General features: G+C 69.7%; 55 protein-coding genes and 6 pseudogenes. 39 read left to right on the forward strand and 22 right to left on the reverse strand.

The window, feature by feature from the left end; all coding sequences use genetic code 11:
- The 3 genes from AB0946_RS38695 to AB0946_RS38705 all read left to right on the forward strand — a co-directional run.
- Window positions 1-795, forward strand: a 795-nt coding sequence (locus AB0946_RS38695) for a zinc-binding dehydrogenase (protein WP_366765423.1), incomplete at its 5' end; no start/stop codon positions are given.
- 37 nt (window positions 796-832) lie between these two features.
- Window positions 833-1,729 (forward strand): SDR family oxidoreductase, encoded by an 897-nt coding sequence (locus AB0946_RS38700; protein ID WP_366765473.1) that lies wholly within the window; start codon window positions 833-835, stop codon window positions 1,727-1,729.
- A gap of 830 nt (window positions 1,730-2,559) precedes the next feature.
- Window positions 2,560-2,739 carry a hypothetical protein gene (locus AB0946_RS38705; RefSeq protein WP_366765424.1) on the forward strand — a complete coding sequence of 60 codons (180 nt, stop codon included), beginning with the start codon at window positions 2,560-2,562 and terminating at the stop codon, window positions 2,737-2,739.
- A 439-nt stretch (window positions 2,740-3,178) separates the two neighbouring features.
- Here AB0946_RS38705 and AB0946_RS38710 read toward each other — a convergent pair whose 3' ends face one another.
- Window positions 3,179-3,838, reverse strand: a complete 660-nt coding sequence (locus tag AB0946_RS38710; RefSeq protein ID WP_366765425.1) for a TetR/AcrR family transcriptional regulator — start codon at window positions 3,836-3,838, stop codon at window positions 3,179-3,181.
- Between the two features lie 265 nt (window positions 3,839-4,103).
- Here AB0946_RS38710 and AB0946_RS38715 point away from each other — a divergent pair, with 265 nt between their 5' ends.
- From AB0946_RS38715 to AB0946_RS38735, 5 genes are all read left to right on the forward strand, one after another.
- Complete coding sequence (locus AB0946_RS38715) at window positions 4,104-4,901, forward strand: alpha/beta hydrolase (RefSeq protein WP_366765426.1); 798 nt, start codon at window positions 4,104-4,106, stop codon at window positions 4,899-4,901.
- A 593-nt stretch (window positions 4,902-5,494) separates the two neighbouring features.
- Window positions 5,495-6,118, forward strand: a complete 624-nt coding sequence (locus AB0946_RS38720) for a TetR/AcrR family transcriptional regulator (RefSeq protein ID WP_366765427.1) — start codon at window positions 5,495-5,497, stop codon at window positions 6,116-6,118.
- A gap of 154 nt (window positions 6,119-6,272) precedes the next feature.
- Window positions 6,273-6,422 carry a hypothetical protein gene (locus AB0946_RS38725; RefSeq protein WP_366765428.1) on the forward strand — a complete coding sequence of 50 codons (150 nt, stop codon included), beginning with the start codon at window positions 6,273-6,275 and terminating at the stop codon, window positions 6,420-6,422.
- Between the two features lie 19 nt (window positions 6,423-6,441).
- Window positions 6,442-6,627, forward strand: a complete 186-nt coding sequence (locus tag AB0946_RS38730; RefSeq protein ID WP_366765474.1) for a DUF4863 family protein — start codon at window positions 6,442-6,444, stop codon at window positions 6,625-6,627.
- A gap of 238 nt (window positions 6,628-6,865) precedes the next feature.
- Window positions 6,866-7,765 carry a DMT family transporter gene (locus tag AB0946_RS38735; protein WP_359277890.1) on the forward strand — a complete coding sequence of 300 codons (900 nt, stop codon included), beginning with the start codon at window positions 6,866-6,868 and terminating at the stop codon, window positions 7,763-7,765.
- 21 nt (window positions 7,766-7,786) lie between these two features.
- On the opposite strand, the gene AB0946_RS38740 is transcribed toward AB0946_RS38735, so the two are convergent.
- Window positions 7,787-8,113 (reverse strand): nuclear transport factor 2 family protein, encoded by a 327-nt coding sequence (locus AB0946_RS38740; RefSeq protein WP_366765429.1) that lies wholly within the window; start codon window positions 8,111-8,113, stop codon window positions 7,787-7,789.
- Window positions 8,114-8,186: 73 nt separating this feature from the next.
- Entirely contained in the window at window positions 8,187-9,122 is a 936-nt protein-coding gene (locus AB0946_RS38745) for a zinc-binding dehydrogenase (RefSeq protein ID WP_366765430.1), read from the reverse strand.
- A gap of 147 nt (window positions 9,123-9,269) precedes the next feature.
- Here AB0946_RS38745 and AB0946_RS38750 point away from each other — a divergent pair, with 147 nt between their 5' ends.
- Complete coding sequence (locus AB0946_RS38750) at window positions 9,270-9,578, forward strand: hypothetical protein (RefSeq protein ID WP_366765431.1); 309 nt, start codon at window positions 9,270-9,272, stop codon at window positions 9,576-9,578.
- A 537-nt stretch (window positions 9,579-10,115) separates the two neighbouring features.
- Window positions 10,116-10,250 (forward strand): hypothetical protein, encoded by a 135-nt coding sequence (locus AB0946_RS38755; RefSeq protein ID WP_359277901.1) that lies wholly within the window; start codon window positions 10,116-10,118, stop codon window positions 10,248-10,250.
- Between the two features lie 132 nt (window positions 10,251-10,382).
- On the opposite strand, the gene AB0946_RS38760 is transcribed toward AB0946_RS38755, so the two are convergent.
- Together AB0946_RS38760 and AB0946_RS38765 are read right to left on the reverse strand one after the other, a co-directional pair.
- The gene (locus AB0946_RS38760; RefSeq protein ID WP_366765432.1) at window positions 10,383-12,626 is read right to left on the reverse strand and encodes an FUSC family protein; all 2,244 of its coding nucleotides are present in this window, start codon (window positions 12,624-12,626) and stop codon (window positions 10,383-10,385) included.
- A 38-nt stretch (window positions 12,627-12,664) separates the two neighbouring features.
- Window positions 12,665-13,267, reverse strand: a complete 603-nt coding sequence (locus AB0946_RS38765) for an isochorismatase family cysteine hydrolase (protein ID WP_366765433.1) — start codon at window positions 13,265-13,267, stop codon at window positions 12,665-12,667.
- A 642-nt stretch (window positions 13,268-13,909) separates the two neighbouring features.
- Between AB0946_RS38765 and AB0946_RS38770 the strand changes: the two are divergent.
- Window positions 13,910-14,233 (forward strand): annotated as a pseudogene (locus tag AB0946_RS38770) (UbiX family flavin prenyltransferase); the annotation flags it as partial.
- Window positions 14,234-14,367: 134 nt separating this feature from the next.
- Here the strand turns inward: AB0946_RS38770 and AB0946_RS38775 are convergent.
- From AB0946_RS38775 to AB0946_RS38785, 3 genes are all read right to left on the reverse strand, one after another.
- Complete coding sequence (locus AB0946_RS38775; protein ID WP_366765434.1) at window positions 14,368-15,198, reverse strand: DUF5134 domain-containing protein; 831 nt, start codon at window positions 15,196-15,198, stop codon at window positions 14,368-14,370.
- A gap of 500 nt (window positions 15,199-15,698) precedes the next feature.
- Window positions 15,699-16,148 (reverse strand): cupin domain-containing protein, encoded by a 450-nt coding sequence (locus AB0946_RS38780; RefSeq protein ID WP_234329560.1) that lies wholly within the window; start codon window positions 16,146-16,148, stop codon window positions 15,699-15,701.
- 597 nt (window positions 16,149-16,745) lie between these two features.
- A complete protein-coding gene (locus AB0946_RS38785; RefSeq protein WP_366765435.1) occupies window positions 16,746-17,204 on the reverse strand; it encodes a carboxymuconolactone decarboxylase family protein in 459 nt (152 codons plus the stop codon).
- 472 nt (window positions 17,205-17,676) lie between these two features.
- Here AB0946_RS38785 and AB0946_RS38790 point away from each other — a divergent pair, with 472 nt between their 5' ends.
- The 6 genes from AB0946_RS38790 (at window position 17,677) to AB0946_RS38815 (ending at window position 22,365) form a co-directional block, all read left to right on the forward strand.
- On the forward strand, window positions 17,677-18,699 hold the full coding sequence (locus tag AB0946_RS38790) for a glycosyltransferase family 2 protein (RefSeq protein WP_366765436.1): 1,023 nt from the start codon (window positions 17,677-17,679) through the stop codon (window positions 18,697-18,699).
- A 248-nt stretch (window positions 18,700-18,947) separates the two neighbouring features.
- Window positions 18,948-19,670, forward strand: coding sequence for an ATP-dependent DNA ligase (locus AB0946_RS38795; protein ID WP_366765438.1), 723 nt, complete (start codon window positions 18,948-18,950; stop codon window positions 19,668-19,670).
- The gene (locus AB0946_RS38800; RefSeq protein ID WP_366765439.1) at window positions 19,667-19,816 is read left to right on the forward strand and encodes a hypothetical protein; all 150 of its coding nucleotides are present in this window, start codon (window positions 19,667-19,669) and stop codon (window positions 19,814-19,816) included. The genes AB0946_RS38795 and AB0946_RS38800 overlap by 4 nt, the downstream gene beginning before the upstream one ends.
- A 246-nt stretch (window positions 19,817-20,062) precedes the next feature.
- Window positions 20,063-20,896 (forward strand): hypothetical protein, encoded by an 834-nt coding sequence (locus AB0946_RS38805; RefSeq protein ID WP_366765440.1) that lies wholly within the window; start codon window positions 20,063-20,065, stop codon window positions 20,894-20,896.
- Window positions 20,897-20,995: 99 nt separating this feature from the next.
- The gene (locus AB0946_RS38810) at window positions 20,996-21,667 is read left to right on the forward strand and encodes a hypothetical protein (RefSeq protein WP_366765441.1); all 672 of its coding nucleotides are present in this window, start codon (window positions 20,996-20,998) and stop codon (window positions 21,665-21,667) included.
- The gene (locus AB0946_RS38815) at window positions 21,664-22,365 is read left to right on the forward strand and encodes a Fic family protein (protein WP_366765442.1); all 702 of its coding nucleotides are present in this window, start codon (window positions 21,664-21,666) and stop codon (window positions 22,363-22,365) included. The genes AB0946_RS38810 and AB0946_RS38815 overlap by 4 nt, the downstream gene beginning before the upstream one ends.
- Here AB0946_RS38815 and AB0946_RS38820 read toward each other — a convergent pair.
- The 3 genes from AB0946_RS38820 to AB0946_RS38830 form a co-directional block, all read right to left on the reverse strand.
- Complete coding sequence (locus AB0946_RS38820) at window positions 22,326-22,703, reverse strand: toxin Doc (protein ID WP_366765443.1); 378 nt, start codon at window positions 22,701-22,703, stop codon at window positions 22,326-22,328. The genes AB0946_RS38815 and AB0946_RS38820 overlap by 40 nt on opposite strands.
- The gene (locus tag AB0946_RS38825; RefSeq protein ID WP_058084289.1) at window positions 22,703-22,942 is read right to left on the reverse strand and encodes a hypothetical protein; all 240 of its coding nucleotides are present in this window, start codon (window positions 22,940-22,942) and stop codon (window positions 22,703-22,705) included. The genes AB0946_RS38820 and AB0946_RS38825 overlap by 1 nt, the downstream gene beginning before the upstream one ends.
- An 819-nt stretch (window positions 22,943-23,761) precedes the next feature.
- Complete coding sequence (locus AB0946_RS38830) at window positions 23,762-24,667, reverse strand: GNAT family N-acetyltransferase (RefSeq protein ID WP_366765444.1); 906 nt, start codon at window positions 24,665-24,667, stop codon at window positions 23,762-23,764.
- A 68-nt stretch (window positions 24,668-24,735) separates the two neighbouring features.
- Between AB0946_RS38830 and AB0946_RS38835 the strand changes: the two genes are divergently transcribed.
- Window positions 24,736-25,131 (forward strand): Imm7 family immunity protein, encoded by a 396-nt coding sequence (locus AB0946_RS38835; RefSeq protein ID WP_366765445.1) that lies wholly within the window; start codon window positions 24,736-24,738, stop codon window positions 25,129-25,131.
- 15 nt (window positions 25,132-25,146) lie between these two features.
- On the opposite strand, the gene AB0946_RS38840 is transcribed toward AB0946_RS38835, so the two are convergent.
- Window positions 25,147-26,027, reverse strand: a protein-coding gene (locus AB0946_RS38840) for an IS5 family transposase (protein ID WP_366765446.1) whose coding sequence is annotated in 2 segments (ribosomal slippage) — window positions 25,147-25,667 and window positions 25,667-26,027 — 882 coding nt in all. Because the reading frame shifts where the segments join, the coding sequence is not laid out codon by codon here.
- Window positions 26,028-26,243: 216 nt separating this feature from the next.
- Here AB0946_RS38840 and AB0946_RS38845 point away from each other — a divergent pair.
- On the forward strand, window positions 26,244-26,411 hold the full coding sequence (locus AB0946_RS38845; protein ID WP_366765447.1) for a hypothetical protein: 168 nt from the start codon (window positions 26,244-26,246) through the stop codon (window positions 26,409-26,411).
- 408 nt (window positions 26,412-26,819) lie between these two features.
- Here the strand turns inward: AB0946_RS38845 and AB0946_RS38850 are convergent, their stop codons facing one another.
- A complete protein-coding gene (locus AB0946_RS38850) occupies window positions 26,820-27,857 on the reverse strand; it encodes an aspartate-semialdehyde dehydrogenase (RefSeq protein WP_366765448.1) in 1,038 nt (345 codons plus the stop codon).
- Window positions 27,858-28,021: 164 nt separating this feature from the next.
- Between AB0946_RS38850 and AB0946_RS38855 the strand changes: the two genes are divergently transcribed.
- The 4 genes from AB0946_RS38855 (at window position 28,022) to AB0946_RS38870 (ending at window position 31,620) form a co-directional block, all read left to right on the forward strand.
- Window positions 28,022-28,666 (forward strand): GntR family transcriptional regulator, encoded by a 645-nt coding sequence (locus tag AB0946_RS38855; protein WP_366765449.1) that lies wholly within the window; start codon window positions 28,022-28,024, stop codon window positions 28,664-28,666.
- Window positions 28,667-28,714: 48 nt separating this feature from the next.
- Window positions 28,715-29,614: an isocitrate lyase/phosphoenolpyruvate mutase family protein gene (locus AB0946_RS38860; RefSeq protein ID WP_366765450.1), complete on the forward strand. Its 900-nt coding sequence runs from the start codon at window positions 28,715-28,717 to the stop codon at window positions 29,612-29,614.
- Window positions 29,615-29,655: 41 nt separating this feature from the next.
- Window positions 29,656-31,023 carry an amidohydrolase family protein gene (locus tag AB0946_RS38865; RefSeq protein WP_366765451.1) on the forward strand — a complete coding sequence of 456 codons (1,368 nt, stop codon included), beginning with the start codon at window positions 29,656-29,658 and terminating at the stop codon, window positions 31,021-31,023.
- Window positions 31,024-31,176: 153 nt separating this feature from the next.
- Complete coding sequence (locus tag AB0946_RS38870; protein WP_366765452.1) at window positions 31,177-31,620, forward strand: phosphoribosyltransferase family protein; 444 nt, start codon at window positions 31,177-31,179, stop codon at window positions 31,618-31,620.
- A 1,001-nt stretch (window positions 31,621-32,621) separates the two neighbouring features.
- On the opposite strand, the gene AB0946_RS38875 is transcribed toward AB0946_RS38870, so the two are convergent.
- Window positions 32,622-33,527, reverse strand: coding sequence for a LysR family transcriptional regulator (locus AB0946_RS38875; RefSeq protein WP_366765453.1), 906 nt, complete (start codon window positions 33,525-33,527; stop codon window positions 32,622-32,624).
- A gap of 218 nt (window positions 33,528-33,745) precedes the next feature.
- Between AB0946_RS38875 and AB0946_RS38880 the strand changes: the two genes are divergently transcribed.
- From AB0946_RS38880 to AB0946_RS38890, 3 genes are all read left to right on the forward strand, one after another.
- Window positions 33,746-34,681 carry an SDR family NAD(P)-dependent oxidoreductase gene (locus AB0946_RS38880; RefSeq protein WP_366765454.1) on the forward strand — a complete coding sequence of 312 codons (936 nt, stop codon included), beginning with the start codon at window positions 33,746-33,748 and terminating at the stop codon, window positions 34,679-34,681.
- Between the two features lie 252 nt (window positions 34,682-34,933).
- The gene (locus AB0946_RS38885) at window positions 34,934-35,713 is read left to right on the forward strand and encodes a glucose 1-dehydrogenase (protein ID WP_366765455.1); all 780 of its coding nucleotides are present in this window, start codon (window positions 34,934-34,936) and stop codon (window positions 35,711-35,713) included.
- Between the two features lie 154 nt (window positions 35,714-35,867).
- Entirely contained in the window at window positions 35,868-36,308 is a 441-nt protein-coding gene (locus AB0946_RS38890) for a nitroreductase family deazaflavin-dependent oxidoreductase (protein WP_366765456.1), read from the forward strand.
- 400 nt (window positions 36,309-36,708) lie between these two features.
- Here AB0946_RS38890 and AB0946_RS38895 read toward each other — a convergent pair whose 3' ends face one another.
- Window positions 36,709-37,092: a hypothetical protein gene (locus tag AB0946_RS38895; protein ID WP_366765457.1), complete on the reverse strand. Its 384-nt coding sequence runs from the start codon at window positions 37,090-37,092 to the stop codon at window positions 36,709-36,711.
- A 74-nt stretch (window positions 37,093-37,166) separates the two neighbouring features.
- A pseudogene (locus tag AB0946_RS38900) lies at window positions 37,167-37,304 on the reverse strand (ATP-dependent DNA ligase); the annotation flags it as partial.
- Between the two features lie 275 nt (window positions 37,305-37,579).
- Here AB0946_RS38900 and AB0946_RS38905 point away from each other — a divergent pair.
- The 6 genes and pseudogenes from AB0946_RS38905 to AB0946_RS38930 all read left to right on the forward strand — a co-directional run.
- Window positions 37,580-37,999 (forward strand): annotated as a pseudogene (locus AB0946_RS38905) (hypothetical protein); the annotation flags it as partial.
- Window positions 38,000-38,606: 607 nt separating this feature from the next.
- The gene (locus tag AB0946_RS38910) at window positions 38,607-39,320 is read left to right on the forward strand and encodes an alpha/beta hydrolase (protein ID WP_366765458.1); all 714 of its coding nucleotides are present in this window, start codon (window positions 38,607-38,609) and stop codon (window positions 39,318-39,320) included.
- A 315-nt stretch (window positions 39,321-39,635) separates the two neighbouring features.
- Entirely contained in the window at window positions 39,636-39,965 is a 330-nt protein-coding gene (locus AB0946_RS38915) for a hypothetical protein (RefSeq protein ID WP_366765459.1), read from the forward strand.
- Between the two features lie 174 nt (window positions 39,966-40,139).
- Entirely contained in the window at window positions 40,140-41,546 is a 1,407-nt protein-coding gene (locus tag AB0946_RS38920; protein ID WP_366765460.1) for an amidase, read from the forward strand.
- Window positions 41,547-41,820: 274 nt separating this feature from the next.
- A pseudogene (locus tag AB0946_RS38925) lies at window positions 41,821-41,995 on the forward strand (IS701 family transposase); the annotation flags it as partial.
- 984 nt (window positions 41,996-42,979) lie between these two features.
- Window positions 42,980-43,750, forward strand: coding sequence for an SDR family NAD(P)-dependent oxidoreductase (locus tag AB0946_RS38930; protein WP_366765461.1), 771 nt, complete (start codon window positions 42,980-42,982; stop codon window positions 43,748-43,750).
- A gap of 580 nt (window positions 43,751-44,330) precedes the next feature.
- Here AB0946_RS38930 and AB0946_RS38935 read toward each other — a convergent pair.
- Both AB0946_RS38935 and AB0946_RS38940 read right to left on the reverse strand, forming a co-directional pair.
- Window positions 44,331-44,873 carry a hypothetical protein gene (locus AB0946_RS38935; protein ID WP_366765462.1) on the reverse strand — a complete coding sequence of 181 codons (543 nt, stop codon included), beginning with the start codon at window positions 44,871-44,873 and terminating at the stop codon, window positions 44,331-44,333.
- Between the two features lie 285 nt (window positions 44,874-45,158).
- Complete coding sequence (locus AB0946_RS38940) at window positions 45,159-45,890, reverse strand: GNAT family N-acetyltransferase (RefSeq protein WP_366765463.1); 732 nt, start codon at window positions 45,888-45,890, stop codon at window positions 45,159-45,161.
- A 198-nt stretch (window positions 45,891-46,088) separates the two neighbouring features.
- Here AB0946_RS38940 and AB0946_RS38945 point away from each other — a divergent pair, with 198 nt between their 5' ends.
- The 4 genes from AB0946_RS38945 to AB0946_RS38960 all read left to right on the forward strand — a co-directional run bounded on the left by AB0946_RS38945 (window position 46,089) and on the right by AB0946_RS38960 (window position 49,951).
- On the forward strand, window positions 46,089-46,601 hold the full coding sequence (locus tag AB0946_RS38945) for a CGNR zinc finger domain-containing protein (RefSeq protein WP_366765464.1): 513 nt from the start codon (window positions 46,089-46,091) through the stop codon (window positions 46,599-46,601).
- A 447-nt stretch (window positions 46,602-47,048) separates the two neighbouring features.
- On the forward strand, window positions 47,049-47,576 hold the full coding sequence (locus tag AB0946_RS38950; RefSeq protein ID WP_366765465.1) for a helix-turn-helix domain-containing protein: 528 nt from the start codon (window positions 47,049-47,051) through the stop codon (window positions 47,574-47,576).
- A gap of 522 nt (window positions 47,577-48,098) precedes the next feature.
- Window positions 48,099-49,067, forward strand: a complete 969-nt coding sequence (locus AB0946_RS38955) for an NmrA family NAD(P)-binding protein (RefSeq protein WP_366765466.1) — start codon at window positions 48,099-48,101, stop codon at window positions 49,065-49,067.
- On the forward strand, window positions 49,064-49,951 hold the full coding sequence (locus tag AB0946_RS38960) for an NmrA family NAD(P)-binding protein (protein ID WP_366765467.1): 888 nt from the start codon (window positions 49,064-49,066) through the stop codon (window positions 49,949-49,951). The genes AB0946_RS38955 and AB0946_RS38960 overlap by 4 nt, the downstream gene beginning before the upstream one ends.
- A 66-nt stretch (window positions 49,952-50,017) precedes the next feature.
- On the opposite strand, the gene AB0946_RS38965 is transcribed toward AB0946_RS38960, so the two are convergent.
- Complete coding sequence (locus tag AB0946_RS38965; protein WP_366765468.1) at window positions 50,018-50,158, reverse strand: hypothetical protein; 141 nt, start codon at window positions 50,156-50,158, stop codon at window positions 50,018-50,020.
- Between the two features lie 63 nt (window positions 50,159-50,221).
- Window positions 50,222-50,414, reverse strand: a pseudogene (locus AB0946_RS38970) (transcriptional regulator); the annotation flags it as partial.
- A gap of 162 nt (window positions 50,415-50,576) precedes the next feature.
- Here AB0946_RS38970 and AB0946_RS38975 point away from each other — a divergent pair.
- Window positions 50,577-51,986 (forward strand): MFS transporter, encoded by a 1,410-nt coding sequence (locus AB0946_RS38975; RefSeq protein ID WP_366765470.1) that lies wholly within the window; start codon window positions 50,577-50,579, stop codon window positions 51,984-51,986.
- A 26-nt stretch (window positions 51,987-52,012) separates the two neighbouring features.
- On the opposite strand, the gene AB0946_RS38980 is transcribed toward AB0946_RS38975, so the two are convergent.
- Window positions 52,013-52,465, reverse strand: coding sequence for a patatin-like phospholipase family protein (locus AB0946_RS38980; RefSeq protein WP_366765471.1), 453 nt, complete (start codon window positions 52,463-52,465; stop codon window positions 52,013-52,015).
- 279 nt (window positions 52,466-52,744) lie between these two features.
- Here AB0946_RS38980 and AB0946_RS38985 point away from each other — a divergent pair, with 279 nt between their 5' ends.
- Window positions 52,745-53,350, forward strand: coding sequence for a TetR/AcrR family transcriptional regulator (locus tag AB0946_RS38985; protein ID WP_366765475.1), 606 nt, complete (start codon window positions 52,745-52,747; stop codon window positions 53,348-53,350).
- A 243-nt stretch (window positions 53,351-53,593) separates the two neighbouring features.
- Here AB0946_RS38985 and AB0946_RS38990 read toward each other — a convergent pair.
- Window positions 53,594-54,931: pseudogene (locus AB0946_RS38990) on the reverse strand (DEAD/DEAH box helicase family protein); the annotation flags it as partial.
- A gap of 339 nt (window positions 54,932-55,270) precedes the next feature.
- Here AB0946_RS38990 and AB0946_RS38995 point away from each other — a divergent pair.
- The coding region (locus AB0946_RS38995) for a winged helix-turn-helix domain-containing protein (RefSeq protein WP_366765472.1) at window positions 55,271-55,993 on the forward strand (723 nt) is incomplete at its 3' end.

Raw genomic sequence — 55,993 nt, forward strand, 5'->3', positions numbered from 1 at the left:
GTCACCTGGCCCGAGGTCGGCACCGCGGTGGGTGCCCAGTTCCTGTACGACTCCTGCGGCCACTGCGACTACTGCGTGCGCGGCGAGCAGATCCTCTGCCCGAGCAAGCGGATCACCGGTGTCGTCACCGACGGCGGCTACGCCGAGTACGCGGTGCTCAAGGCCGGCTATGTCACCCCGCTGCCCGCCGGGCTCGACCCGGTGGCCGCCGCCCCGCTCATGTGCGCGGGCCTGACCGCCTTCAACGGACTGCGTCAGGGCGGCGCCAGGGCCGGCGCACGCATCGCCGTCATCGGCGCCGGCGGCATCGGCGCGCTCGCCATCCGCTACGCCGCCGCCATGGGGGCCCGCGTCGCCGTGGTCGGCCGCTCCTCGCGCGGTGCGGAGCAGGCCAAGACCCTGGGCGCGGAACTCTACGTGGCCACCGCCGAGACCGACCCGGCGGCAGCCCTCAGGGCCTGGGACGGGGGCGCCGACCTGATCCTCAACGCGGCACCGTCGACCGACGCGGCTGCGGCCGCCCTGGGCGGGCTCGCTCCCGACGGCACCCTGCTGCTGTGCGGGTACGGGCCGGAGCCGCTCGTGCTGCCGACCCAGCCCATGGTCCTCAACCGCCTGCACGTGGCCGCCAACCCGTCCGGCTCCCCGCACGACCTGCGCGACACCCTCGCCTTCTCCGCCGCCCACAACATCCTGCCCGACATCACACCGATCACGCTGGACGACGCCCCCGCCACCCTTGACGCGATGGCCGCCGGCACCGCCCACGGCCGCCGCGTCATCACGTTCTCCTGACCCACCTGTCGGCCTTCTCCTAGTCAAGGAACACATGATGTCCTACGTCATCCTCGTCAGCGGCGCGTCCAGTGGCTTCGGTGCGCTGACCGCGCGGGCCCTCGCCGATGCCGGGCACATTGTCTACGCCGGGATACGGCAGACCACCGGGCGCAACGCGCCGGCCGTCGCCGAGGCGCGCGCCTATACCGAGGCGCACTCGGTGCGACTGCACACGGTGGAGCTCGATGTCTCCAACCAGTCGTCCGTCGACGACGCCGTGGCCGCCGTCACCGCCGAGGAAGGCCGCATCGACGTCGTCGTCCACAACGCCGGCCACATGGTGCTCGGCCCGGCCGAGGCATTCACCCCGGAGCAGATCGCCCAGATCTACGACACCAACGTGGTCGCCACGCAGCGGCTCAACCGCGCCGTCCTGCCACAGATGCGCGACCGGCGCGACGGCCTGCTGGTGTGGGTGGGCTCCTCCAGCACATACGGCGGTACGCCCCCTTACCTTGCCCCCTACTTCGGGGCCAAGGCCGCGATGGACCAACTGGCCAAGAGCTATGCGGTCGAACTGTCCCGTTTCGGCATCGACACCGCCATCGTCGTCCCCGGCTCCTTCACCTCCGGCACCAACCACTTCGCCCACGCCATGCACCCCCAGGACACCGACACAGCCGCCGCCTACGAGCCGCTGTACGGTGGCCTGATGGACGAGGTCGGCAAGCGGCTGGCCGCGTTGGCGCCCGCGGACGCCGACGTCAACGAGGTCGCCCGCGCCATCGTCACCATCGTGGACACGCCGAAGGGCCGACGCCCGTTCCGTACCACGATCGACCCCGCCAATGATGGCTCCCAGGAGGTCAGCGACGTCGCCGACCGCGTCCGCGCCGATTTCTACGACCGGATCGGCCTCACCGACCTGCTGTCCCTCCGGGCCGACAGCTGATCTGCCTGCGCGTGCGGCCCAGGCCTCGGTCCTGCGACTGGGGGCCTGGGCCGCATGGGAGGGGTGGCGGTGCCGATGCAGGTGCGACTGCTGGACGACTCGATCGTCAACAAGGCGTGAGAAGCTGTTGTCTTTTCGACCTTGAGAGATGCGCTTCAAACGCAAGTCTCGATCGGGTGGTCGCGGAGCGCGGGGCGCATACGAGTGGGGCTTCCTGAACAGCTCGTTGGTGTCCAACCACCGAGCAGCAACAGGAGGCCCCTGGGGCCGCAGTCTTCCGTGTCGATGCCCTGGCAGTCCACGTCCGTCGCCCTGGACTGGTGACTGTCTGGCTCACCGGTTCGGCAACGCCGCCGACAACGGGGTGCGCGAGTGCCGGTACCCGACGGACATGACCGACGCAGAGTGGCGGCCGTCCGGCCGCTGCTGCCGGGCTGGATGCAGCAAGTGGCGGGCGATGCCCGCCGACTTCCCGCTGTGCGACCGGGTGTACGCGTTCTTCCGCCGCGGGCGCGAGAACGCGCTGGTCAGGGAGTTCCACGACCGGCTGCGCGTGCGGATATGGGAGAGGCTGAGCGGGGATGCCGAGCCCACGGCCGGGGTGCTCGACTCGCCGTCGGTCAAGTGCCGAAGGCGGCGACCATCACCTGGCAGGTCGCCGGCCCCTGCCCGAGCCGGGGCCGGTCGGCCGCCAATCGGCTCCGCCTCGGGCGGGCTCCGCACGGTCGATGTGGGCAGGGCTTGACGTCACGTGGCCGGCCAGAACCTGCTGGGCCCGCTCCACATTGAGCGCGCGAACGGCAGAACCTCGAACACCACGTCCGGAGGACGTGTCGACGGTCGACGCTGTGGAGGAGGCGGTCATCGCCCGGATCCTCAGCTTCTTCCAGGACGGCCCGGCCACGCTCGCCGCTGAGATCACCGCGTGGGGCCGGGTGGTCCCGGAGATGTTCCGGAAAGGGCGCCCGCACGAGGTCAGCGTCTGGCTCGCGCACGGCTTGTTGGGGTGAACACGTGCCCGCCGCGCCAAGGGGCGGGCGGGCACGCCACACGGTTGGCCGTCAGGACGTTGCGGCCGATGGAGAAGACGTCCAGTGCCGAAGTCCAGCGCGGTGGCCGCCGGCGGCCCGGGGGACCGGACCGCCGGTCCACGCGGACCAGATGTGCGGCAAGCCGCGGTCGGCGACGTCGCACAGGAGCCGGAACGTCGTCTGAGGAAGAGCAGCAGGCTCAACGGGCCCAGGGCGAGCCGCGCTTGCTTCATCGACACTTCTGGACGGTTCATGGCTCGCCTCGAGCTGCACGGCGAGGCCGTGATGTGCGGTCGGTGACGCGGCGGGAGTCCGGCGGTTCCGAGGAGGCTCCTCGGCCCGGACCGGAGCGGCGAACACGCGCGTGCGTCCGGAGGGGGAGAGCTGCATTCATCTTCGAACTGAGCGTCCGGGCGCGTCAGTCGAGGGCCGGGCTCGTGGCGATGGCCGGCCAGAGGAGGGACGTGACGCGATGCGCCCAGTCGGCGGACGGGCGCTTTCCGGTGAGCACGTGGTCGGCGACGTAGCCGCCGAAACAGAGGGTGACGACCCGGTCGACGTCGACGTCCTCCCGGACGGCGCCGAGCCGCTGCAGGGAGAGCAGGGTCTGGGTGAGGTCCGCGCAGCGCGGTCGCACCGCGTGCTCGCGCAACTGGGTCAGCAGCCCTGGTGTTCTCGCTGCCTCTGCCATGACGTGGCCGTACAGGGAGAGGGTGCTCGGGTCGTCGGAGCGGGGATCGAGGCGCCGTACGGCCTCCGTGAACGTCTCGCGCGGTGTGCGGTGCTGCCTGTCCCTGGGTGGGTCCGCCTTCTCGGGTGTGTGCGCCTCGCGTCCGAGGACGTCGACGACGAGGTCGTACTTGCTCGCCCAGCGGCGGTAGACCGACGGCCGGGAGACACCGGCGTCCGCGGCGATGTCGGTGATGGTCATGCGGGCGTAGCCGTCGGCCGACAGCCGTGCGCGGGTCGCCCTGAGGATCGCCTCCTCGGCGGCGGGGTCGCGGGGCCTGCCGGCCGAACGCGCGCGGTGCGACGCGTCCGCGGCCGACGCTGGCCGCTCGCGTCTGGCACTGCCCATCGGTCTCGTCCTCGCGTCGACTGCCACTTTCGTTACAGCTATTGACTGTAATGCAATGGGTGGACAGAGTGAAGCCCATGCGGCCCGACGGGACACCGCCGGCCGGCCGGACCGTCCCACCGGCACTGAAGGGATCGATGCACCGTGTCCGGCCTGACGTGTTCTCTCGCGGTTTCTCCGGCGGCCTGCGGCATCAGCCCGGTCCTCGCCGAACGCGAGGCCGCGGACATTCGGGAAAAGCAGCAGACAGGGAGGGAACGCCGAGATGCCCGGACGCAGCAGGAGAATCGAGTTCACCGGATCGCAGGGCGCACCGCTCGCGGCGCGACTGGAGCTGCCCGCGGCGACGCCGCAGGCGTACGCCGTGTTCGCGCACTGCTTCACCTGCGGCAAGGACACCTTCGCCGCCGCCAGGATCCCACGGGCGCTGACGGAGTACGGGATAGCGACGCTGCGCTTCGACTTCACCGGACTCGGCGAGTCCGGCGGCGACTTCGCGGACAGCACGTTCAGCTCCGACGTGGAAGACCTGGTGCGTGCGGCCGGGTATCTGCGTGACCATCTTGCTGCGCCCTCCCTGCTGATCGGGCATTCGCTGGGCGGCGCGGCGGTGCTCGCCGCGACGCACCGGATCCCCGAGGTCAGGGCGGTCGCGACCATCGGCAGTCCGGTGTCGCCCGAGCACGTGGTGCGCAGGTTCGACGAGGAACGGGCGGCGATCGAGCAGCGCGGTGAGGCAGAGGTCGATCTGGGCGGCAGGACCTTCCGTATCCGCCGGAACTTCCTCGACGACCTCGCCGCCCAGCCCCAGCGGGAGCGCATCCGCCGGCTGGGCGCGGCGTTGCTGGTCATGCATTCCCCGGCCGACGAGACGGTGGAGGTGGACAACGCACGGCAGATCTTCGACGCCGCCCGCCATCCCAAGTCCTTCGTCGCGATCCCGGGCGCGGACCATCTGCTCACCGACCGGGCCGACGCCGCCTACGTCGCCGCCGTGCTGGCGGCGTGGGCCACGCGCTACCTCGCCGGGCCCGGACCGGGTGGCCGTCGCGGTGCCGCCTGACCCTTGCTGCCGGACACCGTGCCGGCGCGTGCCCGAGACGGCCGGCCGGTGTGTGCCGTCCCTCTGGGGGCGGGGACCGGGGACGGGGGCCGGAGGCGGGACGGGCGTGGATGCGGGCGATGTCCGAGGAGCTCGGGTGGTGGACAGCCGGCTTCCAAGGGGCACGGAGTGCTCGTCGCCGCGCCCCAAGAGCGGGGCACCCCGTCACGGCCGGGCGGCCGTCGTCGCGTCCCTTGCGGCCGGATGGTCTCCGGACGGCGGGGCCGTCCGGCTCGCGTCGTGCCGGGGCGCGCCCTCGTACGGGCCCGGGAATTGCGCACTCCGGCGCCGCGGGGCCCGGAGCGCCGTTGTCGTACGGCCTGAGCAGTGGGATCCTGTTCAGTTGCAATATGTGTCTGTGAAGGAAATTGTCCACCTGCCCGGTGGCGAAGCTACGGGCGGGGGGCCGCCGGGATTCGCGTAGGGTGCTGGTGCGGTGGGGGAGTGGGTGGTCGGCCTGGCTCCGGCCGGTTGGTGTGGGAAGGGATGAGATGGCGAGGGTGAGGGCGGTGGGTTCCCGTGAGCGAGTTGATGGGCGCAAGGGGCGCTCGGGGGTGGAGCCTGCGGCGGCTGCCGGCGGACGGCCCCGGGATCCGGCGATCGAGGAGGCGATCATCCAGGCCACGCGCAAGCGGCTGGCCACGGATGGCTACGCGTCCATGACGATCGGGGACATCGTCGCGGACGCTGGTGTCACCCGGCCGACCCTGTACCGGCGTTGGGCGAACAAGTACGACCTCGTCATCGACGCCCTGCAGTACGGGCTGCGCAAGCAGCGGGAGGCCTACCCCCCGCTGGACATGGAGCAGTTGGCACCGCGCGAGGCGCTCGTCGAAGCGGTACGGCGTCTCGACCCCCGCTACCACAACGAGCGGGCCATGGCCCTGCACGGCAACTTCATGGCCGAGGTTGAGCGCGCGCCCGGCCTGCTGGAGCAGTTGCGGGAGCACGGTGTGCGGCCCCGGTGCGAGGAGCTGCTGATGACGCTGGTCTCGCTGCAGCGCCGGGGCGCGGTGCGCGAGGACGTGGACCTGGACATGGTGGTCACCCTGTGTTTCGGCAGCTACTTCGCCGACTACCTGCGCACTGGTCGGGAGGTTCCGGACGACTTCGCGGAGCGGGTCGTCGCCGCGGTGTGGCCGGCGCTGGCCGTGGACGGCGGGGTCCGCTCCGTCTGAGCGGGCCCCTGGGCGCGGTGCCCGGCGCGGCGCGTCCGTCGTCGCTTCGTGCAGGGCCGGTGGACGGAGATTTCATTACAGTCATTGACTGTAATGAAATCTCGGGGCATCGTTGTCGTGTCAGACCCCGTGGCGACACGAGAGGACCCCGCGCATGAGCGAGGACAGCCGCAAGGCACTGATCGAGCGCAGCACCCCGTTCCTGTCCGAGGTCAGGAACCGCACGGCCGGCAAGGATCTGGAGAGCTGGCTGAACACCACCTACGGCCTATCGGGGTCAGTACCACGCGCACCCCTACGGTGAACTGAACCTCGTCGTCCCGATCGACCCCGGCGCCGAACTGGTGGGGCCGAACGGCTGGCAGGGACCGGGCTGGACCGCGCCCGCCCCAGGCAGCCACCACTACCCCGAGGTCCGGGGAGGCGCACTGATCGCCCTCTTCTACCTGCCCGCCGGACGCATCTCCTACGACATCCGTCCCTCCCGGTCCGCCGCTGCCGCCGCATAGGACGGTGTTACAACGCGGACTCACGATCATGGGGCGTTCCGAGGCCGGCGAGTCGGTGCTCGCCCGTGCCGCACGCGCTCTGGAGGGATCGGGCCACCTCGCTCGCCCGCCGTGGACGCCTCGCCCCCGGCGTCCCGCGACCGCGGCAGCAGCGAGTCCAAGGAGACAAATGCCGGTCGGCGCCGTGTTGTTCCCCTGCGTAACGATGTGCCAAGGGTGAGGAAGGATCGCTGCGGCCATGGCCTTTTCCGTCGTTCTCGCCGTTCTCGCGGCCTGCAGTAATGCCCTGGGAACCGTGCTGCAAAGACGTGCGGCGCTGAGCGTCCCCGAGTCGACGTCACTGCGCCTCGGGTTGCTGGCAGACCTGTTGCGGACGCCCGTGTGGATCGCGGGCATCGCCGGTGTGACGCTGTCGGCGATCCTCCAGGCGCTCGCCCTGGGCTCCGGTTCGCTCGCCGCCGTCCAGCCGGTCTTCATCCTGGAGCTGCCGCTGGCCCTCGTGATCGGCGGGATGGTCTTCCACGTGCGCCGCTCACGCAAGTCCTGGGCGTCGGTGGCGTGCATCGCCGTCGGCCTCGCCGTCTTCCTGTTCTCGCTCGCCCCTTCCGGGGGGCGTGCCCAGGTTCCGGTTCTCTGGTGGGCGCCGACCGTCGTCGTCATCGGCGCCCTGGGCACCGCTCTGGTGCTGACCGCCGGCGCTCGGCCCTTCGGCCGCGCGCGGGCGGCCTGCCTGGCCGCCGGTGCGGCTCTCGGCAACGCGCTCGCCGCAGCGCTGATGAAGTCGGCCATGGGTGTCCTGGACGATCAGGGAGCCGTGGCGTTCCTCCTTTCGTGGCAGACGTACGGCTGCGCGGTGATCGGCGCTGCGTCCCTCTTCCTGCTGGGCGCCGCCATGCAGGCCGGCCCGCTGATCTCCTCCCAGCCCGCTCTGACCCTCACCGACGCCGTGACCGGTGTCGTGCTGGGAGTGACGCTCTACGCCGAGCAGCCCCGTACGGGACTGTGGAACCTCCCGGCCATGCTCGGCTTCGGCCTGCTCACCTACGGCGTCTTCACGCTCTCCCGGACGCGTTGCCTCGCGGAGTGCCTGGACGCCGAGGAGAAGGCGCCGGACCAGGCGGAGAAGGCCGCGGTCTAGCGCCGGCTGGTCGCGTGCGGGTCAGCCGATGCGGAGGTCGGCGATCAGGCCGTCACGCAGGCGGAAGGTCATGGGGCCGGTGCCGTTGTACCGGTTGCTGGTGACCTTGGGCGTGACGAGATGGCGGTCCGGATCGGGACCGGCCTCCGCCTCGATCAGTTCGAAGTGGGCCTGCACACCGCTGTTGTCGGTGCGGTCCCAGTCGCGCAGGCCGTCACGTCCGTGGAACTCGCACCCGTAGTTGTAGAGGTGGGCGTCGGTGAAGGCGGCGGCAAAGGCATCGCTGTCGCCGCGGTTGGTGGCTTCGATGAAGGTGCCGATGGCGGCGGGGACGTCGAGCGCGGTCATGGTCGTCTCCTTGCAGGTCGTGGCGTTGCCGGGACGGGCGGCGTCGATGGACGGCGCTGAAAGTGCGACGCGGTCAGGCGAAGGCGATGACCCGGCGGCCACGGCCGGTGCCGGCCACCATGGCGTCGAGGGTGGCCGGCGCCTCGTCCAGCGTGATCGGTGTCACCTCGGGCAGGATGCCGTGTGCGGCGGAGAAGGCGAGGGTGTCGCGCAGGTCGTGCGGCGAGCCGGAGGGGTTGGCCGCGACGCGCAGGCGGTTGAGGACCATGGGCTGGGTCGGCAGCACGAGCGGTTCCGGCCCGTACCCGCACAGCAGCAGCGTGCCGTCGGGTGCGAGGCCGCCGAGTGTGGCCGCAGCCGCCTCCGTCGACGGGGCCGTGTTGAGGATCAGGTCGGCACCTTTGGCCCAGGCTTTGAGCGCGTCGACCGGGTCGGTCTCGGACGTGGCGACGTACAGGTCGGCGCCCAAGGCCTTGGCCTGTTCCCCTCCGCGCGGTGAGCGGCCGATGACGGCGACCCGCGCGCCCATGGCGACGGCGTACCGGACGGCGAGCGCGCCGATGCCTCCGGCCCCGATGACGGCGACACGGGAGCCGGCGCGTGCCCCGCCCTGCCGTAGTCCGTTGAACGCGGTCAGGCCCGCGCACATCAGGGGAGCGGCGGCGACCGGATCCAGGCCGGCCGGCAGCGGTGTGACGTACCCCGCCTTGAGCAGCGCGTACTCGGCGTAGCCGCCGTCGACCACGACACCGGTGATCCGCTTGCACAGCCGTACCGACCTCCGGCCAGGTGACCCCGTTCCCCACGGCGTGACGACTCCGTTGATCTCGTGGCCGGGGATCACCGGGAACCGGGCGAAGGGATAGTGGCCCAGCAGCAGGTTCAGGTCCGAATAGCAGACGCCGCACGCGGTGATCCGGACGAGGACCTCACCCGGTCCGGGTTCGGGAATCTCGACGTCCTCGAGGATCAGCGGTGCGTTCGCTCCGGTGGCTACTGCGACACGCATGGTGGTCTCCCGGGATGCGGAGGCAAGTTGTCAGGGGCCACCGCGCCGGGAGCGGGCCGAGGCCGGCGTGTGGACGAGCCCTGACCTGGACGAGGTTCTTCCGCCCGGCCCCTTCACACATGACCGGCGCCCTGTGCCACCGCCATCGTGGCGCTGCGTGCCGCGCAGGGCCGGCTCGCCGAGGCCTACGCCGCCGAACTGGTGCCCCTCGGCATCGACGTCACCGTCCTCGCCTTCGGCAGGGCATCCGGGGAGACCGGCGGCCCGGCGGCGTCCGTCCACGCCGCGGACACCGACACCGCCGCGTTCTACCGGCCGGAGATGACCGGCCCGCTGCGGCATGGCGAGGAACACGGCACAACCGCGGCGCCCGTGGCCCGCGTCGTGGCGGCTCCGCAGGGCACCCGGCCGGTGTACCTCGTCGTCGGCCCCTCCGTGCCGCGGCAGCACACATGACGCGGTCGGTGCGGGCCCCCGTGCGCCGTCAGGCGTCCGGCGCTCCCGCCACCCGTGCCGTCAGGGCGTCTCTGAGCGCCGCCCGGGACGTGATGCCGAGCTTGGGGTGGAGTTCTCTGCACCGACGGTGATATACGGCATGGGGTCCTCTTTTCGGAGCGGCGGACGAGTGGTCGAGTTCCGCTCCGGCGACCGGGCCGAGCGCGCCTTCACATTCGTACGGCGGGTCCGGCCGCGCATCTGCGCAATGACCTATGTGTGTGTCATACGTAGGAGAGGGCGGGAGAGCGTCCGCTCCCCGACGACCCGTCAGGACACTGCCTCGCTGAGCCGCTCGGCCGCGGCCGGCGGAACTCCAAGACGACGAGCGCCAGGGGGGAGACCGGGCGGCCGGCCGATCTCCCGCCCCGACGTTCTTGCCGCATGGTGCGGGCTCCGGCCGGCGCCGGGGACGGGCGTTGCGCCCGTCGACCGCGTGGCGCCTCAGGGCTGCCCAGTACCGCCATGCCGCCATGCCGCGCCTCGGTCCGGAATCCGGTGCCGTCACCGGGAAAGGACCGTGGACGTGGCCCGGACACGCCCCGCGAGGTGACCCACTACTACCGGCACGGCCGCATCCTGCCCCACGCGCTGCGCCGGATCACCGCGAAGACCACCCGTGACGGAGCGTGAGCTGCGCCCCGGTCCGGCGCTCGGCCCTTCCGCGCTGCGGGCCGCGGCCGGCTGTCCGCAGCCGTATGGCAGGCAGGTCATCCGCACCCCCGACGCCGTTCCGACCCCCTGGGTGCCTCCGCCGTGCCTGCGTCACGGATCGTCGGGAGCGGTCACGTCCAGGGTGCGAGCCAGACCCTGGATGCTCGCGTCCACGCGGGACAGATGCCGCAGCACCTGCCGCGTCGCGATGACGGTCTCGGCCTTCGCGCCGTTGTCGCTCAGGACGAGCCGGGTGGCGATCCCGGAGCCGAGCTCGAGCGGGGTGCCGCCCTGGCCACCGTCGCCCACGGACCTGATCAGGACCGCGAGGGTGCTGTCGATCCGGCGAACCTCGTCCACGACGTCCGGATCGGCGCCGATGGCGACGTCGGCAGGCACCCGTCCTGCGGCGACGGCCAGGCCGCGGGCGTGGAAGGCGGCGGTCTCCAACAGCCCCAGCACGGCGAGCGCAGTGCGCCGCCGGGACCGCAGGGGACTGACCGGGATGATCAGAGGCTGCAGCGAAACACGCAGATCGTCGAGGGCCGAATCCAGCGCGCGGGCCGCAGTGAGCAGGTCCCCGCCGGGCTCGCCGCCCAACCGGGCGAGCGCCCGGGCGAGCACGACGCCCAGCCGCTCCAGCACGTCGCGCAGCAGGCGGTCAGTGCGTTCCCGGGTCCCCACGGGCAGTACGAGCACGGCGGCGGCCAGCCCGCAGACAATTCCCAGCGCGGTCTCCTCGATCCGCACCACCAGCACGTCCGGGGTGAGGGTGTGGAGCAGCGTGTAGAGCATGCCGATCATCGTGGTGACGAACAAGGACATCAGGGTGTAGGACACCGCCGTCGTGTAGTACATCCCGAACACACTGAGGATCGCCAAAGCGAAGGCGGCCCAGGGGCGGTCGCCGACCAGGGCGGCGAGGGCGAACCCGGCGACCACCCCCACGATCGTGCCGATCAGCCGCCGGTAACCCCGGACCAGGATGTCACCCGTCGAGGTGGTGCCGATGTAGACCACCCAGCACGTGAACACCGCCCAGTACCAGCGCTGCGGCGACAGCAGCTCACCGCCCACGATGGCCAGCGCGGATCCGGCGGCGACCTGGAGCGCGGTCCGCGTGGTGGGACGGACGCGGGTACCCGTCTGCCCCGGTACGGGGTCCGCCGCCCGTCCTGAGGCTCCCCGGGAGGGCTTCTCACGCGACACTTCCGGGGACGTCGAGGTGCGCCCGGCGACGGCCGCGTCCGGGCCGGACACGGCACGGGCGAACTCTCCCGCGGAGCGCAAGGCGTCTCTCAACGCCGGGGACACGTCGGGCGGGTCCTCGGTGTCGCGGAAGCCGGGCAGCCGGTTGCGTGCCTCCTCCCCATCGGTGCCGGACGGCAGCAGCCGGGCCGGGCCGAGGTCCACGCGCAGCGCACGAAGCTTCGAGACCAGAATGGGCAGGGCCACCGCATCGCGGGCGTCGACGGCGGATCCGGCGAGGTGGCCCTTCGCCCGGTGCCGGGTCAGGGTGTCGATGTCGGCACCGGGCCACAGGAGCCGCAGCACAGTGATCGCCAGCCGTTCAAGGGCCGTCTCCGCGTCCGCCGTGAAATGCTGGATGGTGGTGCCGGTGCGTGGGCCGGGCGCCACGGTTCCCAGCCGCTTCTCGATCATCAACGCGGCTGCGTGCAGATGGGCCGTGCGACGACGCAGAACGCGGACCGCCCGCTCGGCCCGCGGCGCCTCGGGACCGCCCTCGGCCACCTCGATCAACGCGTCCAGCACCAGCGCCAGCCGTAGCCGGAAGGCCCGCTGCAACCGTGCCGGCGTCCGCTCCGATGCCGGGCGCAGGGCGGCGAACCGGACGAGCCCCGAGGCGCCGAAGGCCACGATCACCGCGAGGCAGAGCTGTGGCAGCTGCTCCACGCGGGTCTCGACGAACTGGGTCACGAAGAAGAGCTGGAAGGCGAAGATGCCCAGCGTGGTCGCGCGTGGTCCCAGCCTCCGGATGTAGATGGCGGCGAAGATCAGCAGCACGAACACCGCGTCCGCCACGACCCGGTACGGCGTCAGCGTGCTGCCGACCATGATGACTGCCAGTGTGACGGGCACTCCGGCCGCAAGGGTGAGCGCTTGGTCGCGGGGGCGGGGCTCGGTGACCGCGACCGTGCTGACCATCGCTGTGAGAGCGCCCGTCACGAGGCTCGGGACCGGCGCGTGCAGCGCCCCGAGGACTCCGAGGGTCAGCAGCACCGCGCAGACCGTGCCGAGTGCCGACAGCATCCGGATCAGTCCGGGATCGGATGCCACGAACCGGTCCCGGACGCCCGCCGCCCCCGGCCATGCCCACAATCCTGTTCCTGACATGTCCCGCCGGCTCCTCTCGCCCGACCGCTGGGCAAGCGCTACGCCGTCGACTCGTCGAGTGACGCCAGGAAGTCGTCGACGCTGACCACGCTGTGGGAGACCATGTTCAGTCCCCGCATCATCGCCTGGTACGTGACCAGGCCACCGGGAGCGGCGATCGCGTCGGTGAAGGTCGTGACGTGGTACCCGAGTTCCATCGCGGTGCGGGCCGTCGACTCGACGGCCATGATCCCGGAGACCCCGGCAATGGCCAGGTATTCGACGCCGCGCCGCCGCAGCTGGGAGTCGAGGTCGGTGTGGGGGAAGACGTCGATTCCTGTGTGCGGTGCGAGGATCACGTCCCCCGGCTGGGGAGCCAGGTCCTCGTGGAACTCGGTGCTCCAGGTTCCGGCCGTGAACATCCGGTTGTCGAACATCTGCCGGTGAATCCCGGAGACGTGCTTCCAGGACGAGTAGTCCTCGTCGCTGAAGGCTGTCGTTGAGTAGAAGAGCGGGATGTTGCCGCGCTGCCCCACCCCGGCGATGAGCTTCTTCAGGCTGTCGATGGTGCCCAGCCGCTCGTACTCCGGGGCGTAGATGGTGTATCCCTTGCCGTCCTCGGAGAAGTTCTCGTTGACCAGGTCGACGAGAAGCACTCCCACTCGACCGCTTTCATAGGCGCTCGCCATGATCGTCCTCCGGTGCAGTAGTTGCCGGCAGCCGGCTTGCCCGCCGGTCTTACGTTACAAGTAATGACTGTAACGTAATCCGGCCGTCGTGTCATCCCCTGTGCGGGGTGGATCGCAAGGCGGTCAGGGGGTGCCTGGCGTCGGCGGAGGCCGCGGGGATCACCCCGGGCGGGCCGCCCCCATGAGCGAGACGGACCGGGCCGAGCTGATCAAGAGCTTGTTGCCGGGGCCGGCCAGCCGGAGGCTGAACCAGGTGCGGTGGGGAGAGATCGAGCCGCACCGCGACTACGCCGAGTCCCTGCTGGAGACCCCCACGGCCACCATGATCCATCAACGACTGCGGGACGAGGGCAAGTCGACGGTGTCCCTGCTGACGCTCCGCCGCTGGGTGCGTGAGAACCTGCCCGACGAGGCCGCCCGCTCGGCGGCGGTGCCAGGAGCTGCCCGAGGTTGCGCGGGTTGCCCCGCAATGACGGTCGGACCACCCCCGTGCGGCCGAAGCGTCCGGGCCGCGACTCTCTTGCAGACTGCCGGCACTGATCACTTCGCGCGTTCGGCTCTGTCTGTGGCCAGGACGCTGTCGAGTACGGCGGCGAACCTTTCCCGTGCTTCCTCGCGCAGGCGGGAATCAGGGCCGGCTTCGCGGACGGGTTGATCGGCAGGGCCGCCGACGTAGTCCTGAACGAACGGCGAAGGCTCGTCCTGGTGCCGCGGGAGACGCCGCTGAGCGAGACCCATCTGGAGAACATGCTGGCGCTGACGCGCATGGGGGCGGCGATGGTGCCGCCCATGCCCGCCTTCTACAACCACCCGCGATCCGTCGACGACATCGTCGACCACGTCACCGCCCGCGTCCTCGACCAGTTCGACCTGCCCGCGCCCGCTGCCGAGCGATGGGCGGGCATGCGCGCAGCCCGCGGGCTCGAACCCGCCGTCTGACCGGCCGCGGCACCACGTACCAAGGAGTTCAGCCTCCCCATGGCTGACGACGACCTTCGCAGCTTTCTCCATGCCCCCACGAGGGAGATCCGACCGTGTTGGCCGGGTTTTCTCGTACATCGGAGCGTGTGGGGTCAGGCGATCACGATCAGCATGACCGCCATGCCCAGTGCCATGAGATCGTGGTACGACAGGCCGTGTAGTACGGCCGTCATTGGCGTATGCGGCGTCCTCGCCGCCGGCTTGCTCCGGGCGAGATCGAACCCCGGGGTGAGCCAGCGCAGTGCGAAGGCGAGGGCGACCATGGTCAGGATGATCGTGACGCTGGGGTCCGAGCCGGTGAGCGTCATGGCGGCTGCACTTCCCGGTGCACTCATCTGCATGCCGGGCATGTCCACCATGCTGGAGCCGCTTTCGCCACCGCCGACGGAAGAACCGGCGCGCATCGTATGGGCCATCCAGGCGGCTGCGGCCATGGTGAGGGCGTGCGGAGCGGCGTGGAGGAGCCGGTATGGCAGCGGCGCGGTCGAGGATCGAACGAAACACGCCGCGGCCAGGAACCAGATGGCCGCGAGGGAGAAGAAGGCCACCTGCGGTGTGACGGGGACGCTCATGCCCCACGGCCAGGTCATCACGACCATCCCCACGGCCATCAGGGCGTGCAGCGCGTGTGCGACACGCTCGAGGGCAGGATTCCCGGCAGGCGCTCCACCGTCGCGGGCCGCGCCCGCACGCCACGCCGCACGCCCGGCGACGGCGGCGAAGCAGATCGTCAGCAACCAGCGCAGAGCAGTCACAGCGATGTCCTTACCTTTCTCCTGCGCCGGACGGTGTTGATCGAGCAGGTCGGTCAAAGCACCGGACGACGGCCTCGTCCGGTGCCGATGCACGAGGGTCTCGAGGATGTCGCCGTCTTCGTCGAGGGCCTGCCACGGGTACGTTCTCCCGCTGACCGCGACGAACACCTCAGATGCCCTTCACTCCAGGGCGGCGCCGGCCGCGACGCAGTCCGTCGTCGTAGGCCTGCGCAGACGTGGTGCACGATCGCCGGACCGTCTCATAGGAGGCGATCACGCCGCGGTGGAGGACAAGCGCCCCCACCTTGCGGCGGCCGAGTGCAAACACAACGGGAAATCATCTCAACTGAACACCGGGGCCGTTGTGTGACGGCGGGTGCTTCCCACGGACGATCCCCCTCACCATGATCAGCCCGTGGCCCTTTCATGTCATCCGCCAGTGTGGCGGCGTCAGGGAAAGGGCTCGGCAGCAAGCCGACAAGCACTCGCGAAGGATTGCCATCGAACATCAAGTCAGCAATCGTCGCAGCTGTTTCACTGAGTGAACCGGCCGTTGCGACCTGATGAACCCCGAGCGCCACGGAGCGGCCAAGGCCAGGCCATCGAGCACAGGACCCGTCGCACACCGCCGCCCCGGACAGCATCTTCACCGAGTCGCGGGAAATCCTTTAGGACGACGGTACCGGAGGCATTCGGCGAGAATACTCCTCTATCTCCACATTCGGGTAGCGAAACTGAGAACGCTCCGCGATCTCGGCTTCGTCAAGGAATGTAGTCATCGGTACCCCCGGAGCGCAGAGCATGAACACCACGAACCGACTCGTGATGTCGTCTCGCAGATTGGATGCCCGATAGTGAACGACATCCGCGGGCTCCCAGAATCCCTCCCCGGCCTTGATCGCGTAGGGCTTTCCGCCTTCCAGCTCGAAAAGCATCTCCCCTTCGAGCATGTACCCGAACAAGGGGCCGGAGTGACGGTGCGGTTCCGGGCCGGGATCGCCCGGCGGAAGTTCCACGACCTGCACCATCCCATGCGTCCCCTCCGGGAGAGACGGGATCCCCTTCACGCAGATATCAAATTTCTGCATCTTCGACTCTGAACCCGGTTTGGCTTCCACTTTTCACCTCGAATTCAAGTTTCGGTCATTTCGGCTGAACGCACTGCTTATGTGCCGTGTACGCGGCCTATGCCATTCCGCACGAATGATGCCGCCTTCCGGCACTTGTTCTGCTCGTGGGCCACGTCCGAAGCAGCACTCCACAAACACCAGCCCCGGAACCGCCGCTCGCCGCGCCCCCAGCGCCGACGCCGTCGTCGGGCTGCGCAAAGCCCAGGCGGAGCACCTGCCGCACCTGACGCTTGCCGCGCCGCGCTGGGCTCGCGCCAACGACCCGGACTTCCCGGACTCGGTCGACAAGCGGGGCGCCGATGCCTCTACCGAGCCGGCGACCTCAACCGCCGGGGTCGAACCGTACCCGCTCCGAGACCGCACAAGGGCCGGCGCGCCTGGCCGCCCTGATCCGACGTCAAACCCGTACGGCACTTCCCGCCTCGACATGGACAAGCGGCTCGAGGTGGCTCCCCTGGCCGTTCCCCGTGTACATACGCCGTCGGACGCCTCGGCTTGTGAGCCGGGCAGCTGGCACAAGCTGCCCGACTGATTCCACCATCATCCCCACGACGGCGGTTTCAGCAGCCGCTATCACGGTCGAGGTCAGTTGCCGACGCGGTACCGGCTGGTGATCGCGACGCGGTTGAAGGCGTTCATCACCGTTGCCAGCCAGGCGACCGCCGAGACCTGGTCCGGGGTGAGTACGGCCGCGGCGGCGTTGTAGTCCTCGTCGCTGACGTGTCCGTCCGGCACGTTGGTGATCGCCTCGGTCAGTCGGAGAGCGGCGCGGTCGGTCTCGGAGAAGTAGCCGGTCTCCGCCCATGCGGGCAGCACCGCGATCCGGTCGGGGTTCTCGCCCTTCTTCAGGGCGTCGCGGGTGTGCATGCGCAGGCAGAACGCGCAGCCGTTGATCTGGGAGGTGCGGATCCTCAACAGCTCGACCAGGAGCGGGTCGAGGCCCGCTGCGGCGGTGGCCTTCTCCACCTCCGACGACAGGGCGATGAGGGTCTTGTAGGCAGCCGGGTGCTGCTCGCCGATGTTGACACGCTGGGGGTCGGTCATGGTTCCTTCGATCCGTTCGTGTGGCCTGCGTCGCGCTCTTCGGGCGCGCGCCGTTTGCGTTCTCATCAGGGAGACGAGGTAGCCCCTCCGGGTGTGACAGCTCAGACGCACGAGTTTGTCGGGGTTGATGCTCGCCACCGACTTCGGGGAGGTGACCATCAAGATCAAGGACGGCGACTTGAGTACGCGCTGGCGCAGTCCATGCCGTCAGGCATCCCCTTCGAGCCCAACGGCTGACGGCCCCTGCCCCCTCTGGTAGCCGGTGGTGCCCCACAGTCGTCGGGTGCTGCCGGCCCCGCGATGTCAGTACACGCGGCGCGAGCCGCAGTGGCGAGGTGTGTGCGGCGGAGCGATGACCGGACGCCCGCTATGCGAAGGCGGTGTGAGCATACGCGGGACTTTTCATGGTGCTGTGGACTGGGTGCTCACGAGACTTGTTACACGGTCAGCTGTCCAATTATGTTCGGTCACCGTGCTCGCATCCCCGCTGATCAGCGTCATAGTCGCCGCGCACGACCTCCAGGGACAACTTGGGGTCTGCCTGAAATCGATCCTGGACCAGTCCTTCCGGGACGTGGAGGTCGTCGCGGTCCTGGACCAGTCTCCCCACTGCCCCGCGGACTTGGTGGACGACTATGCCCGGCGCGATGGGCGGCTCTCGGTCGTACGGCTGACGGGTGTCGCTGGCATCGGTCGGATACGCAACGCGGGGGCCGAGCGCGCCGCCGGTGACTACCTGCTGTTTCTGGACAGCGATCACATCGTCCGGGGCGAAACGCTGCAGGCGATGGCCGACCGGCTGCGAGCGGCGGGCGAGCCGGATGTTCTTCTCTTCGGGCACACCCGCCTCCACCGCAGCCGCTCGTGGCCCGGTGCCGCGGCCGGCCTGCTGGCCCAGCAGGGAAGTGAACCCTTCGCCCCGCTCGACCGGCCCGAGTTCTTCGGTGCTCCCGCCTACTCCTGGGACCGTCTCGTCCGCCGCGAGCTGTGGACCGGGCAGCAACTCGCCTTCCCCGACGGTCTCCACGAGGAGGTCACAGTCGTCCACCGGGCCATGCTCGCCGCCGACCGGATCGCCGTCCTGAAATGGAACTGCGTGCAGATCCGCCGCCGGCACACCCAGCACCCCGCGGGCTCACCCGACGGCACCCACTTCGACGTCTTCGGCCGGTACGAAGAGAGCTTCGGCCTGCTCGGCGAGCGCGGCGCCCTGGACGTGGTGGCTCCCGCTCTCTTCACCCGCATGATTCGCCACTATCTCTTCCTGCTCAACCTCGAGGGATGTCTCTCCCGCTCCGAGCGCCCGCGGTTCTTCGAACGCGCCAGCGAGCACTACCGGCGCTACCTCCCCGACGGCTACGACCACCCCGAAGGCCGAGAGGGTGTCAAGTTCCAACTCATGGCGAGCGGCAGATACAGCGCCCTGGAGGCCGCCAGTCTCCCGCAGCGGGCACGGGGTCTGGTCTCCCGGGGCGCCGCCCTCCGCGGACGGTGACCATGCCGGCGGAAGCGGCGGGCTGCGGACCTGCCGGGCCGTGACGTGACCGCCGCCCAGTTCCGGCACCGGCGCGCGGGGTACGTCACCCACTGACAACAGCCCTCGGGTGCGACCGGCGCCCGTCCGGTATACACCTGAACTGTGCTGTCTCCTCCCCTCCGGCCGAGGCACGCCCCGGGCTCCCGCCCGAGCGGGCGCTGCCAGGCGGGCTGGCCTTCGAGCAGAAGCCCGACGGCTTCCGCGCGGTGCTCTTCGCGGGACCCGGCCGCGCGCACCTGCAGTCCAGGAACGGCGCCGACCTCAGCAGTGCTTTCCCTGAGATCACGGCGGCCGGCCGGGCCCTGCACGCACCGCTGGTCCTCGACGGCGAGCTGGTCGTCGCCAAGGAGGGCCGTCTCGACTTCGGCCGCCTTCAGGCCCGGGCCCGCCGCCGCGGCGCCGCTGCCCGGCAGGCCGCCCGTACCGCGCCGGCGCACCTGATCGTGTTCGACGTCCTCGACACGGCCGACGGCCCACTCCTGCAGGAGCCCTACCGGGCGCGGCGCGCGCTGCTGGAGGAGCTGTTCGCCGAGGGGGTGCTGGCCGCGCCGTTCGTGCTGTGCCCGGCCACCACCGACCGGGCGACCGCCGAGGACTGGCTCGACCTGGTGTGGGGCGCGGCCGGCATCGAGGGCGTCGTGGCGAAGGGCCTGGCGCAGATGTACCAGCCGGGCCGCCGGGGCTGGATCAAGGTACGGGCCCGGGCCAGTGCGGAAGCGGTCGTGGCCTCGGTGACGGGCCGGGTGGCCGCCCCGTCGACGCTCCTGCTGGGCCGCTACGACGAGTCGGGCCGCCTGCGGTACATCGCGCGGACGGCACCGCTGTCGGCGACAGCCCGGCGCGAGGTCGGCGGCCTGCTGTATCCGGGCGGCGCGGACCATCCCTGGCAGCACCGCCGCTTCTTGGCCGGGGGGGCACCCGCGAGGTGATCGACCACCGGCCGGTCGTGCCCGATGTGGTGGTCGAGTTCGCCGGGGACTCCGCGGTGGACGAGGGCCGCTACCGGCATCCCGTCCGCTACCTGCGCGTACGCGACGACCTGAGCCCCCAGCAGCTGCCGCCGCCAGGGGTGTAGCCCGAAGCCGCGCCCGTCGCTGTGCGGGCGGCGGCTCGACAGCATTCTGGTGCGGAGCACAGCCCGTCGTAGCCGAGGGCCGCGCCCGCCTGGGCACTTGCTGCTCTCCCAAGGCGCGGGCCCTGGTTGACGACTGCTTTCCGTCCCAGGGGAACATCGCCCCGGTCTTGGGCATCCGCGCGCCCGAGCACCTGCGATGCTGGCAGCCCCACAGCCCACCGGCACGGCCCAAACAGGGAGGAGCAGATGCTGGACGCCGAACGGTTAACGCACCCCGTGATCCGCGACTGCGTCGACGCGCTCGCCGACGGCCGGGGCGGACTGGTCGTCTACGAGCAGGGACTGGGCGGTCGGGAGACGCTCGTGGCGGCAGCCGTGAGGATCGCGCACGCCACCGGCAAGACACTGACGATCGTCGACGACGAACTCCTCAGGGAGGCAACCGCCGACCTGGCCGCGCGGCTTGGCCTGTCCGAGCACACGTTCCTGTCTCCCGTGCAGGCTGCGAGCTGGCCGACAGGGTTCGATCCGGACGCAGTGCTGGCCATCCACGGGGACGTCCTGCGCAACCGGGACCTGGTGGAGCCGCTGCGTGCCGCAGCCCGGGACGCCAGCGTCCACGGGCACCTCGTCGTCGCCCGCCATTCCTACGGCAGCGCCAGCCTCGACACCTACACCACCCAGCTCCGCCAGATCACCGCCGCGGCCTTCACACCGGCGCCCGGAGCGGGAGACAGCATCGACCAGCAGACGCCGGAGCCCATCGCCCGGCGGGTGCAATCGGAGTCCTGGCAGGCCCAGCAGATTCGGGAGCCGAATTGGATACCGCGCGAGACGGACCTTCAGGCAGAAGCCCGGGCGCAGGAGCCGGACTCCGGGGGAGTCTTCTGGGTGACCCAGGACGAATCGACACAGCTCTCAGGCGTCTGCCGCCGCGTCGCTGTCGTCGTGAGGCAGCAGTTCCTCGTCGATGAAGGTCAGCAGCAGGTCCAGGACGAGAATGGCCCGTGCCTCGACCGCGACGACGGTGTCGGTGGGGTGTTCACGAGTGGCGGTGACCAGGCAGGCCAGAAGCGGTAGAAGATCGCTTCCCGGCTGCCCGCAGATCGTTTCCCGCGCGTGGGGCGGCCACTCGATATGGAGTGGAGCCCGGGTGATTACGCAAGGCAGAGTGGGACGGTGAGTGAACTGTGGGCACATACCCTGACGTGGGCGGACGTGGATCCGGCTCGACATCCGTTCGAGATGGACGGCGGCATGGCGGCGGAGTTGGCGGCCCTTGTTGCGCCCTTGCTGCCCAGGCCTGAGGTCGCTCGGGAGGAGCGCTGGCGTTCGCTGGATCCTGTCACCGAGTTCCTGGCGGGCCGGTACGGCCGATGGGCCTGCGGATGGAACTGGTCAGCCGGCGAGGGTGACGTCGACGGAGGTGTCGTCGAGGCGTGGTGCTGTTCATCCGACTCCGTGACAACCCCGGATGCGACTGCCCCGCTGGTTGTTGAGGCACTTAGGGAGTGGCGTGGCTGGCTGGAGGAGCTGGCGGAACGGTTCGCGGCCCTGGCTCCGTCGGGGAACACCCCGGCGTCTACAGCGGACCTCTGGTACTGGGAGCAGGCGTGCACGCGCCTGGTCACCGTGGTGGCTGACCGCACCCAGGCCGAGAGTGGCTGGTACGGGCACTGCATGCAAGTCCTCCGATGGTTCCTCGCCTACAACGGCATCAACGAGGGCCAGGCCGAGGAGATCGTCAAGGCAGCGGTCGGCGGCCAGTTCGGCAGTTGGATCGCACCTGACGATCCGGAGGTCGACGCAGTGAGCTCGCGGTTCGCCAGAGGCGTGGGCGGAATCAGATGACAGCCGGGCCCGGCCAACCGAAGGACAGCCTCGCCGAGTGGCTGCTCATCCGGCCGGAGATCTCCTGGCCATCCTGGCGCGCCGCACGCCTCGCCTCGGAAGCGCCGGCCCGCGACGGCTTCCGGAACTTCTTCATGGCAACGCGAGGCAGACGTGACAGCGAGGGAACCGTGCGGCTCCTGACCCCCCTCGACTTGGCCTTCGCCGACGCTGAGCAGGGCAGGCCGCTGACCTTCGCCCTCATGGCGAAGTGGCAGCGGACCGTGCTGGGCCACGACCGGGTCGGTTTCCGCACGATGCCGGCCTTCGCGAAGGGCGGACGGGAGCGCTACGGTCTTACCCCCGATACGCAGGCGCTGTTCGAGCACTGTCTGTCCGAGAGCGTTGAACCAAATCTGCCCCTCCCCTCACGTGCTGCCCTGGCCTACCTCGACATCCTCTTCTTCCATCCGTTCGAGGACGGCAACGCCCGCGCGGCCATGCTGGCGTTGGCCTTCGTCCTGGCCCGCGAAGGCGTCCTCCTTGACCGCGTTCACCCACTGCAGACCACCCGCTGGGCCGACGACGCAGAAGGCGCGGCCAATCTGGCAATGCTGCTCGGGATCCTGATCACCGCTGCGAAGCGGCGTCCGTCCCACCGCCGCCTGACGCGCCTGGATCAGATGCGCCAGGACCGCAGGGCCTCGGCGACGGCGTAGACGCTCAGCCGGGTGTCCCGGACCTTTCTGACGAGGTCGGACAGGGCGCCGTATGGGGGGTCGATCCCTTCGCCGGACTGATCCATGTACTGAGCGGCTACGAAGGCGGCGAAGAGGCTGTTGCGGTGGGGGAGTGGCTCCAGGCGCACGATCGTGTGCAGGAGCGCGGCCGCGCGCCAGGCGGCATCCGGGTCGGAGGCCTCGAGCGTCGGCATCCGGGTCTTGTGCCGGGCGACGGCCGCCACCAGCGCGGAGTAGTCGCTCACGGTCACGTCTTCGTGCCCGAGGGCGGCCTCCTGGACGTCGAGGAGCCAGGAGACGTCGATGTGGACAACCATCAGGCAGCCGCAGCCCCGTCGCCGCGCTGAGAAGGCGGAATCTCCTCGGGGAACGCCTCGTCGAACTCCCCGCGCAGCCTGTCGGCCCAGGCGGTGGCGCCGGCGACGAACCGCTTGCGGTGCATCTCGCGTACACCGAGGTCGTGCAGGTACTGCTTGAGGCTCTTGCCCTCGGCGGCGGCGGCGGCCCGGACGCCTTCCATTTCCTCGTCGGAGAAGGACACGTTCAGTGATGGCATACCCCGATGGTACCTAGTTGGTACCACGCTCCTCAAGGCCGGTGAGCGTGCTCAGAGCCCCCACACCATCACCGGCGCCTGGACGCGATGGAGGACATCGGCGGCGCAGCAGCCGCGATGATGGCACCGAGGTGGGATGACGCGCTTGCACCGCGCTGGTCGAGTCACCTCACCCTGCCGGCACCGGGCACGCCGACGCAGGAGTATCGCGCAGCCACCTCCGCGCGCCCTGGCCCGGAAGACGATGGAGGCGTGGACGAGCAGGACCAAGGCGATGTCGCCGGACCGGCGCGGCCGCCACTTTCCGCTGCCTGAGCCCGGGGCCCGGGCCCACCGCTGTCCGCCCGGGCCACGCCTGCCCCGCCGCCTGGCACCGTTGTCCTTCTGGTCGCGACGCTCTGACCCGGGATCTGCGGCCCGGCCCGCCGCGCGCCCGGCCGCTTCGCCCTCCGGCAGCCGGCACCGTGCCCTCGCAGCGGCAGGGGACAGGACTACTGACCCGGTGCTCTGCCCGGCTGGTGCTCTGGGGACGTCTGCTCATGCTCAGGCGCGGCGGGCCGGGGCGGGCGCTGCGGAGGCGGGGGCGAGGAACGGGATGCCTGCTCCTTGAGAAGCCAGTCGGCCATGGAACGGACCCGCTGGGCGAGCTCGGCACCCCCAGGGGGAGAAGTCTGCGGTGCGGCAGGAGCGCGCAGGAAGCCGGCCTCGTCGTAGCGGGCTCTGTATGCCGCGCTGGCGCGCCACCAGAGGTAGGGGGCGATGGCGGCGTCGACGGCCGGTGCGAACGAGGCGGTGTGCGTGCGGTGCGGCTGCTGGGCGTCACGCCAGGACATCCCGGCCAGCTCGACGGGGATGTCGGCGACGGCAGGGGTGAAGTCCACGAGCGCGGACGTCACGGTGTGGGAGGGAAGAGAGGCCCCGCCCAGTCGGCTCAGCGTGAACACCACATGCGTGGCCCCCCTGGGTGGAGCCCCGGTTTTGGAAGACCTCTTCGTGGTGGGCGTCCTCGAACGCCTGCTGCCGGGTGGCGTACCACCGGGTACGCGGAAGATTGTCGTGGCCAAGATGCTGCAGCAGCGCCTCGGCCCGCGAGGCGGCGTCCTGGCTCTCGTCGTGGACGTGAGTGTGCAGACGGGGCGGTAGGAAGAGCCGCGTGGCTCCATGCAGAGGCTGGGCGGCCGGATTCAGCATCGCGGCCCGCACCGGACGGTAGAGCGGGAGATAGCCGTCGGCCTCCTGCTCGCCGCGCTCCCCGTAGCGGTAGACGGCATCACGGTGGCCGTCGAGGCCGTCGTGGTCGTTCCTGTGCACGAGCTGCGCCTTGTCGGAGGCCACCTCCACCGCGTCGAAGTAGGCGGCCCACTCGCCGGGCGGCCGGTTGTGGACGTTGCGCCGGGGATGGGGATCCCGGTAGCCGTTCCACCAGCGGGCATCATCGCGGCTGCGTGTGCCGTGATTGATCCACGCGGTGGGGTAGGCCGCGTACAGGGCATCCATGAGCACGCTCGCCAGGCCACGCCGCTGGAAGCCGGGGTACACCTCCAGCATCCATACCCGCACAGCCTGCCCGTCGGGGTGGACATGGAAGTCCAGGCTCCCGGCGGCAGACTGGCCGACCAACGCGACCAGGCGGCGCCCCTCCCACGGCTCACCGACGTCCATCCGGTAGTCGGTCAGCCACAGCGACAGTCCTTCGTCGGGCAGGGCGCCCTCGTCGGCGGACACCGCTAAGGCGTGTCCGGCGGATCTTGCTGCGATCGGGACGTGAAGCAGGTCATCACTACGATCACGGGATGTTTGAGTACCACGGTTGGATCACGGTGAGGCGGACCGCAGCGGATGACGACGATGAGACGCGTCTGCGGCATATCGTCGATGAGCTTGAGCTTCACATCGCCCAGATCGACAGCCCGTACTTGCTCGACCTCAGGTGGATGAACGGTGAGCCGTTCATCCACCTCGGCGGCTACTCCAATCACCGTTCGTCGCCGGATCTTGTGGAGCTGTTCGAGCATGTGGCCGTGGTTGCCCCTGGTTCCTATGGGCTCCTCCACGTTCGCGATGACGAGGATCCGGGCCACGAAAACGAGGTACGCGTGCTCAGGCTCGTTCGGGGGGTAGTCACGCAGCACACGGAGGCGCTGCTGTCTCCCTGCATCCCAACGGTGGAGGATCCCTTCGCCGACTGAGGCGTCTTTGACGGATCATGCTTGGAGCCAGAGGCGTATCGCGGCCAGCGTGACGGTGCCGTGGAAGACGTAGGCTCGCTTGTCGTAGCGGGTGGCGACGGCGCGGAAGCTCTTCAGGCGGTTGATCGTCCGCTCGACTTCGTTGCGGCGCTTGTACTTCTCCTTGCCGAACCCGGCGGGCCGGCCGCCGCGGCTGCCTCGGCGCTGACGGTTGGCTCTCTGGTCCTTCGGCTCGGGAACGGTGTGCTTGATGTGGCGTCTGCACAGGTAGCGGCGGTTCCTGCGGGAGGAGTACGCCTTGTCCGCGCTCAGGTGTCCCGGTCGGGTGCGCGGGCGTCCTTCGCCCTTGCGAGCCACGCGGACGCGTTCGAGTACGGGGATCATCTGTGGTGCGTCGCCCCACTGGCCGGGGGTGACCAGCAGCGCGAGAGGTCTACGACCACCTTCGCTGGCGAGGTGAATCTTGCTCGTCAGACCGCCCCGGGACCTTCCGAGTCCCTCGTCGGTGCGATGCTGCCGGGGCGTGGCTCTTTTTTCGGAATGCGGGGTGTCTTCCTGCGGGCGCCCGCGGCGTGCTGGTGGGCGCGGCAGGACGTCGAGTCGACGCCCACCATGCTCCAGTCGATCCGGCCCTCGGCGTCGGCATCAGCCTGGACAGTGTGGAGGATCCGGTCCCAGGTGCCGTCTGCGGACCAGCGTCTGTGCCGTTCGTAGACCGTCTTCCACCTGCCGAACCTCTCCGGCAGATCCCGCCATGGGATCCCGGTCCGCTCACGGAAAAGGATCCCGTTGATCACCCGGCGGTGACTGGCCCACCGCCCCCCACGCCGTCCATAGAGGGGCAGATGCGGCTCCAGGCGGAGCCATTCCTCGTTCGTCAGATCACCACGGCCCACGACCAACTACACGGCAGGGCAATCCAAAACACTCGTGATCCGCCGGACAGGCCTTAGCCCCCGCCCGAGCCCAACGCCCGCAGCGGGCATCGGGAGCGCCGCCCGACAGCCAGGTGGCACCCCGCGACCAGCACCTCCACCACCACCCTTCTTCGCGTCCTGCACCACCTCGCCAAACACACCGTCCGCCCCCGCAGCGCCGCGATCACCGAACTCATGGCCTACGTCTCCACAGCGGTCACCGCGGGATGGCTGCGCGAACCCGACTCCGACATCCCCCTGTCTGGAGCGGCCTTCGCCGACCGGATCACCGAGCTGATCGAAGCAGCCGCGAACAAGCCGGACACTCTCATCGACTGCCTGCGCGGCCACACCGACCACTGACGCCGACGCGGTGACGCTTGGGTGCGGCGCCCCGTTCCTTGAGGCGGTCTGAGAGCTGGTTCCACCACCAGCCCGGGTTCTACCAACGTGACGTGCAGCCGCTCCCGGCTGCCCCACCCGGCGGATTCTCTGTCAAGTTCAGCATGTTGAGTTTCTGATCTCGAAGGGGACGGGAGCTACCTTCGGGGAGCGGGGGTGGGTTGCCTCATTGTCGCCGGATGTCCCGCACCAGCGCCTGAAGCTTCTCGATCGGCCCCAGATCGGACCGCACGACCGACCGGCCCCGTTTGCCGTCGAGTACGGATGTGGGAGTGGACCAGCGCGGGTCGGACCCCGTCATCTGGCGCCCCCCTGTCAGGGAGCAGGGCTACTCTCACTATGGAGGGAGCGGGGTCGTCGGCCGGGCCGTCAGCGCACTGCGGCGCCGGATTCACCGGCCAGCAGCTCCGCGATCTGGACGGCATTCAGAGCCGCGCCCTTGCGGAGGTTGTCGCAGGCGACGAACAGAGACAAGCCGTTGTCGACCGTCTCGTCAGCGCGGATGCGCCCGACGTACGACGGATCCCTGCCCGCCGCGGCAAGGGGCGTCGGGACGTCGGAGAGGGCCACGCCGGGCGCCTGCGCCAGTACCTCGTTGGCCCGGGCCGGGCTGACGGGCCGCGCGAACCGCGCGTTGATCTGCAGGCAGTGACCGGTGAACACGGGGACGCGTACGCAGGTGGAGGACACTGCCAAGTCCGGAATCGCGAGGATCTTGCGGCTCTCGTCGCGCAGCTTCCGCTCCTCGTCGGTCTCCCCGCTCCCGTCGTCCGCGAGCCTGCCGAGAAGTGGGATCACGTTGTACGCGATGGGCTTGGCGAACACTTCGGGGTGGGGGAAGTCGACCGCCGCGCCGTCGAAGGTGAGCCGGCCGGCCTCGGCCGTGACGTCGTGAAGCTGCCGGTGCAGTTCGGCGACGCCCGCCAGGCCGGCGCCGGAGACCGCCTGGTAGGTGGTGGCGATCAGCGCGGTCAGACCGGCCTCGCGGTGCAGGGGGAGCAGCACGGGCATGGCGACCATGGTTGTGCAATTGGGGTTGGCGATGATGCCCTTGGGCCGGTGGGCGAGGGCGTGGGGGTTGACCTCGGAGACGACCAGGGGCACATCGGGGTCGCCTCGCCAGGCGGAGGAGTTGTCGATCACGACGGCACCCTGTCGGGCGACCCTCTCCGCGAGCGCCAGGGACGTGTTTCGGCCGGCCGAGAACAGGACGACGTCCAGGCCGGTGTAGTCCGCGGTCGTCGCATCTTCGACGGTGACCGCGCCACCCGCCCATGGCAGGGGACGCCCCGCCGACCGGGCCGAGGCGAAGAGCCGTAGGTCACTGACCGGAAAGCGCCGCTCGGCCAGTAGCCGCCGCATGACCCCGCCCACCTGTCCGGTGGCCCCGACGATTCCCACTCTCATGATGCCGTCTCCGTTGCATAGGCTGGCGCTGATTGGCGACAATCTAACAGTTGATTGTCGCCAATATTTATTGTTATTGTCGCCACTACGATTTACAATCTGGTGTGCCGGGTCCTAGCGTCGCTGGCGCGAGGTGGTCCTCCGCAGAAGGAGCAGGGAGTGTCATGAAGCGTCAGACCGTCGAAGTGAAGCTGCGGGAGCGGATCCTGAGCGGAACTCTGGCCCCCGGCGACCGGCTGCCTGAAGTTCAACTGGCCGAGGAGCTCGGTACCACACGGTTCGCGGTCAGAACCGCATTGCAGGCCCTCGAAGCCCGCAAACTGGTCGAGCGCATCCCGAACGCGGGCGTCGTGGTATCCCGGCCCGACTACGACCGCCTGCAGGAGATCTACGATGTACTGGAGCTCCTGGAAGGCCTGGCGGCACGCCTCGCCGCGCAGAAGTCCGCCCCGTCCGACTGGGCCGCGCTCCAGGCGCTGTTCGCCGACGGCGGCCCCTTGGAAGAGGCCGCCGAGAACGGCGACATCGACGCCTTTCTGGCCGGCATCGACCAGTACAGGGACACCGTGATCCGCCTGGCCGACCAGGACTTCCTCACCGAGATGCTGACCGGCGTCCGCGACCAGTCACATCTGCTGCGCCGCCGCATCCTCATGACACCCGGACGCATGCAGGAGAGCCTCGCCGAGCACCGCCAGGTGATCGATGCACTGGTGTGCGGCGACGCCGAGGTCGCCGAGCAGCTCAAGCGTCACAACATGCAGACCGCGCGCACACGGCTGAGTCGTTACCGGGAGTTCCTCCTCTGACCACGGCACAGCCGCACGCGCCTTCCCATCCCCTTGGAAGGAACCGCCGTGCCTCACACCCCTGCCGCGCGCAGGACGGCCCTCAAGGCCCTCCTCGCCGCCGACGAGCCACTGCTCCTGCCCGGAGCCTATGACGCCCTAAGCGCCCAGCTCGCCGAGCGGGCCGGGTTCCGGGCGACGTACATCGGCAGCTTCGCTGCGGCCGCGTCCGGATTCGGGATGCCAGACGTCGGACTGCTCACCCTGAACGACATGGTCGAACAGACCCGGCACGTCGTCGAGGCCACCTCCGTCCCCGTCCTCGCCGACGCAGAGAACGGCTTCTACGACGCCCCCAACATCTGGCGCGCCGTCCAGGCGTTCGAAGCGACAGGAGTGTGCGGCATCCACATCGAGGACAACCTCGGAGGCAAGCACACCTCCACCCCCGCCGGACTGCTGACCCCGCACCAGATGTCCCAGAAGATCCGCGCCGCTGTCGACGCCCGTACTGACCCCGACTTCCTGGTCATCGCACGCTCTGACGCCGCCTGGGTCAACCACGACGCCGAGGAGTGCGTCGAGAGGCTGGAATGCTACATCGCCGCAGGTGCTGACATGGTCTTCGCACCCGCCCTGCCCGCTGCCGCTCTGGCCCGGGCACGCAAGCGGCTGACAGTGCCCGTCATGGTCGCCGGCGACCTGCTCGACGTCCCCGGCGCGGACGTCCCGGCGCACACAGTCAAGGAGTACGGCGACGCCGGCGCAGACGTCATCCTCCTCTGGTACACGCTCATCGGAGCTGCCGCCAAGAACGTGACCGACGTGCTCCACACGCTGCGCGAGCACGCCGACATCGCCGCGGTCGCGGACCGAGTGACGCACCAGCGCGCCTTCGAAGAACTCATGGGCTACGACCGGTTCGAGCAGCGCAGCGCCCGGTACGCTGGGGCGCCCGCCTCGTCGTGACCCGCCAATCTGCGTGCCTCACCTCACGAAAGGAGGCGCCAATGGGCGCCACCGCGGAACAGCACTCCGGGCGGGCACCCGGCGTACGGGAGGGGGCCGGCCCGGCCATCCTCTTCGACGGAGCCCGGATAATCGTGGGCGACGGAGAACGCGTCATAGACGACTGCGCGCTCCTCGTCCGGAACGGCGTCATCGAGGAGATCGGATCCAGGGACGCCCTCACCCCCGACCCCACGCGGACGACGGTCTCCCTCCACGGCAGGACGGTCATGCCGGCCTTGGTCAATCCGCACGGGCACATCGGCTACTGGAAGGGCTCGGGCGCGGACGCCGCGCACTACTCCGCCGACAACATCCTCGACCACCTGCGCCGGCTCGCCTACCACGGCGTCAGCGTCTTCCAGTCCCTGGGGACCGACCGGGACGACACCGAGATTCGCCTCCGTGACCGGCAGCGCAAGGGCGAGTTCGACGACGAGGACCTGGCGGTGCTCTACACCGCCGGCGCCGGCATCGTCGCCCCGACACCGGGCTCGGCCAACGGCGGCCCGTTCTTCGCCGCAGACGCGGTCCACGAGACGACGAGCCCCGAGGACGCCCGCGCGCACGTGCGCGCGCTGGCCGCGAAGAACGCCGACGCCGTCAAGTTCTGGCTGGACGACCGCCACGGCACCAAGGCGCGGTTGCAACCGGACGTTTACCGGGCCATCGTCGACGAGGCTCACGCGCACGGTCTGAAGGCCGCCGCGCACATCTACACCGTCGATGATGCCAAGGAGGCGATTCGCGCGGGCGCCGACATCCTCGCGCACCTGCCGCGGACCCCCGCACCCGACCGCGAGCTCCTCGACCTGCTCACCGAGCTTGACGTCGCCGTCTTCACCTCGCTGAGCATCCAACGGCCGGACGGCGACGGCTGGCTCGACGACCCGGCGCTGGCCGAACTGGTTCCGGCCGACGCGATAGCCGACCTGCGCGCCAAGATCCGCGCCAGTGCGCCACAGCCGCTGTTCGACACGGTGGAGGCGTATCGGCGTATGGAGAGCACACTGCGCACCTTCGTCGACGCCGGCGTGCGGATGGTGTTCTCCGCGGACACCGGCCTGCTGACCCAGGTTCCCGGCTTCGCTGAGCACCGCGAACTCGAGGCACTCGCGGCGGCCGGCGTGCCGTCTCTCACGGTCGTCCAGATGGCCACCCAGCGCCCCGCCGCTCTGCTCGGGCTCGCCGATCGCGGCACTCTTCAGCCGGGCAAGCGGGCGGACTTCCTCGTCCTGAGCGCGGATCCGTTGCGGGACATGACGAACTCCCGCCGGATCGAGTCGGTCTACCTTGCCGGGCGGCCCGTCGACCGGTCGGCCATCCGTGCCCGGGTCATGAGCAGCACCGAAGGGCCCGTGACCTTCTGACCCTCCGAAGCCGACATCCTTTCGAGGCCCTTCCGTTCCCGGCAGGGCCTCGAAGGCGAATCCGCCTACCCGACTACGCTCCGTTGCGCGCCTCGAGCCGGGCACCGTCCGAACGCAGGAGTCGAGCCGTGCCGTCGATGCCCGGGCTGGGCGATGATCTTCGGCCAGCTCCTCGTCGGCTGGATGGAAAGCCACCCCGAACAGAGGCGGGGTGTCGACTACGTCGTCGGCAACCCCACCCACACGGGTCGTCGGCCTCTCCAGCACATCGAAGCGATCATGGACGCCACCTACACGGAGGACGTGACCCGAGCCTTTCCCCTCAGTCCGCCGGGCGGCCACCGGCTGGTGAAGCATGCAGAGACGGCCCGGTCCGCGAACCGCACCCTTGACGACAAGCGCGCGACCGCAGCAGCCCACGCCGCTGCCCTGACCTGGACCGGAGACCCCCGCGACATCAAAGGGGCCACCATCCTCCTCGTCGACGACGTTTTCACCAGCGGCTCTCAGCTCCAGCACGTCGCGCGCCGGCTCCGGGCAACCGGTGCCGCCGACGTCCGTGGACTCGTTCTCGCATGCGTCCCCTGGAGTGGATGACCTCGCTGGTGCTGCACCGATGGCTACGCGCCGCACACAGTCTTCGTCGCATCCGGTCCGCTGCCCTCCCCGCGCCGCCCTGCGACTTCGCCCCCGGCCGAGCCGTGCCGCCGCCCCCCGGATCGCCGGTCCTGGTCCCCGCCGGTCTGCCCCGCCCCCGAGCTGGCCGCCGTTCTACGTCGGTCCCGCCACCGCGCCCCTCTCGGCCGCTGTCGTCCCGCGCGACCCTTGGCCCCAGCCCTGACGTCGGCCGCCGCTGTCCCATCCGTCCCGCTGGGCCCGGCCATCGCCCGGAGCTGCGGCTCCGGGGTCGTCGACCGCCGCCGTGCCCGCCGGCCGCTGCGGCCTCCCGCTGCCCGCCCCGGCTACCGCGCCGCCTGTTCACCGCCCGGGCACCGTCCCCACCCGCCACCGTCCGGGTGCGGGTCAGCAGAGTTGTGGTCCGTTCGGGGCGCTCGGGGAGGAACTGCTGCTCGCTGCCCGCGCCCGTCGCGTCGTCGTGCGCCTGGGTCGGCCGGTCGCCGGTCTCGGTCCGAAACCCCCGCTCCGGGACCGGGGGAAGGGTTGCTGCTCGCCGCGCGCGTTCCGCCCGCTCGGCCGTTGGCCCCGCCGCTGCTTCCTCCCTGCCGCGTCGCGCCGTGCCGACCCGGCAGATCCGCCGACGGGCCCGCTTCTGCCTGCTGTCTGTCCGCGTCGTCCGCCCGCACGCCGCGCGCGGCCGGCCGGCCCGCCCCGGCGGCGTCGGCGCAGGGCTCGGCTTGTGTGCTCAGTCGCCATGTGCCGGCCTGACCGCCCTGCGGCTGCTTGGTCGGTCGCCTCATCCGGGCCCCGCCCCGAGTACGACACCGCAGTCCCGCCCGGCCCCGTGCCTACAGGGCAGCGTCCGCCGAGAAGCACACCAAGTTCGACTGGACATGTGGGCGGCGCTGGAAGGGTTGGCGTGTGTGGGAGTGAGGCTTCCGACGTGTCGCGTGGTGTGTGGGGGGAGCGGCACGGCGTCGTCAGCCGCCCTGTGTCAGGTCGGTGGTCGCGGCGAGGTCGGTGACGATGTCGAGGAGCCGGTGCAGAGCGGGGGAGGTGTTGCCCGGCAGCCACACCATCTCGGTGTGCGCGTAGGCGCCCTTTAGCGGGATGAAGACCACGCCGGTGTGACGGAGGCTGCGTGAGGAGCTGACGAGCCGGGTGACTCCGAGCCCGGCGGCGACTAGGCCGAGAAGGCCCTGCACGCTGGCTTCCTCGTGGATGATGTTCGGTGTGAAGCCTGCTTCTCGGAAGTGCTCGTCGTAGGCGCGGTGCCAGGGTGCCCAGGAACTGCGCGGGGTCATCACCCACGGTTCCGCCGCCAGTTCTGACAGCTCAAGTTCCGTGCGGGCGGCGAGCGGGTGGTCCGCCGGCAGCACTGCGCACACCGGTTCGGTCGTCAGCAGCCTCGACTCCAGGCCGGGGACGAGCGGGGGCCGGGTGAAGGCGACGTCTTGGCGTCCGTCGAAGACGCCCTGCACCAACGGCGCGATGCTCGTGGACTCTGTCGCCAGGTGCACGTCCGGCAGCTCGCGGCGCACGGCCCGAACGACGGGCGGCAGAAGCTGGTTGGCGACGGTGGTCAGGAACGCGAGCCGGAGGTTCCCGACCTCACCCCGCAGGGCCCGGGACACCACGGCGACGGCCTCATCGGCCCGGTCGACGACGGCACGCGCCTCCTGGACGAACAGGGCGCCGATGTCCGTCAGGTCCGTTCCTCTGCTGTCGCGGTCGAAAAGCCTCGCGCCGAGCATGCGCTCCAGGGCGCTGATCTGCTGGGACAGCGACTGCTGCGCGATCATCAGGCGGCTGGCGGCCCGTGTGAAGCTCCGTTCCTCCGCGAGAACGAGGAAGTAGCGCAAATGTCGCAGCTCGGGAGTGGTCACAGGAACAGACTGTAGCTCCGGTAGTCAGCATGTGTTGGACCGGGACGCAGACCGTCGCGCAGTGTGGTCACCGAGCCGATACCGGCAGACGGCACAGACCGGGCAGTAGGGCGATGACGCGCAGGGCGAAGAGCCACGAGTGTCCGACCGCCGGCGTGTTTCCTCCGGGCGGCGTCCGGGTCAGGCGACGACCACGCGCGACAATCAGGAAAGAGATCATGCAGGCATCCCGCATCACCACCCCGTTCACCGCCGGCACCACCGCCGCTGAGGCCGTGGCGGACGTTCGGCTCACGGGGCGACGCGCCATCGTCACCGGCGGTTCGTCGGGTATCGGCGTGGAGACCGCCCGGGCCCTGGCCCTCGCAGGCGCCGAGGTGACCCTGGCGGTGCGGAACATCGGGGCGGGCGAGAAGACGGCCGAGGACATCCGCGCCACCACCGGAAGCCGGCTAGTCCGTGTCGCTCCGCTCGACCTGTCCGACCAGCAGTCGGTCGCCGCGTTCGTCACCGCCTGGGAAGGCCCCCTGGACATCCTGATCAACAACGCCGGTATTGCGGCGACCCCGCAGACGCGGACGCCGGAGGGCTGGGAACTGCAGTTCGCCACCAATCACCTCGGCCACTTCCTCCTCGCGACCGGCCTGCACGGCGCACTGGCAGCCGCCGGCCGGTCCCGGGTCGTGTCTCTGAGCTCGAACGCCCACCTGTACGCACCGATGGTCTTCGAGGACATCGGCTTCCGGACGCGGCCGTACGACCCCATGCTCGCCTACGGGGAATCGAAGACTGCGACCGCGCTGTTCGCGGTCGAGGCGAACAGGCGCTGGTCCACTGACGGCATCACCGTCAACGCCGCCAACCCGGGTGCGGTCACCACCAACCTCGGGCGTCACCTCACCGAAGAGGACATCGCTCAACTGCCCGCGTACGACTACAGGACCCCGGAACAGGGCGCCGCTTCCTCCGTGCTGGTCGCGACGTGGCCGGAGCTGGAAGGCATCGGCGGTCGGTACTTCGAGGGCTGCAACGAGGCATTGCCGTTCACCCCTGACAAGCCGACGCAGGGCGTCGCCGACCACGCCCTCAATCCGGAGGCGGCCGCGCGCCTGTGGCAGGTCTCGCTCGACATGCTCTCCGCCGGACGAGGCTGACTTCACGGCTGCCCACCGGACGCCAGGCGGCGGCCGGCGCCGCGTCACCGGGCGCATTGGGCATGAAGTTCCTGGGCGGAGAGGAAGCCGTCCCGCGTGCCCCACGTGACCCTCACCGTGTCCCAGCGAGGTGCGCTGCGCAGGCTGCCCACACCCGCGCCAAACGGCCCGTCCACGAACGGCAGGACGTCGGCGTCGAGGATCCGGGCACCCCGATCACCAACTCAAACACGTACATCACCACACCCGGCCATGGAGCTGGAAGGGAAAACCATGTCACTGCAGTTCGCGGGCAAGACGGCCCTGGTCACCGGAGGTGGCTCCGGTATCGGGAGGGCGACGACTCTGGCGCTCGCCGCCGAGGGTGCGCTCGTCACTGTTTCGGGACGTACCGAAGAGAACCTTAAGGAGACCGTGCGCCTGGTCGAGGCCGCCGGTGGCTCCGCCCGCTACATCGTGGCCGATGTGTCCGACGAGTCCATGGTGGAAGCCATGGTCCACGCGGCCGTTGGTGACACGGGACGGCTGGACTTCGCCGTGAACAACGCGGGTTATGACGGAGAGTTTCAGCTCACCACGGACTACTCGACCGAGATGCTGGACCATATGATCGCCGTCAACATCCGCGGCGTCTTCCTGTCGATGAAGCACGAACTCCGGCAGATGGTGGCGCAGGGCTTCGGCTCGGTGGTGAACATGTCGTCCGGCGCGGGCCTGGTAGGTGTATCCGGATTCTCCGGATACACAGCCACCAAGGCCGCGGAGATCGGCATGACCAAGAGTTCGGCGCTCGAGGTCGCATCGCAGGGCATCCGGGTCAACGCGCTGTGCCCCGGTCTGGTCGACATACCGATGATCGCGACGATGGATCCGAACGAGGAACCCATGAAGTCGATCATCGCGGCCCACCCCATGGGCCGGATCGCCAGCGCGCAGGAGGTCGCCGACGCCGTGGTCTGGCTCTGCTCGGAGAAGGCGGGCTTCATCACGGGCGTGGCGCTGCCGATCGACGGCGGATACTCGGTGCCGTGATCGGGCGGTCCGCGTACTGCTTCTGCGGCTCGCCAACCGTCACGGTCTGACCCGCCGAGCCACGCAGGCGTGAGGCCCGAATGCGGCAGCGGCTGCGCGAACGGGGAGCCCCAACTGCCCACGGCCTTCACCTATCCGATGAGGGAAAGAGATCATGCCGTTGAACGACGAGTACGAACCGAGTGCCTTGAACATCGCCCGGAGCCAGGTCGCGCTCTTCGAGAGCAGTAACGGTGCCGAGGGGAATACGATCGCCGGCCGACCCGTGGTCGTCTTGACGATGCGTGGCAAGAAGACAGGGAAGATCCGCAAGACCCCGGTGATGCGGGTGGAAAACGCGGGGCGCTATGCCCTGGTCGCCTCCATGGGCGGAGCGCCCCGGCATCCGGCCTGGTACCACAACGTCATGAGTCACCCGCGAGTGGAGCTTCAGGACGGGCCCCGGCGGCGCGAGTACCTCGCTCACGAGGCCGAGGGCCGTGAGCGGGATGAGTGGTGGAAGCGGGCGGTCGAAGCCTTCCCCGACTATGCGGAATACCAGCGGAGCACGGATCGGCTGATCCCGGTGCTCGTTCTGGAACCCGTGACGCGCTGACCGTCAGGCAGATAACGGCAGGACCGCCGACCGCGAGGCGTACCCCACGCGGACGACAGACACCACCGCCGGTGTGGGCCGTCTCTGTTTCTCCGCCGTCAGTGCGGCGGACCTGTCAGGTGGGGCACGTCGGCGGTGGGAGAGATCGGACCGGATACGGTGCCAGCGCGTGGGGTGCCGCCATCGGCTGGAGGCGTCGTCGGCGATGTCGACGCCGACTTCCACCACAAACTCGGGTTCCACCATCGTGACACTCAGCCGCTCCTGGCTGCCCCAACCGGCGGAGAACGACCAGCCTGTCCATGGATGCCCGCACCGCCCCGCAGTGAGTAGGCCGGCGACTGCGGCGCCTGCCGTCCGGGCGAGGGTGGTGGTGCGGCCGACGCACTGAAGGCCGCCTTCAGGGTCGTGCCTGCCGAGCAGCAGCGTCCGCAGGGCGGTCAGGGAGCCGGTGACCGCGCCCGATCGCCGCACTCGTCTCGCGAACCTTGTACTTCTGCCAGCCTCGCACCGACGGCTGGTAAGCATCGGTGAGCCTTTTGACGACCACGCCCTCCATTCCGACCGACGCCCACGTCAGCCACCCGCGCACGATGTCTAGGTCGGTGGTCGACGGGCGCAGCGCCCACGGCGCCGACAGCTGCTGGGCGGCGAAGACGGATTCCGACGCCGTTCTGCGCCGCGGTAGGGCCACCCGGTCGTGCCCGCGCCGGGCCAGCCGGTTCTGCAACCGCTCGAACGCGAGCCGGCCCGCGGCGTCCCAGACGACGAGTTCGCCGTCCAAGGGAGTCGCAGTAGCTGCACGGCTTCGGCCACGACCTCCGGAAACGCCGCGCTCATCTCGGTGCCACGCCGGGAGCGCAATACCACCCTGCCCGCGTCGACCAAGACGGCTGCCCGGAACCCGTCCCACTTCGGCTCGGCTGCCCACCCGGAGGGCAGCACAGGGCTGTCCACGGCCACGGTCAGCATCGGTTCGGGCAAGGACCACGGCATGGCGAGATGCCTTCCACAGGAGTCACGGCAGTCAGCGAGAAGACTCCGGTGCCGGGGCGGCGGCCAGCCGCGGATCAGGCGGTTGCACCGGCGCAGGCCAGGGATCGAGCCCAGGGGCCTGTCGGCCGGCGGCCGGCAGGCGGATGAACCCCTGTCGGGGATCAGGAGGCGCCGCAGGGGGTGTCGTTGTTGCGGAGGCTGTGGGTGGTGTCGTTGAGCTGGTAGGAGCGCAGGTCGCTGATGGTGCCGCCTTCGCGTCCGACGCAGACACCCACCACACCCTGGACGGCGCCGTCGTCCGGACGGCCCTGCTCGACCTCGTCGTCCGGCTCGGCCTCCAGCTCCGTCACCGCGGCCAGGCCGCTCGCGCCCTCAATCTGACCCTGCGCTTCGCGGGCGGCACCACGTGGGAGAAGACCCGCCGCCTGCCCGCGCCCTCCGCTCACGAGGACGACCTGCGCACGCTCGCCTACCAGCTGATGGACGCCGCCGACCTGCAACGCGCCCGCCTGACCGGCATCGTGCTGAGGGGCGAGGACCTCATCGACGCCGGCCAGGTCGCCGAGCAGATCAGCCTCGACGCCGCACGGGAGTCCCGGATCGTCGCCGAGCAGGCCATGGACCGCATCCGGAAGAAGTTCGGACCCGACTCCATCGGGCCGGCCACCGTCGCGCCCCTGCGCCGGGCCTCATGACCGCTTCAGAACCGCGTCGCAGGACCCGGAAACCGCTGTGTCCCGGAGGCGGTACGCCCCCACCGCGACCTCGTCACGCCCGGCCACAGTGGCAGCGATGCCGCGCGATGGTGATGCATCCAGCGCGGCAGGTGCCGGGGAACGGCTGGTAAGGGAAGGCCATCGCGTTGTAGCCGCGCTGCCGGAGCGGTTGCTTGGCGGCCTGTTCTGCTTGGCGTCCGTTCGCTTCCCGATCATGCATCCTCCCCAGGTGACATGTATGGTGTGCTACATACTATCTAGGTAGAGCTCGACCCCAAGAGCATGGCCGTCCCGGGGAGGAGGAAGCAGCGGTCAGGAACGCGTCTCGACGACCCGTGACTGTTCCCGCCGGACCGCCTCGCCGGTGCGCGGGCCAACGCCGACACGGCCGCAGCGCGTGACCCTTCGGGCTCACTGGCACACCCGTACCCCGGCATCGGGCCGCCCGCTGGACCACCGGCGCAAGCCCGACGCTGACCGCTTCCCCGGCACGCCGCTCGTGGAGGCGTCATGTCCGCGACCCGCGCCGCCCTCTTCCGCGGCACAGGATCACCTCTGTCCGTCGACACGATCTGGACGAAAGACGATGACATTGCCTGCCCTGGTCCTCGTTCACGGCTCTTTCCACCGCAAGGAGATGTGGAACGCTCTGATCGAAGAGCTTCCCGACGTCGACATCCGCACCATCCAGCTCCCTTCCAGTGCTCCGGTGCCCGTCGATCAGCTGGGAAGCATGTACGAGGACGCGCAGGCCGTCAAAGACCTGGCTCTGGCCGTCGACGGCCCGGTTGTCGTCTGCGCACACTCCTACGGGGGCGTCCCCGTCAGCGAAGGGCTCGCGGGAATCAGTACGGTGAAGCACATCGTCTATTTGAATTCCTTCCTGTTGGACATTGGCGAGTCCATGCTCGGCAATCGGGGCGGAATCTACCCACCCCACTGGGGAGTCCACGAGAGGGAGCAGTACGTGGAAATGATCGGCGCCGAGAAAGTCTTCTACAACGACCTGTCCCGGCGAGACGCAGAAAGAGCGGCGGGCGCTTTGGGGCCCCAATCACTCCTCTCCATGCAGCAGCCCCTCACTCGGGCGGCCTGGCACGATACCGCGAGCACCTATGTGATCGGCGAAAGGGACGCAGGCCTTCCCGTTCCCATGCGCGAAAAATTCGCTGCACGTTCCGGGAACGTGCGGAGAATTGACACATCGCATTCCCCGTTCTACTCCCGACCCGCTGAAACTGCGGCACTCCTGCGGGAAGCGCTCACGGGCAAGCTGACACAGACCTCGGGTCGGCAATGAACAGCTCCTTCGTCATCGGCAGGGTCTTGTACGACGACGAGGGTGCTTGCCGAGGCCGTCGTCGCGGGCATGGAGGAGCCATGATCACCTCCCGCGCCGTGCACAGCCCCGCTCCGTATGAGTTGGTAAGCACCGTCGGCGAGCCAGGCCATGGTGCGCCCGACGGTCCACCGGTGACGGCCCATTCGGTGCGGGGGTTCGATGCCTTTGCGGGTTGACGGGGTCGTACGTTCCATCACTAACGCCGACTTGCTTTTGGAAAGCGGTGACTACGACGAGCAGGAACAAGCTTGGTTCACCGCAGGAGCGGGCAGAGTGCCCGTACTGGCGCTCGAGGCGACCTCTGGCCTGGCGCGCGAAGGGAAACTGCTCGCCGTCGCCGACACGGGAGCGAGTGCCGCGCAGCACCTGATGCGGTACTGGCGGTACTTCTACGACACGCAGGCAGCGGACGACTGCCAAGGCGGCTGCCCGGTCGTTAATCTGGATGTGGAGATCTTCGACCTGTCGGAGGCCATGCGCGTCGCGACGAAGGCCGGAAGCGCGGAGACAGCCGACCGGATCGAGCGGATGATCGTTCGCGGCGCGGCGGACGGGTCCGTGTCCGTCGATGACAGTTCTCGCGCCACTGCCGAGGCCCTCTAAAGACCTGTGGATCGGGGAGCATGATCGCGTAAATACGCGGCAGCTCCGGTCAACTCGACCGCGCCATGGTGGTCACCCGCCAGGCTTTGCACATCTGACGAATCCCCGCTGCCCGGGGGCTCAACGAGGCTCACTAGTGGACCGGAAGAGTAGACCGGTCTAGAAGGATTCACCATGACTACCGAGCTCATTTACACCGACGCGAGCGGACTCGCCGAGCTGCTCCGTACCAGGAAGGTGTCTTCCGTCGAGGTGGTGCAGGCTCATCTCGACCGCATCGAAGCCACCAATCCGAGGATCAACGCCATCGTCACGCTCGCCGACGGCGCGCTGGAGGCCGCGAGGGCGGCGGACGAGGAGCTCGCGGCAGGTGGGGAAGTGGGCCCGCTTCACGGCGTGCCGTTTACGGTCAAGGATTCGTTCGACACCGCCGGAGTGCTCACCCAGCGCGGTTCGCCGATCTTCGCGGGGCGCGTCCCGGACACCGATGCCACCGCTGTGGCACGCATGAAACAGGCCGGCGCGATTCTGCTGGCGAAGACCAATCTCCCGGAATTCTCGTTCTGGATCGAGTCCGACAACCTCCTGACGGGCAGGACGAACAATCCCTGGGACCTTGACCGCTCGCCCGGCGGTTCGAGCGGCGGGGAGTCCGCGGCCATCGCGGCCGGGATGTCGCCGCTGGGACTCGCGAGCGACCTGTCCATCTCGGTGCGGGGGCCGGCGGCCGACACCGGTGTCGTGTCCTTCAAGCCGACGCACGGGCGCATCCCGATGACAGGGATCTGGCCGCGGGAGCCGCGTCGCAACTGGCACGCCGGTCCCATGGCCCGCAGCGTCCGAGATCTCGCACTGGCCTATTCCTTGCTGGCTGGTCCGGACGGCGCGGACGGCTTTTCCACCGCCCCGCGCGAGTTCGACACCGGGCTGGGCGGCTCACCGGACCGGCCGGTGCGTGTGGGCTGGCTGGTTGACTCGGGACTCGGTCCGACCGACCCGGAGGTCGCAGCAACCGTGCGCGCGGCCGCCGACGCCTTGCAGACGGCGGGGGCCCGGGTCGACGCCGTGAGCATCCCGGCCCTCGAGCGGGACAACCCTCTCGAATTGTGGAACAAGCTAATGGTGATGGAGGTCAGGCCGGCCTTCCGGAAGGTCACTGCGCGCCACGAGGACCAGATGTTCAGTTACTCGAAGTTCCTGGAGGGCTTGCCTGACACGTCCGTGGAGGACTACGTCGAGGCTGAACAGGGCGTCGAGCGGCTCCGGGACGGTTTCGCGGAGTACTTCCGGCAGTACGACGTGCTGCTGCTCCCGGTGACGACGATCCCCGCGCACGCGCACGGGCTCACCGAGTTCACCCTGGACGGCCGGACGATGGGCGCCTTCCACGTGTCATCGACGACCGTCCCGTTCAATCACACGGGACATCCGGCGCTCTCCATGCGGTTCGGCACGAGCAGCGACGGCATGCCGATCGCCGTGCAGGTGGTGGCCAACCTGCACGCCGAGTCGACGGTCCTGCACATCGCTTCGCTGCTGGAGACACTAAGCCCGGTCCGCGACCAGCACCCCGCCCTTTGACGGCCGAGGACGAAACAATCACGACTACGCGAGGAAGCTCCACCGCAGTAGTGCTTCGGAGTCCGCTGAAAGGCCGGTGGAGGCGGGCACCAGTAGCCGCCCTTGTGCCCCTTACCTGCCGCGGTACGGGGGGCTCGGACCTTCCTGTGTGTTCGCGCCGGGGTGTTCCTCGCCTCCGCGACCGGCCGTGGACGCAACGCTGATCGACCGGCGGCTGCATCTGCCCACGTCTTGGACGGACGAGCGGGAACGCTGCCATCAGGCGGGGCCGGCGCAGGAGCGCGCCCTGGACGACTACCAGGTCCGCCGCTATCCCGGCTGGCACCGCCACATACCCCTGGTTCATGGCCACCCGCGCCTGCATGACCGTCCTGCCGGTCCGAGAGCTGGATGCGGGCAGAGCAGAAACGGATCCTCCCAGCTCATCCACAACAGCCTCGCCGAGATAGACGATTGATCACCCGACACACCGACCGCCGTCCCACCCCGGTCGACCAGGTTCTGCACTGGTCGTCATGGCGCTGGAAAACGCGATCGTGCGGCGGGCTCGCTTGAGTTATACCCTAAATGAGTACCCCTGTAGGCAATAGTCAGAAGAAATCGTTACAATGACACTTTTCATGTAACGACCTGGCACCCGCCTCAGTTGTGCCAGACCTCATCCAAGGTATGTCAGGAGCAGTGGCAAAAGGTCACTCAGAGCATCCGGGACATGCAGAGCAAGTACAGTGTCGACCTGAAGATCGGACCGCTTATCACGAGCGACCATCGGTCGTTCTGGGTGATTGAAGCGGATGACTACTAGAAGGTGCGAAGTACGTCACCGACTCCGGGTGGATTCAGTGGAACTCCGTTACCACGCTCCCCGTGATCGATTGGGAGACTGCTACCAGCGAAGTCGACGCATTCGAACCCATTTCGGACTCGCCCGAGTCAATGACATAGGGCACGGGGAGACCAGTCCGCAAGGTCACCCTCGACGACCCGCTTCGGTGTTTTCGTACTCGGCTCGGCCTGGCTGCACGCTGGCGGAGAACACTCGACACCTCTTCTCCGGCTGCTCCTGGACAGCCGCTTCTCACCTCACCCACAGACCCTGTCTCCTTGGGTGAATCCATGCCTACAGGATCTCCTCAGCGGACGGGCCCGGGCCCGTCGGTCAGGCCGTCGCGGCCGGCGCCTGCTCAGTGACCTCCTGCGGAGTTGAACTCGTAGGCATCGCCAGGCCGCCGTGCCCCCGGCTCCGTGCTCGCGAGCCTTCCTCCGGACCGCCCGGTGAATCTCCGCGACCCTGACAACCGCATACTATGTATGTATGCTTACCTACATAGTATCGATCGTCGCTTGAACAGCAGCCATAGCCGATCGGCGATGTCTTTCGTTGCGTGCTGCCCTGTACGGGCCGCGCGCCAGTGGAAAAAGGGGTTCCCCGCATGGCTCGTGTACTCATCACCGGGGCGTCCCGGGGCATCGGGAAGGGCACCGCGTCAGCGCTGCACGAACAAGGTCACGAGGTCATCGCCACGGCCCGCGACGTATCCATGCTCGAAGACCTGCCGGTAACGCAGAAGTTGGCCCTCGACGTCACCGACCAGGCTTCGGTCGACCGGGCGCTGGCCGAGGCCGGCCACGTCGATGTGCTGCTCAGCAATGCCGGAGCGACCGTGCGGGCGCCGATCGAGACGATCCCGCTCGCCGTGCTGAGCGACCTCTTCGAGCTCAATACCTTCGGTGCTCTGCGCGTCGCACAGGGGGTCCTGCCGCAGATGCGCCAGCGCGGGACAGGGCAGCTGATCTTCATGTCCAGCATTCAGGGCCGTCTCGTGATCCCGTTGATCGGCGCCTACAGCGCGACCAAGCACGCCCTCGAAGCTATCGCCGAGGTCCTCGCCATCGAGGCTGGTCGCTTCGGCGTGTCCGTCCACGTCGTGGAGCCGCCCGCGGTGAGCTCAGGGGGTGCCGAGCGAGCTCAGGTCCACCTCGACGACAGCAACCCCTACCGTCCGCTGCTGGACAGACTCGGCCCGTTTCGCGCGGCACCCGTCTCAGTCCAAGAGGTCGCTGACGTCGTGACAGCAACGATCGCCGAAGGCGACAAGGCCCCCTTCCGCATCCCCGTCGGCGAAAGCGCGAAGACCATCTTGAGCGCACGCAAGGCCGCACCCGACCACACACCCTTCCTCGCCGCACACCTCGACTGGTAGCCGCTCCTCGATGCGTCAGCCGCGCTCAAGCGGCACGCCGCGGACCCGACAAAGCCCAGTCGACGCCGAAGCGCCGACGGCGCTTCGCTGTAGGGGCGAGACCAGCCCAGCCTCGGCAAGCCGAGGCGGGGCGGCCACTGTGCCGGGCCGCGGCCACTGATGCCTGCGGTCGTGATCGACGTCGCGCCTTCCGTGCGAGGGCATCCGGGTAGAGGCAGCCGTCGGTTCGGTCCTGCCGGGCGATGGCCGGCGCCCACCGTGACGGCCATGCGGCCACACCCGCAACGCCGGCCGATCCGCACGTGGCCGGCTCGACACATTCGGCTGCTTGCCGTGCCCGGCCCGGCACGGCCGCGCTTATCGGCCGCTGTCTCGATCTCGGCCGGTCGGCTCACAACCCGTCAGCGCGATGGCAGTCGACATCGTGTCCTTCCCCGCCTGCGGCGCCGGGCGGTCTGTGCCGTTCAGAGACGGGGCCCGCATCGGGACGACGGTCGACGGCGAGGCGGCGGCCAGGCGGCGGGTTCGCCAGGGCGTGCAGAGGCGCCGCAGTCGAAAGGGGTACGGCGGTAACCGGTCTTCACGTCAGTTCATCAGGCACCGGGGCACCGAGATGACGCAGAAGGGCTCCGGCCTTGCGGTCCAACTCCCGTCCCACTTCGGTTATCTCGGATCGACCAAGGGCGGCGACCGTGTCGCTGGGCCGGTCGATGGCGAAGAGTGTTTCCCCCGAGGGGGACTCGTGGATCGTAGTGCGCAAGGGTGCGTAGAGGAGGGCCCCCGCGTCGTGCCGGTACATGCGCTCGGCGATGGTGTGATTGCCCATCAGGTACTCGGTGCAGCGGGCACGGTTGCCGGCCAGGCCGAACAACGGCTGGGCATCGAACTTCCAGTAGATCATGAAGCCCAGCGGACCGTTGTCGTCTGCGAGGTCGATCACGTCGCTCCACGGCGCTTGCCGAGCGATCAAGTCGAAGGTGCGCTGGTAGTCGAGTGGCGGAACGGCGCGCTCGTAGCGTGCTCGGAACTGCTCGTAATCCTCTTCGACGGCGATCTCCAACCGCGTGACGGAGCGGGTCGGCGCGCGGGTCGCGGGTTGCGTCGTGGAAGCGTTGTGGACCATGACGCGCTCCTTCCGATTTGTCTACAAAGGCAGCCTAGACCTGCCAGTCTGACTTGTGCGATACAAGTCAGACTTCCGCCACGTGCCGCCTCTGCAAGCACCACCGCTGCATCCGCCCGTGTCGGCGGAGCAGCGCCGGTGCCACGGACAGGCCTGCCGGCGTCCCGGACACTGCCACGGCGACACCTGAGAGGCGACCCGCGCAGGTGTCTTGCGACCGGCCGGGGGCGACGGTGCGGGGGGCGGTACACGGGTCGGGGGTGCCGCCGCGTGCCGCATGCTCCCTCAGGCGGGCCGATAGAGACTGTTGGCCGCTGTGCGCCGGATGGTGAAGCCCATCGCCTTGTAGAGGCGCACGGCATTGTCGTTGGCGGTGAGGACGTGCAGGAAGGGCCGTTCGCCGCGGGCAAGGATGCCGTCGATCATGCGTTCCGTCAGCGCACGGGCCAGACCGCGGCCGCGGTAGTCGGGATGGGTGCAGACCGCGCTGATCTCGGTCCATCCGTCCGGCCGCATCCGTTCCCCGGCCATCGCGATCAGCTTCCCGCCGTCGCGCGCACCCAGGAAGACGCCGAGCTGAGCGGTGCGTGCTTCGAACGGACCGGGCTTGGTGGCTGCAGCGAGTTCTCTCATGGCGCCGGTGTCGGCGGAGTGGAGCGGCTCGATCGGGAAGGCCGGTTCCTCCTCCTTCCTGCGCCCAAGGGCCGGTTCGTCGGCCACCATCTGGTAGAGGGGGACGCGGCGTACGAGCGTCCACGACGGCGGTGCACCGTCCGGTGCGTCCATGATCAACACGGGATCCGGACCCGCCAGCCGCCCCAGCGCCTCCCACTCCGCACCCGTCGCATCCGCGGGCAGCGTCATGAACGGCGACACATCTGCCGGATAGCGCGCAGCACGGCCGTCCGTCAGTGCCAGGGATTGGTGCGCGCCGTTCAGTGAGTGCCAGATCGGGTTGTCCAGTACGTGGGCGCCCGCCACGATCCCTTCCGGATCGTCTTTGCAGGTTTCTATCACGGTTGCGACCATAGCCCTGACGCGAGTAACGGTCAATCGATGAAGAGGCTCGCTGTTGTGCTTCAATCCCAGTTGCACTTATCCGGTAGGTTGTCACCGCGTGGCCGCACGGCCACGAACGCGATACGGAGAGAGGACGGCATGACGGCGGCGGGTACACCACGCTCCCTGGCCACGCACCCGGCGGCAGACCTCGTCTTGTCGTTCGTCAACACCCATGCCGGCGGTCGCGGTGAACAACTCGAAGATGCCCACACACTGCGCCAGTGGCTCAGGGCGGTAGGGCACCCCGACGACGCCGTCAGCGACGCCGACGCCGCAACAGCGCGAGAATTCCGCGACGCCTTGCAGACCCTGCTGCTTGCGCACTCCCAGAAGGAGGCCGCACCACCGGAGTGCGTGGCACGCGCCGAAGCACGCATCGCACGCATCGCCGACGGCGCGCCCCTGCGTGCTGTCACGACCCGGTTCGCCACCACCCTGGTCCCCGTCCGTGAGGGCGTCTGGGGCGCCTTCGGCGCCATCCTGGCCGCAGTCGCCGAACTGGACCGAGCGGGGATGTGGCAGCGGATCAAAGCCTGTCGCAACGAGGTCTGCCACGAAGGATTTCTCGATCGCTCCCGCAATGCCTCCGCCCTCTACCATGGGCCCGGCTGCGCCTCCATGGTTTCCATGCGCGCCTACCGACAGCGCAAGAAGGGCTCGCAATAGCCGCCCGACGGCGACCCGCCTGTCGGCGGAGGCGCCAACACCGATTCCGGCGCGGGCCGTCCGCCCAGACACCTGACGTACTGCAACGGTGCTTGCCGTGATGGCTGACCAGGTCGGCCGTTGGTGTGGTCGTGGGTGAGGACCTTGCTGATGTCAGGTTGTGGGCAGGTGAACTGGACGCTCCGCATGAGCGGTTCGCGCACCGGTGCAACAGGTCGGAGCCGAGGGAGTCGGCGCTGGCCGGCGCAGACCTGCCCCACCTGCGCAGCCTTTGCAACGCCTGAGATCGACAGGCATGGCGGGGGTCCGGAACGCGAATCGACTGGGCGTCGGGCGGCGCGCTGACGCCCGGCAGACGGCGAGGGCGTCCGTCCGGCCGCGTCCGCCCACACCTGACCTATGCTTGACATAGTCAGGTAGGGGCGAGGGCCAGATCGGGAGGCTCCGGTGGCGGACGATGTGATGGAGCTGGCGGGGCCGTTGTCCGACCGGGATCGGTGGACGGCTGCCCAATGGTGCCCCCTGGAGCGGGCGCTGGATCTGATCGGCACCCGGTCGGCGATGACGCTGCTGCGGGAGGTCTTCTACGGCGGTCGCCGGTTCGACGACCTGGTGCGCCGGGCGGGCGTGACCGACGCGGTGGGCTCGAAGCGGCTGCGGCAGCTCGTCGAGGCCGGCATGCTGACGCGCGTCCCTTACCGGGAGCCGGGGCAGCGCACCCGGCACGAGTACGTCCTCACAGAGCAGGGGCGTGAGCTGTTCCCGCTGCTGGTGAGTCTTATCCGGTTCGGCTCCCTGTTGCCGGCCGAGCGGCCGGGAGAGCTGGAGCTGACACACGCGGGGTGCGGGGCGGAGATCGAGCCCCGCGTGCGGTGCGCGGCGGGCCATGACGTCCCGGTCGCAGACACGGTCGTCCGCGTCGTCAAGGTGTCGGGCGGCCTCGCTGCGGACGCGACGCCTCCTGTCGAGGGTTAGCGGGTAGGACGCCCCTCTGGCCCCGGCCAGCCGCCTCTGCGGGGACGCGCGTGCGCCCTCGGTAGGGCGGGACGACGGGCCGACGCTCGAGATGATCGCAGACGCTGCCGAACAGCGACAGCGACAGCGACAGCGTCGGGACGAGGGCGAGCGGCCAGGCCGTCAAGACCGCTCGCGGAACCCGGGGTAGCGGGTCCGGGTGGCGCGCCCGCAGGGAGGGCGGCCGAACGCGACACGGCGCCGACTCCCCGCGGCGGCGGCCACCGTGCCGCCATGTGCTTGCGCGGAGACGATCGGCATGACGTGCTCCGCACTCAGCGACGTGGGACTCCCGTAACGACCTGACTTACTTCTAGTATAGTCAGGCGTGCGGAGCGGCACCGGTCCGGGCCGCCATCGCCTGGCCACTGCCGCGCTCTTCAGGCCGATCGTGGGCCACCGTGCCCGACGGGGACTGACTCACCGTCATCACGTCGGCGTAGGCGCCGCCGGTTCTTCCCCCTACGACAGGTCGGAGCTCCCATGAACCCCTCTCCATCCGGCCCCGTCCTCGTGACGGGCGCGACGGGCCGACACGGTGGAACGGGCCCGCACCTGGTGCACCGCCTCCTGGAGGAAGGCCGAAGGGTGCGCGTCCTGGCGCGGCGGCCTGGCCCGCGCACGCGGGCCCTGGAAGCCCGGGGTGCCGAGGTCGTCGCCGGCGACCTGCACGACCGCCGCAGCCTCCTGGAGGCGCTGGCGGGGGTGGAGTCGGCGTACTTCACGTATCCCATCGATGCCGGTGTCATCGCGGCAGCGGCGAACTACGCCGCCGCCGTACGCGAGAGCGGGCAGAGCGTCCGTACGGTCGTGATGTCCATGGGGCCGGCCCAGCCCGACCACCCCAGCGATCGGGGCAGGGACCAGTGGCTGGCCGAGCAGGTCCTGATGTGGGGCGGGCTCGACGTGCTCGTGCTGCGCGTCACGGCCGCCTTCCACGAGAACATCCCCCTGCTCCACGCGGCCTCGGTGGCCGAGCGAGGCGTGATCCGCAACTGCTTCGGCGACAGCCGGGTGCCCTGGATCAACGGGTCCGACGCGGGCGAGCTGGCGGTGGCCGCGCTCCTGCACCCCGAGCGGTTCGACGGACCCGTGTGCTACCCACCCGGCGCCGAGCAGCTGGACCACACCGCCGTCGCCGCCCTGGTCGGCGCATTGATCGGCAAGCCAGTCCGCTACGAGCCCGTCGATCGGGACACCTGGCGGCGCGAGCTGGTCCAGCTGTCCGAACGGGACGGCGCGGGCGTCGTGAACCCCGACATGGCCGGGCACATCTCCGCCGTCGCCGCCGCCATGGCCGCAGACGGACCCACCCGCCCCGCCGACCCCGACGCCCTGCGCGCACTGCTGGGCCGCGAGCCGCTGACGCTGGCCGACTACCTCCCGACCGCGCGACACGCCTTCCTCACCGGAGACATCGAGACCGAGCCGACTGCAGGAGCCCGCACATGAACGCCACCACCGATCAGCCGATCCTCGTTGCCGGAGCCACCGGCCAGACCGGAAGGCACGCCGTGCGCCTCCTCACCGAGGCCGGCCTCCCCGTGCGGGCCCTGGTCCACCGCCGCGACGAGCGGGCCGAGCGCCTGGCGGCGACGGGTGCCGAGGTCGTCACCGGCGACCTGCTCGACCTGGACGCGGTGACCGCGGCCACCCGCGGCGTACGGAGCGCCTACTTCACCTATCCCATCCGTCCCGGGCTGATCGAGGCCACGACGGTCTTCGCCCAGGCGGCGGCCGACAACGGCGTCGGCGCCATCGTCAACATGTCCCAGATCTCCGCCCGCCGGGAAGCGGCCAGCAACGCCGCCCGCCACCACTGGCTCGCCGAACGCCTGCTCGACCACTATCCCGTGCCGGCAACCCACCTGCGGCCGACCTTCTTCGCCGAATGGCTCACCGTCTTCGGCGAGTGGGACGGCCCTGAGGGACTGCTCCGCCTCCCCATGGGCAACGGGCGGCACGCTCCGATCGCCGCGGAGGACCAGGGGCGCGTGATCGCGTCCCTCCTCGCCGATCCGGCGCCGCACGCCGGCCGGACCTACCCCCTCCACGGCCCGACCGAGCTCGACCACCACGAGATCGCCGCAGCCGTCTCCCGCGCCCTGGGACGGCCCGTGCGCTACGAACCCGTCGACTTCGACACCTTCGCCCGCGCCCTGGAGGCCCGCGGCTGGCACACGCACACCATCCAGCACCTGCGGAACGTCACCGTCGACTACCAGAACGGCGTCTTCGCCGGCACGAACGACGTCGTGCGGGACATCGGGGGCAGCGAGCCGATGAGTGTCGAGGAGTACGTCAGACGGAACAAGGACGCCATGACTTCCCGCTGACCGTCGAAGCCACGCGCAGTACCCCGCGCAAGGGGCCCTCACGTCATCGTGGGGTTCGCCGCAGTGTCAGAGGGTGGGGTGCTGGTCCCGTACCGGGTTCAGCGTCTCCAGCAGGGCGGCGAGGTACAGGATCGTCGACTCCGCGTGCACGTTGGCCGCCAACTGCACACCGATCTGCATGCCGTCGCCGCTGGTGCCGAACCGCACGGTCAGCCCCGGATGCCCCCGTCAAGTCCTCGGGCACGTCGTCGACGACGCGTCGAAGGCGCCGCCTGCCTGCTCCAGCGTCTGGAGCCGGGCAGCCAGTACGGCCCGGAGGATGCCGAGGTGGACCAGGAAGGCCTCGTAGCGCCGGACGCCGTAGAAGGCGTCCCGCACGACGAGCAGCGTCCGGCGCGCTGACCACCTTCAGCGCGCGGGCGATGGAGCACTGCTGCTGCGCGCAGTCCTGGCCGGGAGGCATGGGCGCAGTCCACTTCCCTATGAGTTCGTCCATTGAACCCAGCCTGCTACAGTCGCGCATACAGGTTCCGTCACCGGACTTTGCAACGGAGGCAGGGCCATGTCCTCACCGTTCGAGTCAGCCGCCGCATCGGCCCGACACTCCGCCCAAGACGCCGGAGACGTGAGCCCGGGCGCGGACGGTGCGTCACCGCCTCAGGGTCAGAAGGCCGACCACCCCGGGGCCGCATCGAGTGCGCGCGGCACCCTCGTCGCCACGCTGCTCGCCACCTTCGTCGCGCTCATGAACTACACGGCCCCGCTGCTGACCGCGCCCTCCCTATCCACGATCTTCCACACCCCGCTGTCCGCGCAGGCCTGGCTGCTCAACGGCACCCCGCTCGGGCTTGCGGCGCTGCTGCTCGTGGCCGGAGGTCTCGCGGACGACTTCGGCAGACGGCGCGTGTTCCTGATCGGCACGGTGGGGCTCGCAGTCACCACCGCCCTCAGCGCCCTCGCGAACAGCACCCTTCTCTTCACGCTCACGCGCGTCGCACAGGGGGCGGCGAGCGCTGCCGTGCTGGCCGCCAGCCTCGGACTCATCGCCCACGCCTTCCCCGCCGGCCCCGCCCGGCTCAGGGCCACCGGCGCCTGGGGCGCCGCCGTCAGCGGTGGCATCGCTCTCGGACCGCTGCTCGCCGCCGCGCTGAACGGTCTCGGCTGGCGTCCTCTCTACCTGGTGCTCGGGGTATCCTCGCTCGTCGCCGGCTGTTACGCCTCCCGTGTCCTGTCCGAGTCGCGTGCCGCGCACCGCGCCTGTCCGGACCTGCCGGGCGCGGCGGCCCTGGGGCTCGCGTTCACCGCGCTGCTGACCGCACTGACGCTGGGCCGCAACGGCTGGCTGGCCGTCCCCGTACTGCTCCTGCTGGTGGCGACCCTCGTCCTGCTGGCGGCCTTCGCCCTGATCGAGCGGCGTACCGCGGCCCCGCTGGTCGACCTGGGGCTGCTCAGGCACGCGCCGTTCCGGTCATCCGTGCTGGGCGCGCTGCTCACAGGGCTCGCGGTGATCGGGTTCTTCAGCTACCTGCCCGTCGTCGCGGAGAGGGCGCTGCACCTGTCGGTGTTCCAGACGGCCTGGATCCTCGTGCTGTGGGCCGGGACCGCCGCGGTGGTCGCCTACCAGGCCAAGCGACTGAACGCGCGGTTCGCCGTACGCCACCAGATGGCGGGCGGCTTCGTCCTGCACGCCGCTGGCATCCTCAGCATGCTGGGCGCCTCCTCCGAGGCGCGGCTGCTGCCGGGCGTGTTCGTCGCGGGCCTCGGCAGCGGCCTGCTGAACGCAGCACTGCCCCGGCTGTCCGTGGAGTCGGTGCCGCCGCAGCGCGCCGCGATGGGCTCAGGAGCGAACAACACGGCCCGCTACATCGGTTCGTCCGCCGGCGTCGCACTGATGTTGGCACTGGTCAGCTCGGCGGGCACCATCGCCCACGGAGCGGACCGGGCGATAGTCGTGATGGCGGTGGCGACCCTGCTGGGGGCCGCACTGGTCCTGACGCTGCGGGGCCGCCGGGCAGACGCGCCGACGGGAACCTGACCCGCTGCCTGAGGGGGTGGGCGCGATCAGTCATCCCACCAGGTGACGAGCTGCGCGGCAAGGTCGCCTGCCTGACGTGAGCCGGTGGCCGCCGCGATGTCGATGACGCGAGGATCGAGTAGGTCGGCGGGTGTCTTGTAGAAGGGCCTCGCGGTGACCACTCGCACACGGTGCCCGCGCTCGGCGAGGAGTTTCTCCTCGCGTGCCAGGTCAGGGGTGGGCCTGGGCGCCACTATGAGTACGCTGCCCGCCCCGGGAGTGCACGAGGCTCCTTGCGCAGAGCCGTTGCCGCTTTCCACGAGCAGGTCGGCGTTGGTGGTGGAGCGCACGCCACCGTCGACCCAGACCGAACCGGCGATCTCGACCGGCGGTGCCAAGCCCGGGGCCGCGGTGGAGGAGGAGACGGCGACAGCCAACGGAATGGCGTCCTGGGCCGACCAGACGGAAACGAGTCCGGTGCGGGCATCCACCACTGTCACCTTGAGCTGCTGCGGCCAGGCCCCCTCGGGCAGAGCCCTCGCCCAGGACGAGAACGGGCGATGTCACTCCGCAATCCTTTGTCACTTGATCGTCCCTGCGTGCAGACGGATCCGACTCCGCGGACACCGGGGCTTGCGCCAGGATCGCCGCGGATCGGTGAGACTCGGCGCAGGGCATGAAAAGTTCGTCGTCGAACCGGACGGTGCTGCTCTTCGTCCAGCGCCACCATCAGGATACTATGAAGGTCACCATACATGTTCACGCGGAGAGGGTGCAGGATGGGAAAGCGAACGGACGCGAAGGAGAAGATGGTGCAGGCCGCAACGCAGCTGATGCGGCAGCGCGGCTACAACGCGACAGCCTTTTCCGACGTACTCCATCTCAGCGGTACGTCCCGCGGTTCGGTCTACTTCCACTTCCCCGGCGGCAAGACGCAGTTGGCCATCGAGGCTGCCGAAGCCCACGCGTTCGAGCAGGTCGAGATCATCGATCGGGCCGCCGGCCAGGCTACGTCCGCAGTCCGGCTGATCGAGCTCTACGTCGATCTGGCTCGCGACGGCATGATCGCCAGCGACTACGGGCGAGGCTGCGGCGTCGCCCCACTGATCACTGAGGGCGCCACCCAGCAGTCGGCCGAGATCGCCGAAACCGGCCGCCGGGCCTTCTCCGAGATGACCGACAGACTGGCCTTCCACTTCGTCGCCTTCGGCGTGGAGCGCGCCGCGGCCAGGGCGCTCGCCGACGCCGTGCTCGCGGGCGTCGAGGGAGCGATGATCACCTCTCGCGCCCTGCGCAGCCCCACTCCGTTCGATTCCGTGCGGGCCGTACTGGTCGGCCACGCCGCGCGGGTGCCGTTGCGGGACGTCAGCCGCACTCGCACCTGAGGCCCGTGCGCCACCGCCCGGCCGGTCGTCGCTGTGGGCCGGGCCCCCGCGCAGCGCCGCGGCCCGGCCCACAGCGACGTACTGGTTCGGAGTGGCGTGGCGGTGACGGCCGGTGATATGTATGAGTACATGTATAGTATGTGATGATGATCGCTGCCGCCGATCTGTGACCTCTCTCGTCGCTGGCTTCCCGCGACGGGCCGCGCGCCAGTGGAAAAAGGGGTTCCCGCCATGGCTCGCCTTCCTGAGCGCGCGGCCGATGTTCTGCATGATCTCGACCTGGGAGCCGCGGGTGTCCGCGAAGCACACGGCCTCGACTCCCCGCTCGCCGGTGATGTCCACGCCCTCCCCGAGTACGCGAACGCTTGCGAGGAAGGCGCGATGGACCCGGCGCCCGGCGGCGTCGATGCCGTTGGCGAACTGGCGCAGGACCTCGCGCCGCTCGGTGACGAGGTGGTCGCCGCACAGCCACGCCGACCACACCCGGTCCCGGGGGTACGTGGCGGCCGGCGTCGAGTTCGTAGAACTCCGCGTCGATGGAGGACTTCGGCAGCTTGTCGGCGGCGGCCAGGTCGTCGTCGGTGGCGTCGTTGACGTACAGCTCGGCAGCGGTCTCCGGCAGCTTTTCCGCGAAGGCGGCGGCTTCCTCGACCTTCTGGTGGAACGTCATGACGGTCTTGAGGTTCCACTTCGCCGCGTGCTCCAGGAGCGCGGTCTGCAGGAGCGCCAGACGCCGGCCGCGCCGGGCTTCCTCGGACTCTCCGAGGACGGGGGAGGGGTCGCGGATCTCCAGGACGTCGATCTCGAACCCGGCGAGGATCTCGCGTTCGATCGCCTCCGAGAGCCCGAGTTCGGCGATCCACGCACCGTAGGTGCCCTCCGGGTCGTCGGCCATGGTCGCGATCTCCGCCTCCTGGCCCTCCGCGCCCTTCTGTGGGCGGGCCGCGGCGAGGATGCGTGGGGTCGCGGTCAGGTAGAGCCGGAAGTCCGCCGGGATCCGCTGGTTGTCGCGGATCGCCGCCCACGGACGACCAAGATCACCGGCGGTTCCGTGCGCCTCATCCACGATCGCGAGGTCGAAGCCCGCCATGCGCTGGCCGTAGAGCCGCTCTCCACCCGCCAGAGCGGCCTCCAGCGGCCCGCGAACCTTCCGCTGGCCCTCGGGTGCGTCGATGTCCTCGCGGTCCACCAGAGAGGCATACGTGGCGAACACGACCACCGGCCCGGACCGGCCCGCAGGGCGAGCTGGATCGGGTTGGTAGTAGTCCGCACGCCCAACTCCTTCAACACCGGGTCGTTCTCCAGCGAACACACCGCGACCATCGGCGCCTGATGACCCACCAGACGCCACACCTGGGCCGTCTGCACCAGCAGGTCCAGCGTCGGGACCGTGACGAGGATTCGGCTGTCGGGGAAGCAGTCGCGCGCTGCCCAGGCGGCGGTGATGGTCTTGCCCGACCCGGTCGCCGAGACGAGGGTGCCGCGTGCGCCCCGGGGGGAAACGGGGGTGCGCTCGGGGTGGCCGGCCCAGGCGCGGATCGCGGCGACCGCGGTGACTTGGTGCTCGCGGAGGTGGATCATCCGAGCCGCTCCTCTGTGCGCGGGGCCGGTGAGGCTTGCGTGAGAGTGGGGGCCGGGTTGCTGACGATTGCTGCACGAGACGCGTTCCCCACCACACGACCGTGATCGACGATTAGGAAACCGACGCCTCACCGCCTGTCATACGGCACCTGCGGATCCTCGCCTCTGGCTCCGTGCCCGTGCCCGTGCCAGAGCTGGACGAGCGGAAAAGGGCCGTCAGCAATCTGACGGCCCTTCATGAAAGATGGAGGTTAGAAAGCTACCTGTCCACCGAAATACAGATCGAAGTCGTTGTAGTTGTAGATATCGACACGGAACCTTGTTCCGTCCAGTACGTCAGTGGCGATCACCTTCCAGGCTGAATCCGCACGGATGCAGGCACTCGTCGATGCCGAACGGGCCGTGCAGGCCCGTACCCTGCTCGATTCCGGAAGCGAAGGACTGCTGGCCGGCCTGGGGCCGGCGATGCGGTGGAGGCCGCCGGTATTGCAAGTGAACTATCCCGTCGAGCACGACATCCATCTGGACGGGCGGGGCCTCGTGCTGGTGCCCTCGGTGTTCTGCTGGCGTGTCCCGATTACACTCATCGACCCAAGCCTGCCACCGGTGTTGGTATACCCGCTGCCCCGGACACAGGGTTGGTGGAGCCTGGAGGGCACCAAAGACCACCCCAAGGCCCTGTCGAGCCTTCTCGGCCCTACCCGGGCCGCTTGCCTGCGCCTGATCGAGGACGGCTGCACCACTGGAGAGCTGGCCCGGCGCACCGGCGTCGCGCCACCGACAGCCAGCCAGCACGCCACCGCGCTGCGCGAGGCGGGTTTGACCACCTCAACCCGCCAGGGCAACACCGTGCTTCACACCCTCACCCCCCTTCGGGGCAGCCTTGCTTCAAGCCAACCCGGCGCGAGCGCGGCCACACCGCCCACGGCAAGAACATCGGCCAACGCAAGCATCAACCTCCCCGGCACACAGCACCTGATACGGCGCCACGATGCCCCGCCGGATCGCCTCCGACAGCTTCAGCTCGTACGCCACCGGCCCGAACACCGGCGAGTCCCTGTC

The organism is Streptomyces sp. NPDC046870, from assembly GCF_040704595.1.
GTDB lineage: Bacteria > Actinomycetota > Actinomycetes > Streptomycetales > Streptomycetaceae > Streptomyces > Streptomyces argyrophylli.

Coding starts and splice junctions, on each gene's coding strand:
- AB0946_RS38700 (WP_366765473.1), top strand. CDS start 833: ATGTCCTACGTCATCCTCGTCAGCGGCGCGTCCAGTGGCTTCGGTGCG.
- AB0946_RS38710 (WP_366765425.1), bottom strand. CDS start 3,838: ATGGGCAGTGCCAGACGCGAGCGGCCAGCGTCGGCCGCGGACGCGTCG.
- AB0946_RS38715 (WP_366765426.1), top strand. CDS start 4,104: ATGCCCGGACGCAGCAGGAGAATCGAGTTCACCGGATCGCAGGGCGCA.
- AB0946_RS38725 (WP_366765428.1), top strand. CDS start 6,273: ATGAGCGAGGACAGCCGCAAGGCACTGATCGAGCGCAGCACCCCGTTC.
- AB0946_RS38735 (WP_359277890.1), top strand. CDS start 6,866: ATGGCCTTTTCCGTCGTTCTCGCCGTTCTCGCGGCCTGCAGTAATGCC.
- AB0946_RS38740 (WP_366765429.1), bottom strand. CDS start 8,113: ATGACCGCGCTCGACGTCCCCGCCGCCATCGGCACCTTCATCGAAGCC.
- AB0946_RS38745 (WP_366765430.1), bottom strand. CDS start 9,122: ATGCGTGTCGCAGTAGCCACCGGAGCGAACGCACCGCTGATCCTCGAG.
- AB0946_RS38760 (WP_366765432.1), bottom strand. CDS start 12,626: ATGTCAGGAACAGGATTGTGGGCATGGCCGGGGGCGGCGGGCGTCCGG.
- AB0946_RS38785 (WP_366765435.1), bottom strand. CDS start 17,204: ATGACCGACCCCCAGCGTGTCAACATCGGCGAGCAGCACCCGGCTGCC.
- AB0946_RS38805 (WP_366765440.1), top strand. CDS start 20,063: ATGCTGGACGCCGAACGGTTAACGCACCCCGTGATCCGCGACTGCGTC.
- AB0946_RS38815 (WP_366765442.1), top strand. CDS start 21,664: ATGACAGCCGGGCCCGGCCAACCGAAGGACAGCCTCGCCGAGTGGCTG.
- AB0946_RS38820 (WP_366765443.1), bottom strand. CDS start 22,703: ATGGTTGTCCACATCGACGTCTCCTGGCTCCTCGACGTCCAGGAGGCC.
- AB0946_RS38825 (WP_058084289.1), bottom strand. CDS start 22,942: ATGCCATCACTGAACGTGTCCTTCTCCGACGAGGAAATGGAAGGCGTC.
- AB0946_RS38835 (WP_366765445.1), top strand. CDS start 24,736: ATGTTTGAGTACCACGGTTGGATCACGGTGAGGCGGACCGCAGCGGAT.
- AB0946_RS38845 (WP_366765447.1), top strand. CDS start 26,244: ATGGCCTACGTCTCCACAGCGGTCACCGCGGGATGGCTGCGCGAACCC.
- AB0946_RS38850 (WP_366765448.1), bottom strand. CDS start 27,857: ATGAGAGTGGGAATCGTCGGGGCCACCGGACAGGTGGGCGGGGTCATG.
- AB0946_RS38855 (WP_366765449.1), top strand. CDS start 28,022: ATGAAGCGTCAGACCGTCGAAGTGAAGCTGCGGGAGCGGATCCTGAGC.
- AB0946_RS38865 (WP_366765451.1), top strand. CDS start 29,656: ATGGGCGCCACCGCGGAACAGCACTCCGGGCGGGCACCCGGCGTACGG.
- AB0946_RS38870 (WP_366765452.1), top strand. CDS start 31,177: ATGATCTTCGGCCAGCTCCTCGTCGGCTGGATGGAAAGCCACCCCGAA.
- AB0946_RS38880 (WP_366765454.1), top strand. CDS start 33,746: ATGCAGGCATCCCGCATCACCACCCCGTTCACCGCCGGCACCACCGCC.
- AB0946_RS38885 (WP_366765455.1), top strand. CDS start 34,934: ATGGAGCTGGAAGGGAAAACCATGTCACTGCAGTTCGCGGGCAAGACG.
- AB0946_RS38890 (WP_366765456.1), top strand. CDS start 35,868: ATGCCGTTGAACGACGAGTACGAACCGAGTGCCTTGAACATCGCCCGG.
- AB0946_RS38910 (WP_366765458.1), top strand. CDS start 38,607: ATGACATTGCCTGCCCTGGTCCTCGTTCACGGCTCTTTCCACCGCAAG.
- AB0946_RS38920 (WP_366765460.1), top strand. CDS start 40,140: ATGACTACCGAGCTCATTTACACCGACGCGAGCGGACTCGCCGAGCTG.
- AB0946_RS38930 (WP_366765461.1), top strand. CDS start 42,980: ATGGCTCGTGTACTCATCACCGGGGCGTCCCGGGGCATCGGGAAGGGC.
- AB0946_RS38935 (WP_366765462.1), bottom strand. CDS start 44,873: ATGGTCCACAACGCTTCCACGACGCAACCCGCGACCCGCGCGCCGACC.
- AB0946_RS38955 (WP_366765466.1), top strand. CDS start 48,099: ATGAACCCCTCTCCATCCGGCCCCGTCCTCGTGACGGGCGCGACGGGC.
- AB0946_RS38960 (WP_366765467.1), top strand. CDS start 49,064: ATGAACGCCACCACCGATCAGCCGATCCTCGTTGCCGGAGCCACCGGC.
- AB0946_RS38985 (WP_366765475.1), top strand. CDS start 52,745: ATGGGAAAGCGAACGGACGCGAAGGAGAAGATGGTGCAGGCCGCAACG.